The sequence below is a fragment of the Nonomuraea sp. NPDC051941 genome, assembly GCF_044593615.1.
In genome coordinates this window covers 440,640-496,660 of record NZ_JBIUCF010000002.1, presented here as the reverse complement: position 1 = coordinate 496,660, position 56,021 = coordinate 440,640, and the positions used below count along the sequence as shown (strand labels likewise).

General features: G+C 71.1%; 46 protein-coding genes, 1 tRNA gene and 1 pseudogene (2 of these 48 cut by a window edge). 23 read left to right on the top strand and 25 right to left on the bottom strand.

The features are described from left to right. Both ACIHFD_RS06095 and ACIHFD_RS06090 read left to right on the top strand, forming a co-directional pair. Positions 1-938, top strand: the 3' portion of a protein-coding gene (locus tag ACIHFD_RS06095) for an oligopeptide/dipeptide ABC transporter ATP-binding protein (protein WP_397365823.1). The gene continues 97 nt to the left of window position 1, outside the view; 938 of the gene's 1,035 nt are visible here — the last part of the coding sequence; its start codon lies off the left edge, out of view; the stop codon is at positions 936-938. Further along, on the top strand, positions 935-1,840 hold the full coding sequence (locus tag ACIHFD_RS06090; protein ID WP_350728258.1) for a dihydrodipicolinate synthase family protein: 906 nt from the start codon (positions 935-937) through the stop codon (positions 1,838-1,840). The genes ACIHFD_RS06095 and ACIHFD_RS06090 overlap by 4 nt, the downstream gene beginning before the upstream one ends. Before the next feature lies 1 nt (position 1,841). On the opposite strand, the gene ACIHFD_RS06085 is transcribed toward ACIHFD_RS06090, so the two are convergent. Continuing rightward, a complete protein-coding gene (locus ACIHFD_RS06085) occupies positions 1,842-2,099 on the bottom strand; it encodes a DUF1876 domain-containing protein (protein ID WP_185067965.1) in 258 nt (85 codons plus the stop codon). A 138-nt stretch (positions 2,100-2,237) separates the two neighbouring features. Between ACIHFD_RS06085 and ACIHFD_RS06080 the strand changes: the two genes are divergently transcribed. Then, positions 2,238-3,374 carry a Fic family protein gene (locus ACIHFD_RS06080; RefSeq protein WP_397365822.1) on the top strand — a complete coding sequence of 379 codons (1,137 nt, stop codon included), beginning with the start codon at positions 2,238-2,240 and terminating at the stop codon, positions 3,372-3,374. Positions 3,375-3,654: 280 nt separating this feature from the next. Here the strand turns inward: ACIHFD_RS06080 and ACIHFD_RS06075 are convergent, their stop codons facing one another. Continuing rightward, positions 3,655-4,755 (bottom strand): winged helix DNA-binding domain-containing protein, encoded by a 1,101-nt coding sequence (locus ACIHFD_RS06075; protein WP_397365821.1) that lies wholly within the window; start codon positions 4,753-4,755, stop codon positions 3,655-3,657. Positions 4,756-4,853: 98 nt separating this feature from the next. Between ACIHFD_RS06075 and ACIHFD_RS06070 the strand changes: the two genes are divergently transcribed. Genes ACIHFD_RS06070 through ACIHFD_RS06060 form a run of 3 tightly spaced genes read left to right on the top strand, consistent with a single transcriptional unit; the run spans position 4,854 to position 8,785 of the window. Next, positions 4,854-5,888, top strand: a complete 1,035-nt coding sequence (locus ACIHFD_RS06070; protein WP_397365820.1) for a substrate-binding domain-containing protein — start codon at positions 4,854-4,856, stop codon at positions 5,886-5,888. Between the two features lie 34 nt (positions 5,889-5,922). Beyond that, complete coding sequence (locus ACIHFD_RS06065) at positions 5,923-6,924, top strand: hydroxyacid dehydrogenase (protein WP_397365819.1); 1,002 nt, start codon at positions 5,923-5,925, stop codon at positions 6,922-6,924. A 58-nt stretch (positions 6,925-6,982) separates the two neighbouring features. Further along, entirely contained in the window at positions 6,983-8,785 is a 1,803-nt protein-coding gene (locus ACIHFD_RS06060; protein ID WP_397365818.1) for a serine/threonine-protein kinase, read from the top strand. On the opposite strand, the gene ACIHFD_RS06055 is transcribed toward ACIHFD_RS06060, so the two are convergent. The 3 genes from ACIHFD_RS06055 to ACIHFD_RS06045 all read right to left on the bottom strand — a co-directional run bounded on the left by ACIHFD_RS06055 (position 8,782) and on the right by ACIHFD_RS06045 (position 13,263). After that, positions 8,782-12,081 carry a protein kinase gene (locus tag ACIHFD_RS06055; protein ID WP_397365817.1) on the bottom strand — a complete coding sequence of 1,100 codons (3,300 nt, stop codon included), beginning with the start codon at positions 12,079-12,081 and terminating at the stop codon, positions 8,782-8,784. The two genes, ACIHFD_RS06060 and ACIHFD_RS06055, sit on opposite strands and share 4 nt — an antisense overlap. A 105-nt stretch (positions 12,082-12,186) precedes the next feature. Next, positions 12,187-12,741, bottom strand: a complete 555-nt coding sequence (locus ACIHFD_RS06050) for a GNAT family protein (RefSeq protein ID WP_350728251.1) — start codon at positions 12,739-12,741, stop codon at positions 12,187-12,189. Positions 12,742-12,753: 12 nt separating this feature from the next. Then, a complete protein-coding gene (locus tag ACIHFD_RS06045; protein WP_350728250.1) occupies positions 12,754-13,263 on the bottom strand; it encodes a shikimate kinase in 510 nt (169 codons plus the stop codon). Between the two features lie 38 nt (positions 13,264-13,301). Between ACIHFD_RS06045 and ACIHFD_RS06040 the strand changes: the two genes are divergently transcribed. Together ACIHFD_RS06040 and ACIHFD_RS06035 are read left to right on the top strand one after the other, a co-directional pair. After that, the gene (locus ACIHFD_RS06040) at positions 13,302-13,583 is read left to right on the top strand and encodes a hypothetical protein (RefSeq protein ID WP_350728249.1); all 282 of its coding nucleotides are present in this window, start codon (positions 13,302-13,304) and stop codon (positions 13,581-13,583) included. 13 nt (positions 13,584-13,596) lie between these two features. Next, the gene (locus ACIHFD_RS06035; RefSeq protein ID WP_397365816.1) at positions 13,597-14,082 is read left to right on the top strand and encodes a ChaB family protein; all 486 of its coding nucleotides are present in this window, start codon (positions 13,597-13,599) and stop codon (positions 14,080-14,082) included. An 87-nt stretch (positions 14,083-14,169) separates the two neighbouring features. On the opposite strand, the gene ACIHFD_RS06030 is transcribed toward ACIHFD_RS06035, so the two are convergent. From ACIHFD_RS06030 to ACIHFD_RS06020, 3 genes are all read right to left on the bottom strand, one after another. Next, the gene (locus tag ACIHFD_RS06030; RefSeq protein WP_397365815.1) at positions 14,170-15,999 is read right to left on the bottom strand and encodes a transketolase; all 1,830 of its coding nucleotides are present in this window, start codon (positions 15,997-15,999) and stop codon (positions 14,170-14,172) included. A gap of 81 nt (positions 16,000-16,080) precedes the next feature. Further along, complete coding sequence (locus tag ACIHFD_RS06025; RefSeq protein WP_397365814.1) at positions 16,081-17,088, bottom strand: SDR family oxidoreductase; 1,008 nt, start codon at positions 17,086-17,088, stop codon at positions 16,081-16,083. Positions 17,089-17,095: 7 nt separating this feature from the next. Next, on the bottom strand, positions 17,096-17,371 hold the full coding sequence (locus ACIHFD_RS06020; RefSeq protein ID WP_363979501.1) for a hypothetical protein: 276 nt from the start codon (positions 17,369-17,371) through the stop codon (positions 17,096-17,098). 54 nt (positions 17,372-17,425) lie between these two features. Here ACIHFD_RS06020 and ACIHFD_RS06015 point away from each other — a divergent pair. From ACIHFD_RS06015 to ACIHFD_RS06005, 3 genes and pseudogenes are all read left to right on the top strand, one after another. Beyond that, positions 17,426-17,617, top strand: a pseudogene (locus ACIHFD_RS06015) (DNA topoisomerase IB); the annotation flags it as partial. A 161-nt stretch (positions 17,618-17,778) separates the two neighbouring features. Then, a complete protein-coding gene (locus ACIHFD_RS06010) occupies positions 17,779-18,027 on the top strand; it encodes a BON domain-containing protein (protein WP_192787480.1) in 249 nt (82 codons plus the stop codon). Continuing rightward, positions 18,020-18,751, top strand: coding sequence for a metallophosphoesterase (locus ACIHFD_RS06005; protein ID WP_397365889.1), 732 nt, complete (start codon positions 18,020-18,022; stop codon positions 18,749-18,751). Before ACIHFD_RS06010 ends, ACIHFD_RS06005 begins: the two co-directional genes overlap by 8 nt. A gap of 462 nt (positions 18,752-19,213) precedes the next feature. Here the strand turns inward: ACIHFD_RS06005 and ACIHFD_RS06000 are convergent, their stop codons facing one another. Then, the gene (locus ACIHFD_RS06000; protein WP_165959640.1) at positions 19,214-19,363 is read right to left on the bottom strand and encodes a GPGG-motif small membrane protein; all 150 of its coding nucleotides are present in this window, start codon (positions 19,361-19,363) and stop codon (positions 19,214-19,216) included. A 113-nt stretch (positions 19,364-19,476) separates the two neighbouring features. Here ACIHFD_RS06000 and ACIHFD_RS05995 point away from each other — a divergent pair, with 113 nt between their 5' ends. After that, positions 19,477-20,073 carry a nucleotidyltransferase gene (locus tag ACIHFD_RS05995; RefSeq protein ID WP_397365813.1) on the top strand — a complete coding sequence of 199 codons (597 nt, stop codon included), beginning with the start codon at positions 19,477-19,479 and terminating at the stop codon, positions 20,071-20,073. Between the two features lie 55 nt (positions 20,074-20,128). Here the strand turns inward: ACIHFD_RS05995 and ACIHFD_RS05990 are convergent, their stop codons facing one another. After that, the gene (locus ACIHFD_RS05990) at positions 20,129-20,470 is read right to left on the bottom strand and encodes a PRC-barrel domain containing protein (RefSeq protein WP_350728241.1); all 342 of its coding nucleotides are present in this window, start codon (positions 20,468-20,470) and stop codon (positions 20,129-20,131) included. Positions 20,471-20,621: 151 nt separating this feature from the next. Between ACIHFD_RS05990 and ACIHFD_RS05985 the strand changes: the two genes are divergently transcribed. From ACIHFD_RS05985 to ACIHFD_RS05960, 6 genes are all read left to right on the top strand, one after another. After that, on the top strand, positions 20,622-21,707 hold the full coding sequence (locus ACIHFD_RS05985) for an acyltransferase family protein (RefSeq protein WP_397365812.1): 1,086 nt from the start codon (positions 20,622-20,624) through the stop codon (positions 21,705-21,707). Between the two features lie 67 nt (positions 21,708-21,774). Further along, entirely contained in the window at positions 21,775-22,590 is an 816-nt protein-coding gene (locus tag ACIHFD_RS05980) for an SAM-dependent methyltransferase (protein ID WP_397365811.1), read from the top strand. 171 nt (positions 22,591-22,761) lie between these two features. Continuing rightward, complete coding sequence (locus ACIHFD_RS05975) at positions 22,762-23,625, top strand: DMT family transporter (protein ID WP_397365810.1); 864 nt, start codon at positions 22,762-22,764, stop codon at positions 23,623-23,625. Positions 23,626-23,812: 187 nt separating this feature from the next. Further along, complete coding sequence (secA2, locus tag ACIHFD_RS05970) at positions 23,813-25,963, top strand: accessory Sec system translocase SecA2 (RefSeq protein WP_397365809.1); 2,151 nt, start codon at positions 23,813-23,815, stop codon at positions 25,961-25,963. 45 nt (positions 25,964-26,008) lie between these two features. Then, a complete protein-coding gene (locus ACIHFD_RS05965; protein WP_350728236.1) occupies positions 26,009-26,383 on the top strand; it encodes a VOC family protein in 375 nt (124 codons plus the stop codon). Between the two features lie 144 nt (positions 26,384-26,527). Continuing rightward, positions 26,528-27,412 (top strand): DMT family transporter, encoded by an 885-nt coding sequence (locus ACIHFD_RS05960; RefSeq protein ID WP_397365808.1) that lies wholly within the window; start codon positions 26,528-26,530, stop codon positions 27,410-27,412. A gap of 14 nt (positions 27,413-27,426) precedes the next feature. Here ACIHFD_RS05960 and ACIHFD_RS05955 read toward each other — a convergent pair whose 3' ends face one another. Both ACIHFD_RS05955 and ACIHFD_RS05950 read right to left on the bottom strand, forming a co-directional pair. Next, positions 27,427-29,829: a hypothetical protein gene (locus ACIHFD_RS05955; protein WP_397365807.1), complete on the bottom strand. Its 2,403-nt coding sequence runs from the start codon at positions 29,827-29,829 to the stop codon at positions 27,427-27,429. Positions 29,830-29,836: 7 nt separating this feature from the next. Next, complete coding sequence (locus ACIHFD_RS05950; protein WP_350728233.1) at positions 29,837-30,412, bottom strand: GNAT family protein; 576 nt, start codon at positions 30,410-30,412, stop codon at positions 29,837-29,839. A 109-nt stretch (positions 30,413-30,521) separates the two neighbouring features. Here ACIHFD_RS05950 and ACIHFD_RS05945 point away from each other — a divergent pair, with 109 nt between their 5' ends. From ACIHFD_RS05945 to ACIHFD_RS05935, 3 genes are read left to right on the top strand one after another with little or no spacing between them, the layout of a single operon-like run. Further along, on the top strand, positions 30,522-31,724 hold the full coding sequence (locus ACIHFD_RS05945; RefSeq protein WP_363979530.1) for an acyl-CoA dehydrogenase family protein: 1,203 nt from the start codon (positions 30,522-30,524) through the stop codon (positions 31,722-31,724). After that, positions 31,721-32,884 (top strand): acyl-CoA dehydrogenase family protein, encoded by a 1,164-nt coding sequence (locus ACIHFD_RS05940; protein WP_363979533.1) that lies wholly within the window; start codon positions 31,721-31,723, stop codon positions 32,882-32,884. The genes ACIHFD_RS05945 and ACIHFD_RS05940 overlap by 4 nt, the downstream gene beginning before the upstream one ends. Then, complete coding sequence (locus ACIHFD_RS05935; RefSeq protein WP_397365806.1) at positions 32,881-33,933, top strand: acyl-CoA dehydrogenase family protein; 1,053 nt, start codon at positions 32,881-32,883, stop codon at positions 33,931-33,933. The genes ACIHFD_RS05940 and ACIHFD_RS05935 overlap by 4 nt, the downstream gene beginning before the upstream one ends. On the opposite strand, the gene ACIHFD_RS05930 is transcribed toward ACIHFD_RS05935, so the two are convergent. Next, positions 33,904-34,494, bottom strand: coding sequence for a TetR/AcrR family transcriptional regulator (locus ACIHFD_RS05930; protein WP_397365805.1), 591 nt, complete (start codon positions 34,492-34,494; stop codon positions 33,904-33,906). The two genes, ACIHFD_RS05935 and ACIHFD_RS05930, sit on opposite strands and share 30 nt — an antisense overlap. Before the next feature lie 200 nt (positions 34,495-34,694). Here ACIHFD_RS05930 and ACIHFD_RS05925 point away from each other — a divergent pair, with 200 nt between their 5' ends. Beyond that, a complete protein-coding gene (locus tag ACIHFD_RS05925; protein WP_355199550.1) occupies positions 34,695-35,441 on the top strand; it encodes a nuclease-related domain-containing protein in 747 nt (248 codons plus the stop codon). 44 nt (positions 35,442-35,485) lie between these two features. Here the strand turns inward: ACIHFD_RS05925 and ACIHFD_RS05920 are convergent, their stop codons facing one another. Then, positions 35,486-36,850 (bottom strand): VWA domain-containing protein, encoded by a 1,365-nt coding sequence (locus ACIHFD_RS05920; RefSeq protein ID WP_397365804.1) that lies wholly within the window; start codon positions 36,848-36,850, stop codon positions 35,486-35,488. Further along, the gene (locus tag ACIHFD_RS05915; RefSeq protein WP_185067936.1) at positions 36,834-37,682 is read right to left on the bottom strand and encodes a MoxR family ATPase; all 849 of its coding nucleotides are present in this window, start codon (positions 37,680-37,682) and stop codon (positions 36,834-36,836) included. The genes ACIHFD_RS05920 and ACIHFD_RS05915 overlap by 17 nt, the downstream gene beginning before the upstream one ends. Positions 37,683-37,800: 118 nt before the next feature. Between ACIHFD_RS05915 and ACIHFD_RS05910 the strand changes: the two genes are divergently transcribed. Next, positions 37,801-37,874, top strand: a tRNA-Lys gene (locus ACIHFD_RS05910). A 48-nt stretch (positions 37,875-37,922) separates the two neighbouring features. On the opposite strand, the gene ACIHFD_RS05905 is transcribed toward ACIHFD_RS05910, so the two are convergent. The 10 genes from ACIHFD_RS05905 to ACIHFD_RS05860 all read right to left on the bottom strand — a co-directional run. Continuing rightward, positions 37,923-38,462: a phospholipase gene (locus ACIHFD_RS05905; protein ID WP_397365803.1), complete on the bottom strand. Its 540-nt coding sequence runs from the start codon at positions 38,460-38,462 to the stop codon at positions 37,923-37,925. Between the two features lie 154 nt (positions 38,463-38,616). Further along, positions 38,617-40,956 (bottom strand): right-handed parallel beta-helix repeat-containing protein, encoded by a 2,340-nt coding sequence (locus ACIHFD_RS05900; protein WP_397365888.1) that lies wholly within the window; start codon positions 40,954-40,956, stop codon positions 38,617-38,619. An 88-nt stretch (positions 40,957-41,044) separates the two neighbouring features. Continuing rightward, on the bottom strand, positions 41,045-41,593 hold the full coding sequence (locus ACIHFD_RS05895; protein ID WP_397365802.1) for a hypothetical protein: 549 nt from the start codon (positions 41,591-41,593) through the stop codon (positions 41,045-41,047). Continuing rightward, a complete protein-coding gene (locus ACIHFD_RS05890) occupies positions 41,586-42,110 on the bottom strand; it encodes a hypothetical protein (RefSeq protein ID WP_397365801.1) in 525 nt (174 codons plus the stop codon). The genes ACIHFD_RS05895 and ACIHFD_RS05890 overlap by 8 nt, the downstream gene beginning before the upstream one ends. A 49-nt stretch (positions 42,111-42,159) precedes the next feature. Continuing rightward, positions 42,160-52,527, bottom strand: a complete 10,368-nt coding sequence (locus tag ACIHFD_RS05885) for a hypothetical protein (RefSeq protein WP_397365800.1) — start codon at positions 52,525-52,527, stop codon at positions 42,160-42,162. A gap of 10 nt (positions 52,528-52,537) precedes the next feature. Next, positions 52,538-52,882 (bottom strand): hypothetical protein, encoded by a 345-nt coding sequence (locus tag ACIHFD_RS05880; RefSeq protein WP_397365799.1) that lies wholly within the window; start codon positions 52,880-52,882, stop codon positions 52,538-52,540. Beyond that, positions 52,879-53,283, bottom strand: a complete 405-nt coding sequence (locus tag ACIHFD_RS05875; RefSeq protein WP_350728221.1) for a YbaB/EbfC family nucleoid-associated protein — start codon at positions 53,281-53,283, stop codon at positions 52,879-52,881. The genes ACIHFD_RS05880 and ACIHFD_RS05875 overlap by 4 nt, the downstream gene beginning before the upstream one ends. A 105-nt stretch (positions 53,284-53,388) precedes the next feature. Then, positions 53,389-53,793, bottom strand: a complete 405-nt coding sequence (locus ACIHFD_RS05870; RefSeq protein ID WP_397365798.1) for a hypothetical protein — start codon at positions 53,791-53,793, stop codon at positions 53,389-53,391. After that, complete coding sequence (locus ACIHFD_RS05865) at positions 53,790-54,680, bottom strand: SseB family protein (protein ID WP_397365797.1); 891 nt, start codon at positions 54,678-54,680, stop codon at positions 53,790-53,792. Before ACIHFD_RS05865 ends, ACIHFD_RS05870 begins: the two co-directional genes overlap by 4 nt. 27 nt (positions 54,681-54,707) lie before the next feature. Then, a protein-coding gene (locus ACIHFD_RS05860) for a glycoside hydrolase family 15 protein (RefSeq protein WP_397365796.1) crosses the window boundary here: on the bottom strand, positions 54,708-56,021 show its 3' portion. 486 nt of this gene lie beyond the right edge of the window; the window shows 1,314 of its 1,800 coding nt (coding positions 487-1,800); the start codon falls outside the window, past its right edge; its stop codon occupies positions 54,708-54,710.

The window sequence follows — 56,021 nt, the reverse complement described above, 5'->3', positions numbered from 1 at the left end:
CGGTGAGCGCCGGCGAGACGGTCGGGGTCGTGGGGGAGTCGGGCTGCGGCAAGTCCACGCTGGCCAGGGTGCTGGTCGGCCTGCAACAGCCCACCCAGGGCAGCGTGACCTTCCGCGGCAAGGACCTGTGGGCGCTGAAGGAGGGCGAGCGGCGCGCGCTGATCGGCTCCAGCGTCGGGATGATCTTCCAGGACCCGTCCACGGCGCTCAACCGGCGCCTGCCCGTCAGGCAGGTGCTGCGCGACCCGCTCAACGTGCACCGCCGCGGCACCCCCGCCCAGCGCGACGCCCGCGTACGCGAACTGCTCGACCTGGTGGGCCTGCCCGCGAGCGCCGCCGACGCGCTGCCCAGCCAGCTCTCCGGCGGGCAGCGCCAGCGCGTGGCCGTGGCCAGGGCGCTCGCGCTCGAACCCGACCTGGTCGTGGCCGACGAGCCCACCAGCGCGCTCGACGTGTCGGTCCGCGCCCAGATCCTCAACCTGCTGCTCGACCTGAAGGAACGGCTCGGGCTCGCGCTGGTGTTCGTCTCGCACGACATCCAGACGGTACGCAGGATGAGCGACCGCGTGGTCACCATGTACCTCGGCAGGATCGTCGAGCAGGCGCCCGCGCGGGCCGTGCCGATGGGCGCCCGCCACCCGTACACGCGGGCCCTGTTCTCCGCGACCCCGGGCCTGATCTCGCCGATCAACCCGATCCCGCTCGTGGGCGTGGTGCCCTCCGCCACCAGACCGCCGAGCGGCTGCCCGTTCCGCACCCGGTGCTGGCGGGCAGATCACCTTTGTGCGGAGGACTGGCCGGCGGCGCAGACCGAAGGCGACCACCTCCGTGCGGAGGACCGGCCCGCGGCGCGGACCGAAGGCGACCACCTCTTCCACTGCCACCACCCGGTGGCGGCGGGAGCAACTGATGTAGAGCTGATCCAGGAGCGCGCATGACTTTGACCGGCGTCATTCCCCCGGTTTGCACCCCGTTGACCCCTGACTACGAGGTGGACGCCGCCTCGCTGGTCCGGTTGGTCGACCACCTGCTGGCAGGGGGCGTGGACGCGCTGTTCGTGCTGGGGTCGTCGTCGGAGGTGGCGTACCTGACGGACGCGCAGCGCCGGGTGGTGCTGGACACCGTGGTCGGCCACGTGGGCGGGCAGGTGCCGGTGCTGGCCGGGGTGATCGACATGACGACGCCACGCGTGCTCGAACACGTGCGGGTCGCGGCCGAGGCGGGGGTGTCGGGGCTGGTGGCGACCGCGCCGTTCTACACGCGTACCCATCCGGACGAGATCCGCACCCACTTCCGGACCATCGCCGCGCGGGGCGGGCTGCCCGTCTACGCGTACGACCTGCCGGTTTCCGTGCACACCAAGCTGAGCGCCGAACTCCTGCTCGGGCTGGCCGCCGAGGGCGCGCTGGCCGGAGTGAAGGACTCCAGCGGCGACGACGGCGGCCTGCGCCAGGTGATCCTGGGCCGCGAGGCGCCCTTCAGCGTGCTCACGGGGTCCGAGGTGACCGTGGACTCGGCGTTGTGGATGGGCGCGGACGGCGTGGTGCCCGGGCTGGGCAACGTGGACCCGCAGGGATACGTCGAGCTCTACCAGTGCGCCTCCCGGGACGACTGGCAGGCGGCAAGAGCGGAGCAGGAGCGCCTGGTCAGGCTGTTCGAGATAGTCCGTGTAGGCGGCTCACGCATGGGCGGCAGCTCGTCGGGCCTCGGAGCCTTCAAAGCCGCGCTTCACCTACGCGGTGTCATCGACTGCCCGATCACCGCGCTCCCGCAGGTTCCGCTCAATGATGACGAGGTAGGCCGGATCGGCAAGCTCCTGGCTGCCGCCGGGCTGCTCTGAACTATGCCGTACCGGCCAGCTGGGCCACGTCGTCCGCGCCGTCCTCGATCAACTTCGAGGCCAGGTTGGACAGGGCCCGCCCAGCGGCCAGCTCGTCCCCGATCCCGGGCACCGGGCGGTCGGTGGGATTGCGTCGGGCGTGCGCCACGCTCTCGTGACGTTTGCCGTCCGCGGTGAACAGCACCGCCGTGGCCGTGGTCACGGCGTCCTCGTCGTCCTCACTGATCCAGATCTGTATGTTCCACTGTTTGTACTCCATGGGAAGACACCTCCCTACCTTCGAGGGTCTCTCTTACGAGCCCAAAGGTAAAGGTCAGGCCCCCGGAACGGCCCTGGTGCCACCCCGGCGGGGGCCTACGCCGCTGACGCAATGATTGCGTCAATCTATTATGGCGGCATGTTGTATGCCACGCCGTCCCTCGCCGCGGAAGACGGCCGGGTCCTCGAGGAGATCGAGGCAGCCCGACGTGCGTTGCATCATCAGGTTCGCGCCACACCCGCCAAGTGGACCGCAGGGCTCCGGAGGTTTCTGACCGCCGACGCGCTCGCCGCCTCCAATTCCATCGAAGGCTTCAAGGTCTCCACGATCGACGTGGAAGACCTGATGGAGGGCGAGAGGGACGTGGATGTCTCGGAAGAGAACCGCGAAGAGACCCTCGCCTACCAGCGGATGATGACCTACATCCAGACTCTCCACGACGTCGAGGACTTCCGCTACAGTGCGGGCTTCCTCAACGCGCTCCACTGGATGCTCCAGGGCCACCGCCACACCGTGCGCAAACCCGCCGGGCGGTGGCGCAAGGGTCCCGTCTACGTCGCCGACGCCCGCGATCCGAGCATCGCCGCCTACACGGCTCCTGAGGCGCTGGACGTACCCAGCCTGATGCGCGAGTTCTGCGACTGGCTCAACACCGACAACGGCGATCACCCGCTCATCAGAGCAGCCATGGCGCACCTGCACCTGGTCTCGATCCACCCCTGGGCCGACGGCAACGGACGGATGTCCCGCTCACTGCAGACCCTGATCATCGCCAGGGGCGGGGTGCTCGCGCCGGAGTTCTCCTCCATCGAGGCATGGCTGGGCAGGCCGGGCAACACCTGGGAGTACTATGCCGTGCTCGCCCGGCGCGGCGCGACCTATCGTCCGGACCAGGACGTTTCCGACTGGATCCGTTTCAACCTCACCGCCTACCACCAGCAGGGACAAACGGTAAAAGCCCGCCTTGAGCGCTCTAATCGGGTATGGGTGCTGTTGGAGGAGTTCGCCCGGCAACGGCGGCTCGACGAACGCGTGGTGACCGCGCTGCACGATGCCGCGATATCCGGACGCGTCCGCCGCACTCGCTACGAGAGCGCCGAAGGCCTCAGCGTTCAACAAGCCCAACGCGACCTACGCGACCTGGTCACCGCCCAACTGCTCACCCCAGTCGGTAAGACCCGTACCCGCTTCTACACCACCGGGCCGGCCTTCCCCGAGGAGGTGCTGGAGGTGGCCCGGACCCCGTCACCCCGGGTGGACCCGTACGGTCCCTAGACCGCGGCTCAGTGCGCCAGGCCTTCCGCGCCTGGGGGGCAAGGAATGTCGCGTAATTCCCTGGGGATCGTAGGCGATCGAGAAGGCGCTCTTCGCATCGGCTCTCGTAGCTCGGCCGACAAGATCGCACTCCTGGCGTGTGGGCTGACAACTCGCCAAGACTTGATCGCCTGACGAATCGGCGAAGCGGCTTTGAGCGGGGGTTTGGGGGGCCGCGCCCCCCAATCTCACAGCCTGAGCTCCAATGCGCGAAGCGCTATCCAGCGAAGACTATGCCGTGTCAGGGCTTGGAGGGGCCGTCGGAGACCGTGATTTCGTGTTTGTCGCCCGGCGCCAGGAACTCCAGCAGCCTCCGCGCCTCCTCCTCGACCTCCTCCAGGACCGGGATCGGCATCCACCGGTGGATGGTGAGCGTGGAGGTGCCCTTGGCGCGGGCCACCGTCCATTCCCCGGCGGTGAAGCCGTCCACCAGGATGACGCGCGGCACCACGTTCGTGCCCATGAAGCCCTGGAGGGCGGTCGCTCCCGTGTCGGAGATGGCCCGGGAGCGGTCGGCGTACGACAGGAACAGGTTGTCGAAGTCGTACATCAGCCGCACCGGCGCCGGGGTGTCCTCGCCGGGCCGTACGGCGTCGGGCAGGTCGTACAGGGTCCGGCCGGCCTCGTCCCTGAAGCGGACCAGGTCGAGCGAGTCCACCACCTCGCCCAGCCGCGTCAGCCCCGACCACGTCTGCACGTCCATCACCGACGCCGGCCCGAACGCGGCGAGATAGCGCCGCACCAGCTCGGCCGGCGTCATCGGCGGCACCTCGAAGCCCAGCCAGGACTCGGCGCTCGTGTGCGCGATGGGCCCGCTCTTGCCCCACACGCCCCGGGGCGGCACCTGTACGAGCGGCACCAGCCACCGCACGCCCTGGCCGAGCGCGTGCGGATCGTTCGCCGGCCACCGCTCGGCCAGTTTCCGGCCCAGCTCGGCGAACGTCATGGGCCGCTCCTCCAGCAGCTTCCGCCCGACCGCGGCGAGCTCGTCCAGGTCGACCCCTTGCCACCGCTTGCCGAACGTCGACGTGGTCATGCGCCCGATGGCGGGCTGCAGCAGCGGCCGGATGGCCAGGCAGTCGCGGGCGGAGACGAGGTGGATCGTGCCGCGCTGCAGCGCGATGCGTACGAGCTCGCGCGAGAGCAGCAGGTCGGCGGCGTCGGCGGGTTTGAAGCCCTCCACCCGGTTCCACAGGCCGGTGTACCAGGTGTGCGGGGTCTGCGCCTGGAGCCCGCCGAGGCGCTCCACGACCTCGACCACGGAGTTGTCGGTGCGGCGCAGCAGGTGCTGGCGGTCGAGCGTGGCCCGGTTGAGCGCCCTGCGGCTGATGAGGGGGTCCATGGGTCAAAGGTAGGGGTTGATGAGGTCTATTCCGGTCCTCAATGGCAATTGATCGAACGAAACTAAAACGATCATTTCGAAAGGCATAGGATCGAGGCATGTCCGTCGAGCAGCGCCACAGGCTCATCCTCCGCCAGGTCCGCGACCGCGGCTCGGCCCGGGTGGCCGACCTGGCCGAGGCGCTGGGCGTCTCCGCCGTCACCCTGCGCAGGGACGTCGAGCACCTGGCCGCCCAGGGCCTGCTCGCCAGGGTGCACGGCGGCGTCACGCTGCCCGCCGAGGCCCCCGCCCCGCGAGCCGGCGGGCTGACCATCGGCATGCTGGTCCCGACCGCGCACTACTACTACCCGGCCGTGATCAAGGGCGCCCAGGAGCAGGCGGCCAGGGCGGGGGCGCGGCTCGTGCTCGGCATCTCCCGGTACGAGGACGCCGAGGACCGCGCCCAGGTGCGCCAGCTCGTCAAGGGCGGCGCGGAGGGCCTGCTGCTCACCCCGAGCAGGCAGCCCGACGGCTCCCACGTGGAGTGGCTGGCCGGGCTGAGCGTCCCGGCCGTGCTCGTGGAGCGCCGGGCCGAGCCGGCGGGCCCGGCCGCCACGCTCGACGCGGTCGCCTCCGACCACGCCCACGGCGCCTACCTCGCCGTACGCCACCTGGCCGAGCTGGGCCACCGCGGGCTCGCGCTCGTCGCCTTCCCCAGCCCGACCACGCCGGGGATCCGGGCGGGCCTGCTGGCGGGCGCCTCGGCGCTGGGCCTGGACACCCCCGCGGAGATCGTCATCGACCGCGACCGCACCGACGAGCTCGTGGCGGGCGTGCTGCGCCTGGTGCGCGACCGGGGCGTGACGGGCCTGCTCGTGCACAACGACGAGGACGCGCTCACACTGGTCAGGCACCTGGTCGCGGCAGGTGTGGACATCCCGGGCGAGGTGTCGCTGGTCGCCTACGACGACGAGGTGGCCGCGTTCTGCTCGCCCTCGCTCACCGCCGTGGCGCCGCCCAAGGAGGAGGTCGGGCGCTGCGCGGTGGACCTGCTGATCACCCGACTCACCGCAGGAGCGGCCCCGGTCGGCCGCCACGTGGCGCTGCTGCCCGAGCTCAGGCCCCGGGAGTCGTCCGCACCCCCTTCGTTATGATCGATTCGATCGTATTGATTGCGGGGGGAGCGATATGAGCGAATCACGGCCGAAGACGCTGCTGGCCATGGGTCGACCGGTGGCGGCCCGGCTCTTCACCGGCGAGGTGCGCGACCGCCTGGTCGGCATCGCCGACGTGGACCCCGGCCTGGTGGCCGAGGACTTCGCCGATCCGGCCGTGGCCGAGGCGCTGGCCGGCGCGGAGGTGCTCTACACGAGCTGGTGGTGCCCGCCCGTCACCGGGGACGTGCTGGCCAGGGCGCCCAGGCTGCGCGCGATCGTGCACGCCGCCGGCACCGTGAAGCACCACGTCACCGAGGCGTGCTGGGAGCGCGGCATCGTCGTGTCGTCCGCCGCGGCGGCCAACGCCGAGCCGGTGGCCGAGTTCACGCTGGCCTCGATCCTGTTCGCCAACAAGCGCGTGCTCGACATCGCCGCGCTCTACCGCGAGCAACGGGCGGGGATCGACGCGGACGGTCGCTTCCCCGGGTTCGGCAACTACCGGCGCACGGTCGGCATCGTCGGGGCCTCCAGGATCGGCCGCCGGGTGATCGAGCTGCTGCGGCCGTTCGAGCTCGACGTGCTCGTGGCGGACCCGTACCTGACGGAGGACCTGGGCGTGCCGCACGTCGGGCTGGACGAGCTGATCGAGCGGTGCGACGTGGTCAGCCTGCACGCGCCCTCGCTCCCGGAGACCAGGCACCTCATCGACGCGGCCCGCCTCGCCCGCATGCGCGACGGCGCCACGCTGATCAACACGGCCAGGGGCGCGCTCGTCGACCAGGACGCGCTCGTCGCCGAGCTGGCGAGTGGACGGCTGAACGCCGTGATCGACGTGACAGAGCCCGACCCGCTGCCCGCCGACTCGCCCCTCTTCGACCTCCCGAACGTCCTGCTCACCCCGCACATCGCCGGATCGCTCGGCGGCGAGCTGTCCCGTCTCGCCCACCAGGCGCTCGACGAGCTGTCCAGGTACGCCCAGGGCCTGCCCTTCCGGTACGGCGTCGAAGCGGGGTCGCTGGCGATAAGCGCGTGATGCCCGTACTGCCGGGGTCCGATGGCGCGGGCAGCGGGTCGGCCCTACGCTGCTCTGCATGCACAAACGGGTGATCGACGGCCGCTTCGAGCTCAACGAGCGGCTCGGCGGCGGGGGCATGGGCCTGGTGTGGCGGGCCTGGGACGTGGCCCTGCACCGCGAGGTCGCGCTCAAGGAAGTACGCCCGCCCGACCCCTCCATGGACGAGCACGACCCGGCGGGCGCCCGCGAGCTGCGGGCCAGGGTGCTGCGCGAGGCCCGCGCCCTGGCCAGGCTGAACCACCCGCATGTGGCCACCATCCACCACATCGTCGACCCCGGCGAGCAGGGCTACCCGTGGATCGTCATGGAGCTGGTCACGGGCGGCTCCCTCCAGGACCGCATCCAGCGCGGCCCCATGTCGCCGCAGGAGGTGGCGCGCCTGGGCCGGGAGGTCCTGTCCGCGCTGCGGGCCGCGCACGCCGTCGGCATCCAGCACCGCGACGTGAAACCCGCCAACGTCCTGTTACGCGAGGACGGCCGGTCGGTGCTCACCGACTTCGGCATCGCGGCGGTACGCGAGTCCACGAGCCTGACGGCCACCGGGTCGTTCATCGGCTCGCCCGAGTACATGGCGCCCGAGCGCATCAACGGCGTCGAGGGCGACCCGGCCTCCGACTTCTGGTCGCTCGGCATGATGCTGTACGTGGCGGTGGAGGGCCGGCACCCGCTGCGCAGGAGCACCACGCTGGCGACCCTGGCCGCGGTGCTCAACCAGGAGGTGCCGCCGCCGGAGCGCGCCGGGGCGCTCACCCCCGTGCTGAGCGCGCTGCTCAGGCGCGACCCGGCGGGCCGCCCCGACGCCGAGACCCTCGACCGCATGCTGGCCTCGGCCGCCGACCCCAGCGCGCCGCCGCCCCCGATGCCCCCCACCCCCGCCCCGGCGATGCCGGGCCCGCACGCCCAGGGCCCCGCCCCGGCGGGCCCCGCGATGGGCCCCGGAATGGGTCACGCGACAGGTCCTGGGATGGGTCACGCGACGGGTCCCGGGATGGGTCACGCGACGGGCCCCGGGACGCCCGGGCCGCATGCCGCCCACACGGTGCCGCCCAGGGGCGGTCACCCAGGGCCGCCGATGGGCGGGCAGACCATGCCGCCCGGGTACGGGCACGCGCCGCAGCAGCCCCCGTGGGGTCCGGCGCCGATCCCGAAGGCGACCACCGTGCACGGCCGCCGTCGCGGCGGCGGCGGCATCACCGTGGGCATCATGACGTCGGCCGTCGCGGTCACGGTGGCGGGCGTACTGGTGTGGCAGCTGATCCCCTCCGCGTCGAGGAGCACCACGAAGGAGGACCCGTCGGTGCGCTCCACCTCGGAGGACTCCTCCGAGGTGGACCGCACCGATCCCGAGTCCCCGCGCGACAGCACACCCGCCACGCCCGGCAACCTGCACACCCCTGCGGGAATGCGGGCCCTGATCACCAAGATCAAGACCGAGCTCGGCGACACCAAGGTCGTCAGGATGACGGTGTACCCCACGTACGCGTCGATCGAGGCACCGATCAGGCGCGACAAAGAGCTCTATGACACGTACTTCTACCGCGACGGCGAGATCACCCGCTCGAGCGCCGGCGGCAAGGTGAGCACCCCTGTCGTGGACCTGCAGAAGTACAACTGGAACGCTCTCCCCGCCCTGTTGAAGAAGGCGAACAAGGACCTCGGAGTCCCCAAGCCGACCTCGCGCTATCTGATCGTGGATCCCGACTACGCGTTCGCCACTCCGCGCCAGGTGCTGCTCGTCTACGCGTCCGACGACTATCGTTCGGGCTACCTGGTCGCCAACCTCCAGGGCAAGGTGGTCAAGACCTACGCGAGCGACTAGCAGATCTTCTGGTATCCGCTCTCCGGGATCAGCCGGGTCCACTCCGCCTTGCTCAGCGACCCGCCCGCCCTGGCGCACACCGCCTGCGCCGCCAGTCCGGGATCGACCGGGCTCTCGCGTACGGTGCCGTCCGGCCCGACGCCGCGCAGCCGCTTGCCGTCCTGGGTGAAGGCCGGTCCGGCGGCCCACGAGCCCGCCTGGCCGACCTCCCGCATCGTGCCCGCGTCCCAGAGCGAGGTACGGGCGGCGTCGATGGCCAGCAGGTCGCCGCCAGGGGAGAAGCGGAGCTCGTCCACCGGGGCCGTCCCCGTCTGGATGGTGCCCCGCGCCTTCCCCTTGCGCAGGTCCCAGAGGAGCACGTGCCCGCCCTCCAGCCCGAACGCCAGCGTACGCCCGTCGGGCGAGAAGGCGAGCGCGGTCGGCGCGGGCGGGTCCTCGCCGGCGTCGGCGGACCGGTCGAGAACCAGCGGAGTGATCGCGCCGGTGCGCAGGTCGAGGAGCTTGGCGCCGGCGGCCAGCGTCGAGCCGTCGGGGCTGAAGGCCATCGCCAGGTCGCCCGCGCCCTCGTACGCCTTGATGCGCCGCCCCTTGCGCACGTCCCACGTCTCCAGGGTCCTGCCCCGCGCGGTGGCCAGCGTGTCGCCGGTGGGGGAGAGGGCCACGGCGAGCACGTCGCCGCCCGCGTCGATGGCGGCGACCCGGCGGCTGCTGGTCACCTCCCACACGGTCACGGGGTCGCCCGCGACGGCGAGCAGCCGGCCGTCGGCGTCGAAGGCCAGGTCGCCGGCGGCGGCGATGCGGCCGAGCGGCTTGCGCTCCACGGTGTCGGTGAGCTCGATGGAGTCGCCGACCTCCTTGGCGGCGACCCGTCCGTTGCCGGAGAAGGCGGCGGAGGGGGCGTCCTCGGACGGCACGGGCAGCCCCGAGACGTCGAGCGAGACCACGGAGCCGGTGCCGCTCAGGTAGCGCAGCGAGCGGCCGTCGGCGGAGAAGGCCAGGCCGCGCTCGGGGTTTCGGAGGGGGTAGGCGCCCGCGAGGCGGCGTTCGGCGACGTTCCAGACCCGGACCTCGCCGTCGCCCGGCAGCGCGAGCAGGCGTCCGTCGGGGCTGAAGGCGGGCGGGTCGGCCGAGGTGTGCCCCAGGGCGTCGGCCCCGACCACCTCGACGCCGCGCACGGACTCCCGGGCCGTGCGCCCCTCCGCGCGGAACATCTCGGGTGTTCCGGACGCCGTGGGGTTCGGCGTGGTCGCCCGCTTGGGGATGACGGGGCTCGGGGGCCTGGCCGCCACGAGCGTGATCCCGTCGCGTCCGGCCACGGCCAGCGTCGCCCCGTCGGGGCTGAACGCCAGGGCGGGCGCCGCCGCGTCCGCGCCGGTGGGCGGCTGGACCGAGAGGGTGCCGGTCTTGGTCCGCCCTGCCAGCTCCCACAGATCGACGCGCCCGCTCAGGCTGGAGAAGGCGGCCCTGGTCCCGTCGGCGGAGAGCGCCACCTGGCGGTCGGCGACGTCGAACAGCAGCCGCCCGCCCCGGTAGACCCGGGTCCTGTTGCCCTGGCCGATCGCGTAGGTGACCGGCTCTAAGGGCGCGCGCCCCGTGGACACCTCGAACGGCCGGCCGTCGGCCGCCTCCGCGAACCTCCCGTCGTCGCTCAGCACGCTCCCCGCCGGCAGCGAGTACGAGCCGAGCCGCTGCCCGTCGGCCAGGTCCCAGACGGCGACCGTACCTGTGCCCCATTTGACCAGTTGGTCGCCGCGCAGCACGTAACGCGCCCGCAGGTCGGCGGCGGGATCGGTGAACACCCCCAGCTCCGGCTGCACCAGCGAGGCCTGCAGCGCCGCCCGCGCCTCGAACACCGGCGACAGCTTCCAGGCCGCCACGCTCAGCCGCATCGCCGTACGCGGATCGGACGACCGCAGCGCCTCCGCCCTGGCGGCCACGGCCCGCGCGTTGGCCTCGACGAGCTGCCCGCGCAGCTGGTTCTGCCCGTGCACGGACACCACGGACAGCGTCACGGCGATGGCCAGCACGGCGGCCAGCGCCGCCAGCGCGGGTGTGAGCAGCCTCCTGCGCTGCTTGGACAGGGTCACGCTGTCGTTGACGAAGTCGCGTTCGAGCTGGTTGAGGCGTAGATGGCGGCGCTTGGTCGCGGCCCAGGCGAGCGCCGTGTCGAGCGCCTGACCCCGGAAGAGGTGGCTCCTGCCGCGCCGGTGCTCCGACCAGTTCCTGGCGGCGTCGCGGATCTCCCGGTGCACGTGCATGCTCTCGCGCTCGTCCTCGACCCAGGCGCGCAGCCGGGGCCAGGCCCGGTAGAGGGCCGCGCTGGCCGGGGCCACCCGCTGGTCGCTGACCGCGACGAGCTTGCCCACGGGCGTCTCGGTCGGGGCCACGCGCACGCTGCGGCGTACCAGGAGACCCGCCTCCATGAGCGGGCCGAGCACGTCGCCCTCGTCGTGCGGGCTGTCGCCGTCGAGCAGGCGCAGCAGCAGCCCCGGCACCTCCGCCTGCTGCCGCGGCGTGAGCGCGAGGTAGACCTCCTCGGCCACCTCGCCCAACGAGCGCGGCCCGGCGTGCCCCTCGGGCGGCCGCACGTCGGCCGGGCTCTCGACCCACAGCTCCGGCGCGGCGGGCCGGTCGGCGGGATCCTTGGCCAGGGCGCGCCCGACCAGCTCGCGCAGCGGCTCCGGCAGCACGCCGAGGTCGGGGTCGACGGTCAGCAGCCGGTGCATGACCCCGCCCAGGCTCGTCCCGCTGAACGGATCGTCCCCGGTGGCCGCGAACAGCACCACGGCGCCCCACGCGAACACGTCGGCCGCCGCCCCCGAGTCGCGCCCGGTCAGGACCTCGGGAGCCGTGTACGTGTACGTGCCGCCGGCCGGCACGCCCAGCTCGATCACCTTGGGCCCGTCGGCGGCCAGCAGCACGCTCTCCGGATTGAGCCCCCGGTGCGTCAGACCCGCCTCGTGCAGCGCGCTCAGCGCCGACGCCAGCGCGCCGGCCAGCGCGACCAGCTCGTCGCCCGCGTAGGGCCCGTGCAGCTCGACCGCGCGCCGCAGGTCAGGTCCGTCCACGTATTCGCTCACCACGTACGGCACGCCCTCGTCGTCGCCGACGGCGACCACCTCCGCCAGATGGGGGCAGGTGACCCGCTCGAACCGGCGACCGACCTGGCCACGCGGCACCGTCACCGCGAAGCGGCGGCCCTCGTCGTCGTAGGCGTCGTAAACCACGCCGCGCCCGCCCGCGCCGAGTCTGGCCGCCGGCCAGAAGCCGCCGAGCCTCTCGGGGTCACCGGGCACCAAGCGCATCGTCACTGATGCTTAGATGCACGCCACTGCCCAATGGTTGTCCCAAAGACGCCACAGGTCCCCCGCGCGCCTCGGGGGACCCATGCGTCATGATCATTATGCCAGGCTTCCGGATCTTGCCGGCCATTCGCGCCGGAGCACCGACATGAGCACCGCGTCGTGCCATTCGCCGTCCCACAGCAGGGCGTCGCGTTCGACGCCCTCCTCGACGAAGCCGACCTTCTTGTAGACGTGCCGCGCCCGCTCGTTGAAGGCGTAGACGCCCAGCCTGATGCGGTGCAGCGGCGTCGTGGCGAAGGCGTGGTCGAGGACCAGCTCGATGGCCTCGGTGCCGTAGCCCTTGCCGAAGGCGCGCTCGCCGATGAGGGCTATGCGGAGGTTGCAGGCGAGATTGTGCTGGTCGAGCTCGTTGAGCACGATCTCGCCGACGTATTCGCCGGCGGCCATGATGGCCAGGTCGAGCCGGTCGGCGTGGTCCTTCCTGGTGGCGTACCACTGGTGGGCGGCTCCGCGGTCGATCTCGCCGTGCGAGCCCGTCAGGCGGCCAACCTCGGGGTCGGAGACCAGCTCGAAGAGGCCGTCGACATGCTCGGGGCCGACCGGGCAGAGGGTCACGCGGTCACCCGTCAGGGTGGGCTTCTCGGCGAACATCCCCTTTGGCTATCAGTGCCGATCGCCTTCGGGCAAACCCATTTCCCGCAGCGTCGCGTCCCGCACCTGCTCGGGGGTCAGCTCGCCGACGTCGCACCTCAGGTCCGCGACCTCCCGGAAGAACGGCTCGCGGCGGGCCCGCATGACGGCGGGGCCGTAGTCGGGGCGGTGGCTGCTCGACTTCATCCGCTGGGCCAGCACCTCGTCGGCGGCGTCCACCCAGACCACGAACGCCTTGGCCAGCGCCGCGCGCACCTCGGGGAACTCGACCGTGCTGGCCGCCGCCGCGATGACCTCCGGCTCGCCGGCCAACTGGTGCAGCACGTGGTCGGCCTCGTACCGGTGCAGTGCGTCCGCTCCCTCGCGTTCGGCGATCTGCGCGGCGGTGCCGCCGTAGCGCTCCTGAAGGAACGGATCGCTGTCGCTGAACGGCAGCCCGAGCGCCTGCGCGATCAACCGGCCGGCGCTCGACTTGCCCGAGCCCATAAGCCCGACCAGTACGACTGGTTTGTTTTTCGACATGTGGATAGAGGTTCCTTCGTGTCAAGGAGGTAAATCTGATGACCATCGCCGGAAGCATCATCCTCATCATGCTCGGCGCGATCCTCACCTGGGCCGTCGAGTTCGACCTCGCCGGTCTCGACATCAACGTAGTGGGGGTCATCCTCATGCTCGGCGGCCTCGTCGGTCTGCTGTTCGGCATCTACAGGATCAGCGTCACCCGTAGAGCGGTCGGACCCGTCGACGAGCCGGTTCACCGTCACGAGGTCTACGAGGAGCCTGAAGCCCGCAGGACCACCGTGTACGAGGAACGCCGCCGCTACGACGAACCACCGCTGTAGGAGGTGAATCGACATGCCAGCTGTTGAAGAGCTGCCGTCGACCATCAAACGTTCGCCGAAGAGAGCGCAGAACACGTGGATCAAGGCGCACGACAACGCCGTGAAGGAGTACGGCGAGGGCCGGCGCGCCCACATGACCGCGTTCGCCGCGCTGAAGCGATCCTTCGAGAAGGTCGGCGACCACTGGGAGCCGAAGAAGGGCCCCTCCGACAAGGCGACCATGACGCGGACCGGTAAGGCGACCACGACGCGGACCAGTGGCAAGGCCACGATGGCCCGGACCGCCAAGGCCGCCACCCGGACCGCCAAGGCCGCGATGACCCGGACGGCCAAGACGGCCGAGGGCGTCGTCGAGGGCGTCAACCTCAACGCCACCAGGGAGTACCTGCAGAAGATGGCCGCCAAGCTCGACGTGCGCGGCCGGTCGAAGATGACCAAGCAGGAGCTGGTGAACGCCATCAGGAGGGCCAACAGGAGGCTGACGGCGAAGGCCCGTTGACGGGGGCTTCCCGCTCAGGGGGTCACGCCAAAAGGGAGGGCCGGGGGCAGGTCGCCCCTCGGCCCTCATTCATGTCCGGCACGTCCCTCACAGGAGCCGCTTGACCGCCTCGGCGATCGCGTGGCGGTCGATGCCGGCGTCGGCCAGCTGCTCCTCGGGCGTCGCGGACCCGGGCAGGCCCGTCACGGCCAGCTTCACCACCCGCGGCCCCAGCTCGCTGACCGCGTCCAGCACCGCGTCGCCGAGCCCGCCCTCCAGCCGGTGGTCCTCCACCGTGATCAGGTTGCCCGTGGTGGTGGCCGCCTCGACCAGCGCGGCCGTGTCGACCGGCTTGACCGAGTACAGGTCGATCACCCCCACCGGGATCCCGGCCCCGCTCAGCTCGTCGGCCGCCGCCAGCGCCTCGTGCACGGTCACCCCTGCGGCCACGATGGTGGCCCGGTCGTTGGGCGAGTGCCGCAGCACCCGCGACCCGCCCACGGGGAACCGCTCGTCCGGCGGGTAGATGACCGGCGTCTCCCCGCGCGTGGTGCGCAGGTAGGAGACGCCTTCGACGTCCGCCAGCTCGGCCGTCAGCGCCGCGGCCTGGTTGGCGTCGCACGGGTAGAGCACGGTGCTGCCGTAGACCGCCCGCAGCATCGCCAGGTCCTCCAGGCCCATCTGGGAGGGCCCGTCCTCGCCGATCGCCACCCCTGCGTGCGACCCCACGAGCCGGATCGAGGCCCTGCTCACGCCGGCCATCCTGATGAAGTCGTACGCCCTGGTCAGGAACGCCGCGAACGTGACCGCGTACGGCTTCCACCCGCGTACCTGCAGGCCGATGGCGGCGGCCACGAGCTGCTGCTCGGCGATGTACATCTCGAAGAACCGCTCGGGGAACTCCTTCCCGAACGCCTCCGCCCTGGTCGAGTCCGCCACCTCGCCGTCCAGCGCCAGGACGTCCCCGCGGGCCGCGCCGAGCGCCGCCAGCGCCTCCCCGAACGCCGTCCGCGTGGCCGCCTTGTCGCCCACCTTGTACGCGGGCAGGCTCATCGGCCTGGTCTCGAACCGGTACGGCGCCGCCGGGGCCTCGGGCTTGTGCACCTCGACCCGCAGGTCCCGCCGGCCGCCCAGCTCCTCGACGGCCTTGTCCGGGTCCTTGAGCGGCTTGCCGTGGGCCCCTTCGCGGTTCTCGACCTCCAGGGCTCCCTCGCCCTTGCGCGTCTTGGCCAGGATCACCGTCGGCCGCCTGCGCGTGTTGCGGGCGTCGCTGAGCGCGTAGTCGATCTGCCCGGGATCGTGCCCGTCGATCTCGATCGTGTGCCATCCGAACGCCCCGAACCTGCGCGCGTAGGCCCCCGTGTCCCATCCGTGCCGGGTGGGCCCGCGCTGGCCGAGGCGGTTCACGTCCACGATCGCGGTCAGGTTGGCCAGCCCCTCGCACCCCGCGTGCTCGGCCGCCTCCCAGATGGACCCCTCGGCGAGCTCGCTGTCCCCGCACAGCACCCACACCCGGTACGGCATCCGCTCCAGCCGCCCGGCCATGGCCACCCCGACCCCGACCGGCAACCCCTGCCCGAGGGACCCGGTGGCCACATCCACCCACGGCAGCCGCGGCGTCGGATGCCCCTCCAACCGGCTGCCCCGCCGGCGGAACGTCAGGAGCTCCTTGTCGTCGACGACCCCGGCTGCCTTGAAGAGCGCATAGAGCAGCGGGGACGCGTGCCCCTTCGAGAAGATCAAGTGGTCGTTGGCGGGGTTGTCCGGGTTCTCGAAGTCGTAGTGCAGGTGGCACGCGAAGAGCACGGCCATCAGATCGGCCGCCGACATCGACGAGGTCGGATGGCCGGACCCGGCCTCAGCGGCCGCCCGCACGGAATCGACCCGCAGTTGCGCGGCCAGCTCGGTCAGGTACTGAAGATCGCGCTCAGGCATCATGGCCTCCTCGGAAGCGGTTTCCCGCCGCCTACCCCGCCAGGCCCGCTTAAGTCGGGTCGATCAGGGGGGACGGGGCTCGGTTCATCGCCCGCGCAGGCGCAGGGCGGCCCACGCGGCGGCCGCGCCGCCGGCCAGCGCGAAGAGGACCGCGCCGCGGTGCTGGGCCAGCCAGAGCTGGGGGCTGTGGGCGTGGGAGCGCGCGTCGAACGAGCCGTGGGCGCCGTAGTCCACGTCCTCGTCCGCCGGCTTCCACAGGTTGGCGACGCCTTCCGGCGGTTTCTCGTCCGTCTGCTGGGACCGCGCGCCGGTTCTGGCCAGATAGCGGTCCACCAGCGCCGGCGCCACGCGCTGGGCCAGGAGGGTGGCGGCTGTGCTGGCCCCCACCCAGTACTCCTTGCGCTCCGGGTGCTCGGCCGCGTACACGATGGCCCTGGCGGCCACCTCCGGCTGGTAGATCGGGGGGACCGGCTGCGGGTGGCGCCGCAGCTTGGACAGCACCCAGTCGAACTGGGGGGTGTTGACCGCGGGCAGCTGCACCAGCGTGATGTCGATGCCGCTGCGGTCGGCCAGCAACTCCGTGCGGACCGACTCCGTGAACCCCTTGACCGCGTGCTTGGCGCCGCAGTACGCCGACTGCAGCGGGATGCCGCGCTGCGACAGCGCCGAGCCGGTCTGGACGATCGCACCCGCGTTGCGCGGGCTCATGAGGTCCAAGGCCACCTTCGTGCCCCAGACGTAGCCCAGGTACGTCACCGCGGTGGTGCGGGCGTACTCATCTGGGGAAATATCGGTGAATTTGGCGAAGACAGATGAAAATGCGGTGTTGATCCAGACGGAAATGGGCCCCATCTCCGCCTCTATACGCTCGGCCGCCCTCCGCACCTGGTCATAGTCGGCCATGTCGGCCTCGAATACCTCGCCGGTGCCTCCTTCCACCCCCACGTCCACGGCGGCGGCGCCCAGCCCGGTCGTGCCCCGGGCGATGAGCGCCACCTTCGCACCCTGGTGCCCGAGCTGCCGGACGACCGCTCGCCCGACCCCGCCGCTGGCACCCGTCACCACCACTACGCGCCCTTCAAGTGGTGCCATGTCGCAATCAGCCCGCCTCTCCGTCCTGTCGCAGCTTCTGGCGTCGCACGGCCAGCGCGATGTCGACCACCGTGGCCAGGCCCACCACGAGCGCGATCCCTGTCATGACGGGCGCCCCGACGATGATCCCGAGCACCGCGAACGCGAACATGAACACCAGCAGGAACGACCCGATCCTGATGTGCGCCACGTCGCGCGGCGTCGCGGGCACCATGGCATGGCCCCTGATGTCCCGCTCCTCGTGCCACTTTCCGTTATCCGGTATGTCCCTGTTATCCGACATGCCGCCCACCTGCCCGTTCTGTTTGTCCCTTAACTTCCGGGGTAGCCGCCGCCCGTGCCCAAGCTGCGTCCCAGTGATCAGAGCGAGCCTGGGATTGTACGGAGGCGCCGCGGGCGCGGGTTCGGCTACCAGGGGCCTGACGGGCGTGCGGTACGCGACCGGGCCACGCTGGCCCGTATCAAGGCGCTGGCCATCCCCCCGGCCTGGACCGACGTGTGGATCTGCACGTCCCCCGACGGCCACCTGCAGGCCGTGGGCCTGGCGGCCGCGCTGACCGAGCTGGGGCGGACACCGATTTCGGGCAACTGGCCACGGCGGGCCCGGTCGAGCAGGCGGTTATTGACCTTATTCGTGCCGTTTGAGGTGTTAATCCAGGGGCATGCGGCGACAGAAGAAGGAGGCGAGCGATGGAAGCTCCGCAGTACGTCGCGGCCCGTGTCCAGCAGGCGCTGGCCGAGGACGGACGCACGCACGAGCTCGGAATCCGCGTCGACATACGAGGCGACCAGCTGTTCCTGCGCGGTGAGGTCAGCGGGACAGGGCAGCGCGAGCGGCTCGGCCAAGTGGCGCACGAGGCCGCGCCCGAGCTCCACCTGCACAACGAGATCAGGGTCGTGGAGGCCAGTGAGCCGGGGGAGGATGAGCGTCTTGACTGACCTGCGTATCGCGGCCGTCGGAGACATCCACCTGGGGGAGGACGACAGAGGCCAGTACCGCAAGAGACTGGTGGGCATCGAGGAACGCGCGGACGTGCTGATGCTGGCCGGCGACCTGACCAGGCACGGCACGCTGGAGGAGGGGCGGGTCGTGGCCGACGAGCTGCGCGGCCTGCCGATCCCCGTCGTCGCGGTGCTCGGCAACCACGACTACCACTCCGACCTGCAGTACGAGATCGCCGGCGAGCTGCGCGACGCGGGCGTCGTGGTGCTCGACGACGACGGCGCCGTCGTCCAGTGCGGTGACAGGAAGCTGGGCGTGGTCGGCGGCAAGGGGTTCGGCGGCGGGTTCGCGGGCAAGTGCGCCAGCGAGTTCGGCGAGCGGGAGATCAAGAACTTCGTCGCCCACACCCGCTACATCGCCGAGTCCTGGAAGGTCGCGCTGAAGGAGATCGTGGCCGAGAAGCGCGTGGTGCTGTCGCACTACTCCCCGGTCAAGGAGACGCTGGAGGGGGAGCCGCACGAGATCTACCCGTTCCTGGGCAGCTACCTGCTGGCGGAGGCGGTCGACACGGCGGGCGCCGACCTGATCCTGCACGGCCACGCGCACAAGGGCAGCGAGAAGGGCATGACGCCGGGCGGCATCAGGGTCCGTAACGTGGCGCTGCCGGTGCTGGGCCGGGCCTACGCGGTCTACTGCCTCGACTGTGAGACCGGGTTCTAGAGGACCTTCGCGGCCAGGAGGCAGATGTCGTCCTCGGTCGCGTCGAACGCCCCCAGCATCATCCCCGACACCCCCTCGACCTGCGCGGCGCCCCGCCCCTGATCAGCACGGGGGCGGGGCGCCCGGCGTTCGTCCAGGCGTAGGTGCGCTCTTTCGGGTCGCTCAGCGTGGCCGGCACCCGGCCGCCTCGCCGGCGGGGTTCCCGGACACGGTCCTGGAGTGGCGGTTGGCCGTCAGGATGCGGAAGTCGACCACGCGACCCAGTGAGTCTTTGAAGGGGGTCAGGTAGAGGGCCGAGGCGTGGGACGGCCTCCAGCATCCCGCGTACCCGGGTTTTGAGCGCCTGCGGTGCCGCAGCCGCGCCAGTTGTTCACGTACTCTCGCCGATGCCGCGCCGGTTTCGAAGCGGGTGAACGGCGGATATGTGTTCACACGCTCCCCATGTCCTCGGGAGCGCGGAACTTATACGTTGAAGATGCTGACTCCGCCAGGTCCGACCAGGAATCCGAGGACGATGAGCACGATCCCCCAGAGGAGGTCGCGCCTGGCCAGGATCACGTAGATCCCGGAGATGACCAGTATTACCGCGATGATCCAGAGCAAAGTAGCCATGGGTCTGCCACTGCCCTAAGGGGGGTTCGCATAACATGTTTTTTCCCTCATTAATGGGCAAGAGACCCCGGCATCCAACGCCTAGTTGACGATCGTTTGGGTAGCCCGAAAACATGACGAGCCACGGTCACGCTGTCACCGACGCCATCCTCGACACGCTCAAGCGTGCCAGCTCAGGGCTGAAGGACGCCGGGGTGAAATTCGCGCTGGCCGGCGGATGCGCGGCTTACGCGAGAGGCGCCGCACCGTCGCTGCACGACGTCGACTTCATGCTGACCGAGCACGACGTGCCGACCGCGCTGGAGGCGCTGCGCGGGATCGGCTTCCAGACGGCCAAGCCGCCGGAGGACTGGCTGGTCAAGGCGTACGACGAGGGGCGGCTGGTGGACCTGATCTTCCGGGTGTCCGACCAGCCGATCACCGACGAGCTGCTGGACCGGGCCGAGCCGCTGAAGGCGTCCGCCGTGATCGTGCCCGTGCTGGAGGCCACCGACCTGGTCATCTCGTGGCTGCTGCCGCTGTCGGAGCACGCCTGCGACTACGGGGCGCTGCTGGCCCAGGTGCGCGCGCTGCGCGAGCAGGTCGACTGGCCGCGCGTGGCCGTCGTGCTCCAGGACTCGCCGTACGCGATGACGTTCATCACGCTCCTGGAGCGGCTGGACGTGCTGAAGGGCCCGATCGAGCCGAAGGGCGACCCGAAGTGGCCGTGAAACGCCCAGAAGGGCCGCGCCCCTGGGGCGCGGCCCTTCTGTTGCGGCATGTCAGTTACACGAGCCGGCCGTAGTAGTCGCCTAGCCGCGTCCGGTACTCGGGTTCCTTGAACCTGCCCTCGTCCAACTCGGGAGCGTCCTTGATCTCGGCCTTGGTGCGCGCCACGTACACGTTGCGCTCCTGAGGGTCGATGCTCGTGATGACCTGTGCCGGGAGCATGACCTTCTTACCGAAGATCCAGGGGCCGGTGTCGACGATGATGTAGCTCTCGCCGACCTCGTACGTCGCCTCGTCGACGGACCCGATCTTTCCATCGGTCGCCTGGACGTGGTAGCCAACGAGATCCAGGGGCTGGCCGCGGTCGTAGACGTCAGCGCGATAGTTCCAGAGCTCCATGGGGGCTCTCTCCCTCTCTTCTTCCGTCCTTCTCGGGCACGCCTCCTGCTACCCGGCCACGGCCGCGTAAACGTCTTGCAAAGCACTTGCATGCAGGCGAGCGGCAAGCGGCCGGGCGCACCCTCTCCATGAACAGGAGGGGGTGGAACCCATGCGAACCAGCTCAGACCGGCTCTACGAGATCGACGGCCTCCGGCTGCTTGCGGCGCTCTGCGTCGTGCTCTTCCACTACACGTTCTCCGGCTGGGCCGGCGGCAACAGCCCGGTGGCCTTCGCCGCCGAGAGCTCCTGGTCCAAGTACGGTTACCTGGGCGTGGACCTGTTCTTCCTGATCAGCGGGTTCGTGGTGCTGATGAGCGCGTGGGGCAGGAGCCCGCGCTCGTTCGTGGTGTCGCGGGCCGTGCGGCTCTACCCCGCGTACTGGGTGGGCATCGCGGTCACCGCCGTGATCACCGTGACGCTGGGGCAGGGGCTGTTCCAGGTGACGCTGCCGCAGGTGCTGGCGAACCTGACGATGTTCCAGGCGGTGCCGGACATCGCGAACGTGGACGTCGTCTACTGGACGCTCTGGGCCGAGATGCGCTTCTACTTCCTCATCCTGGCCCTGACCTGGATCGGAATGACGCGAGGCCGGGTCATGGCGGGGCTGTGGGGCTGGCTGGGGCTGACGTTCGCGGTGGAGACGGGGCTGCTGCCCGGGTTCGCCGACCTGGTCGTGCAGTCGGAGTTCTCCCACTACTTCATCGCCGGGATGGCCCTGTTCATGCTCTACAAGTTCGGGCTGAACCTCCAGATCGCGCTGCTGGTGCCGATCTGCCTGGGCAACGCGGTCTACCGGGCCATCGGGTACGCCGACGCCGTCGGCTCGCGGTACGCGGTGTCGTACTCACACACGGTGATCACCGCCGTGGTCGTGCTCGTCTTCCTCGTCATGACGCTCGTGGCGTTGCGGGCCACCCGCCTGCTGGCCAGGCCGTGGCTGGTGACGGCCGGCGCGCTCACGTACCCGCTATACCTGCTGCACGGGCACATCGGGTTCATCGTGTTCAACCGGGTGGGGGACGCGGTGAACAAGTACGTGCTGCTGGTCGCGCTCGTCGCGGTCATGTGCGGGGCCGCGTACCTGGTGCACAGGTTCGTGGAGCGGCCGCTCGCACCGGCGTTCAAGCGCCTGCTGTCCGGTCGGCCGGCCGTTCCGTCACTGGGCGTGTTCGTCGCGGGGCGTCCCACAATCTGATGCGTTCTTCCCGTTAAGCCCCCAAGTGCGACTACGATCCCGGTCAAAGCACGCAAAGGGGGCGGGGTTGAGTCTCAGCGGAGAGTACGAGTGGGCTCCACCCGGGGTCGACCCGACGCGGCCCAGCGTGGCCCGGGTACACGACGCGCTGCTCGGCGGCATGGAGAACTTCGCCGCCGACCGCTCGGTGGCCCGCAAGCTGAAGGACACGGTGCCCGAGGTGGTGAACCTCGTCTGGTGCAACCGCGCCTTCATCGGCAGAGTCGTGGACTTCCTCGTCCGCGAGGCCGGGATCAGGCAGATCATCGACCTGGGCGCCGGGCTGCCCACGGTGGAGAACACGCATGAGGTGGCCCAGTTCGCCGACCCCAGGGCCAGGGTGGTGTACGTCGACAGCGACCCCATGGTCGAGCCGCACGCCCGCGCCATCCTGAACGGCAATCCGTACGCCGACGCCATCACCGCCGACGTCCGCGACGTGGACGCCGTGCTCGGCCACCCCTCGCTGCGCCGCCTGATCGACCCGGCCCAGCCCACGGCGATTCTCATCATCGGTCTGCTGCACCTGCTGCCGGACCAGGACGACCCGCACGGGCTGGTCCGGCGGTACATGTCCGCGCTGCCGAAGGGCAGCTACCTGGCCGCCTCCAACATGATGGCCTCGGACAACCCCAAGGCCCAGGCGCTGGAGGCCATGCTCCACGTCACCATGGGCGCCGGCTACTTCCGCGACCGGGACTCCATCGCCGCGTACTTCGACGGGCTGGCGCTGGTGGAGCCCGGGGTGGTGCACTTTCCCGAATGGCATCCGGACGAGCGCCTGCCCGGCCCGCTGGCCACCTGGGAACAGCTCCTGCTGGGCGGCGTGGCCCGCAAACCCTAGCCTCCGCCGCGCCGCGCTAGGGTGAGCGAGTGCACCGACGCTTGATCTGCTCCCCGCCGCCCGCCCTCTAGCGGGCGGCATTCCCTGAGATTCCGGGTCTGACCGATCCGGGGGTGGTTGCTGCCCGCACACCGGGCCCATTCCGACCACTCCATCCGGAGCACTCCTGTCATGACCCATGTCTCCGCCCGGCGGGGCGCCCTTTACGTATCCGTGGCCGCGACCGCCTGGGGCACGGGTGGCGCCGCCGGTTCGCTGCTCTTCGAGTCCGGCGGCCTCGGCGCCGTCGGCGTCTCCCTGTGGCGCTACCTTCTCGGTGCCGCCTTCCTTCTCCTCCTCACCCGCCGCCCCGTCGTGGTCGACGGCCGGATCCTGCTGATCGGCGCCGGAATGGCCGTCTACCAGACCGCGTACTTCGCCGCGATCGCCCACTCCGGCGTGGCGATCGCGACCGTGGTGACGATGGGCGCCACCCCCGTCTTCACCGCTCTGGGCAGCCGCTTCCTCCTCCGCGAGCCGCTCGGCCGCGTCGCGCTCACCGCCCTCGCCACCGCCCTGGTCGGGCTCGTCCTCCTCACCGGGGAGACCGCGCTGCAGGCCCGCACGTCCTCCATCGCGGGCATCGGCCTCGCCCTGCTCTCGGCCGCCGGGTACGCCGGGGTCACGATCCTGTCCCGGAGGCACGGGGGCGACGATCCGCAGGGAGTGGCGATCGGCGGGTTCGTGGTCGGGGCGGCCTGCCTGGCGCCGTTCGCGCTGGTGGAAGGGGTCGTGCCGAACGTGAGCCTGCCGTCCGTGGCGCTGCTGCTCTACCTGGGCGCGGTGCCGACGGCGCTCGCGTACGGCCTGTTCTTCCGCGCCCTGACCGCGCTGCGCGCCACCACGGTGTCGATCATCACGCTCGGGGAGGCCGTGGGTGCGGCGGTGCTCGGCGTGGTGCTGTTCGGGGAGCGGCTCACTCCTCTTGCCTGGTCGGGGTGCGTGCTGCTGCTGGCCGCCGTCACAGTTCTCGCCGTACGGGCTGAATCCGGGTGACTCGGGCATGAGCGATGTGGCGGCGCAGCGTCCCGGATGAGCTAATGTCCGGTACGGCGGCGCTTGCCGTAACGTCGCTCCGCTCCCCTCCCTTGTAAGAGGGAACGGTGTCGGCGAAGCGTGCGTTGGAGGAACTGTGGCCTCAATAAAGGGAATCATCAGGAACCTCTTGGATCGTCCAGGAGGGGTGCCCCTGACCCCCTATGAGAAGACCGTCAAGGCGGCGGAGGGCCGCGCCGATCGGTTGCGCAAGCTCGACGAGCTGCCCGAGCCGAAGATGGACGATCTGGCCGAGTTCTGCGCCATCGCACGCGAGGCCGCCGACAGGACGCTGGGCCTGCGGCCGTACGACGTGCAGTTGCTCGGCACCTTGGCCCTCCTCGACGGGAAGGTCGCCGAGATGGCCACCGGCGAGGGCAAGACTTTGTCCGGCGCCATGGCGGCGGCCGGCTACGCGTTGCAGGGCAAGCATGTCCACGTGATCTCGGTGAACGACTATCTGGCCAGGCGCGACGCCGAGTGGATGGGCCCGTTCTACGAGGCGCTCGGCGTCACCGTGGGCTGGATCGGCCAGAACTCCACGCCGGAGGAGCGGCGCGAGGCGTACGCGAAGGACGTCACGTACGGGCCCGTCAGCGAGATCGGGTTCGACGTGCTGCGCGACCGCCTCCGCACGGAGGCCGGCGAGATCATCGTGCCCGCGCCCGAGGTGGCCCTGATCGACGAGGCCGACTCCGTGCTGGTCGACGAGGCCCGCGTGCCGCTCGTGATGGCCGGGTCCACCGACCCCGGCAGCGCGGTGCCGGAGATGGCGGCGCTGGTCAGGCAGCTCGTACGCGGCTACCACTACGAGATCGACGAGCAGGCCCGCAACGTCTACCTCACCCCCAAGGGCGCCGACAGCGTCGAGAACCTCCTCGGCGTCGAGCTCTACGACGAGCACGAGCCCGGCACGCTCATCGAGCTCAACCTGGCCCTGCACGCCCACGCGCTGCTCGCCCGCGACGTCGACTACATCGTGCGCGACGGCAAGGTCCAGCTGATCAACCCCTCGCGCGGCCGGGTGGCGCTGCTCCAGCGCTGGCCCGACGGGCTGCAGGCGGCCGTGGAGGCCAAGGAGGCGCTGCCGCCGAGCGAGAAGGGCGAGATCCTCGACTCGATCACCGTTCAGGGCCTGATCCGCCGCTATCCGGAGATCTGCGGCATGACGGGCACGGCGGTGGCGGTCAGCGAGCAGCTCGGCGAGTTCTACGGCCTCAAGGTCGCGGTCATCCCGCCCAACCGGCCCTGCGTGCGCGAGGACGAGCCGGACCGCATCTACCCGACCGTCCCCGACAAGGACGCCGCCCTGGTCGAGGAGATCCAGGAGATCCACGCCACCGGCCGGCCGATCCTCATCGGCACGCTCGACGTCGCCGAATCGGAGAACCTCGCCAAGCTCCTCCAGCGCCGCGGCATGGAGCCGGTCGTCCTCAACGCCAAGAACGACGCCGAAGAGGCCGCGATCATCGCCAAGGCGGGGGAGCGCGACGCCATCACCGTCTCCACCCAGATGGCCGGGCGCGGCACCGACATCCGCCTCGGGGACGGCGTCGCCGAGACGGGCGGCCTGTACGTGATCGGCTCGGGCCGCCACGCCAGCAGCCGCCTCGACGACCAGCTCCGCGGGCGCGCCGGCCGCCAGGGCGACCCGGGCGGCTCGGTCTTCTTCGTCAGCACGCAGGACGACCTGATCACCCAGTTCGTCCCCGACGAGCGCCCGCCCGCCGCCGACGCCGACGGCATCGTCCGCCACCGGCGCGGCGCGTACCTCGTCGGCCATGCCCAGCGCGTCGCCGAGGGCGTCAACCTGGAGATACACCGCAACACGTGGCGCTACACCCGCCTCCTGGAGCACCAGCGCGAGCTCATCCTGGAGTGGCGCGACAAGGTCCTGCACGGCGACTCCGCCTCCAAGGCCCTGTCCACGGCCGATGCCGAACGCTGGGAGGCCCTGCCGGAGGACTCCAGGGACGAGACCGCCCGCCAGATCGTCCTGCACGCCATCGACCGCTGCTGGACCGAGCACCTGGCGTTCCTGACGGACCTGCGCGAGGGCATCCACCTGCGCGCGCTGGGCCGGATGAGCCCGGTCGACGAGTTCCACCGGGAGGCGGTGGCCGAGTACAAGTCGCTGCTGGCGGAGGTGGAGCGGCGCTCGCTGGAGTCCTTCGAGGCGCCCGAGCCGGACCTGAAGCGGCCGACGGCCACCTGGACGTACCTGGTGCAGGACAACCCGTTCGGCACGGAGTGGGACCGCATCCTCAAGCGGGTGACGGCCGCCACCCGCCGCGGCTAGCCGTACCTGACAGAAGGTGACAGGTACGGCTGGAACCATGGGCTCATGACGACGAAAGCAAAGCTCCTGGCCGTTACCCTCGACTGCGCGGAGCCCAAGAAGCTGGCCGAGTTCTACCACGAGATCACGGGGTGGGAGATCCAGTACGCGGAGGACGAGTACGCCGCCGTGGGGAACGGCACCACCAGCATCTACTTCGGCCGGATCCCCGACCGCAAGCCGGTGACCTGGCCGAGCCCGGACAAGCAGTTCCACCTGGACTTCCGGGTGCCGGACGTGGAGAAGGCGGCGGAGGAGTACGTCGCCCTGGGGGCCACGAAGCCCGAGTTCCAGCCGGGGATCACGGAGGACGGCGTCGGCTGGATCGTCCTCCAGGACCCCGCAGGCCACCTGTTCTGCGTCTGCCCCGACCGCTCCTGACCTCTTCCCAGCCGGTCACACATGTGTCCTGGCCGGGATCAGCTCCGCCCGAACGATCCACCAAAAGTATGATTCGCCAGCTTTGCTTCCCTCATAAGCTAGAGGAATGCTCTTGGAAGGATCCATGCCCCTGCGCGGGCGCCCATGACCTGGGTCGGCCTGATCATCGCCCTGGCAGGAGCGCTTGGATACGCACTCGGCGCGGCCCTGCAACAGTACGAGGCCGTCGCCGGGGGCGCCTCGCTCAAGCTGGTCCGGCGCCCCCGCTGGTTGATCGGCGGCGCCATCGGCCTCACCGGCGCCTGCCTGCACGCCGTGGCGCTGAGTTTCGCCCCGCTGGTGGCCGTCCAGCCGATCAGCGTCGCCACGCTGGTGTTCGCCGTGCCGCTGGCCGCGTTCATGTACGGGCGCAAGCCGTACCGCGCGGAGATCTTCGGCTCGATCGCGGTGGCGGTGGGCCTGCTCTGGCTCATGCTCCTGGTGCCGCACCACAACGTGACGCCGAGACTGAGTGACGGCGCCGCGCTCGTGTTCCTGGCCGTGATCGGCGTGATCGTCCTGGTGACACAGCTGATCGCGGCCCGGGTGCACGGGCCGAGCAGGGCGTTACTGCTGTCCGTGGGCGCGGGCGTGGTGACGGCGAGCGTGTCCACGTTCGTCCGGGTCGTCGGGGGCGGCATGGAGGGGGACTGGGGCCGGCTGGTGCACTGGTTCACGCTCGCCGTGCCCGTGCTGCTGGTCTGCGCGGTGGTGCTGTTGCAGCGCTCGTACGAGGTCGGCTACTTCGGCATCGCGTACGCCGGCGTACAGGTCATCGATCCCATCACCTCGGTCCTCGCCGGCGTGATCCTCCTCGGCGAGCCCCTGCCGACCAACCCCTCCACCGCGATCCCCGCCATCCTGGCCAGCGCGCTCACCATCGGCGGCACGATCACCCTCGGCCGCCTCGCCCCCGACCACTCCCACCCCACCCCCACGCAGCCCCAGCCGGCCCCCGAGCCGGTGTCCGCGACCTCCCAGGCCGGCTGACCCTTCGTCCGTGGTCAGCAGGTGTCGCGGTGCGGCAGTTCGGGCAGGTGCAGCGACCACTCCTGCGGGGAGAGGGCGCCGTACCGGGAGCAGATGTACGCGGCGTGATCCCGGGGCGCGGGCCCGGGTGCCAGATCGATGGTCAGCACGATTCCGTGTCCGGCCAGGACCCGCAGCCGCCGTCCGTCCCCGGTGATCGTGGCCTGGGCCGCCCGGTCGACGCCGGCCGCGGGCACCGCCCTGTCGGCCACCGGCGTGCCGGTGCCGTCATCGAGCCGCCAGACCCGTACCCGATCGCTGTCCGTGCTGACGAGCAGCCGCCCGTCCGGGCTGAACCGCAGGTGGCCCGGCGAGGGGCGCAGCCGGGCGGACCGGGTGGGCACTCCGTCGAGGCCGTAGATCTGGATCCCGCTCTCCTCGGCGATCGCCACCCGCTCGCCGTCCGGGGCGAACGTCGTGTACTCCCACGGCATCCGGTCCAGCCACGGTGCGCGGGACGGCCGGGGCGGGCGGCGGAGCTCCGAACGATTGCCGGCGAAGACCAGTGCCACCCGGTCCCCGGGGCCCACCACCGCGTACTCGCCCACGAACGCGGCTCGCCGCGCCCTCAGGTCCCACGCCCAGCGCTCGCCCGACAGCCGGGCCGCCGCGAACAGCAGGCCGCCGCCCGGGCTGAACCATGCCGACTGTTCCCCGGGGGCGCCGAGGCCGCGGCCGAAGGGCGGGCCGACGCCGTCGCCGGACGTGGTGTCCCAGAGGTACGAGCGGTCGACGCCGACGAGGGCCAGCGTGTGGCCGTCGGGGGACCAGGCCATGGCGCGCACGGTCTGGACCGGGCCCGCCGTTCGAGCGAGCAGGCGGCGGGAGGGGATGTCGTACACCCGCAGGGTTCCCTCGTCGAGTGCGGCGAGGCGGGAGCCGTCGTCGCTGATGGCGTGGAGGGAGCGGGGGCCCGCGTACGGGTCGGCGAACACGTCCACCGCCGGATCCGCCGACGTCAACGCCCGGCGCGCCTCGGGGATCGGGGCCAGGCGCCACGCGGCCAGGCTGAGCTTGCGGGCCGTCACCGGGTCCGCCAGCCGCAGCGCCTCCGCACGGGAGGCCGCCACCTTCGCCATCGCCTGGTCCAGGCGTCCGTCGGCGGCGCCCCGCTGCCACAGGGCGAGCAGCACCACCACCGACAGCAGCCCCGCCATGACCGTCCACCGCCTGCGCGACCTCCGGCGTACCCTGGCGAGCCCCGCGTCCAGGAACGTCTGCTCGCCGGCGCTCAGCGTCACCCGCCTCCGGCCGCTGGCCGCCCACGCCAGTGCCCTGTCCAGCGGCTCCCCACGGAACAGCGCCGCCTCCCGCCGCCCGCCCGCTTCCCACCGCCGGGCCGCCCGCGCCAGCTCCCTGTGCACGGCCAGTCCGTCGCGCTCGCCGTCCAGCCATTCGTGCAGCCGCGGCCAGGCCCGCAGGAGCGCCGCGTACGTGATCGCCGGCGAGTCGTCACCTTCAGTGAGGAGGCCGGCCTTGCCGTACGCCTCCAGCACCCCGTCGATCGAGGTCACCTCGTCGGTGGCGCGGCCGGCGACCAGGTCGGTTCTGGAGGCGGTGACGATGATGTCGGAGCCGTCGGAGTCCAGGTCCACCAGGCGGAGGAAGACGTCCGGCACCAGGTCCTGCTCGGCCGGGCTGAGCCGCGCGTACACGGTCTCGGCGCGGACGCCCAGCGGCGGGTCGGAGACGGGCTCGGGGGGCAGCAGGCGGCCCTGCTGGGATTGCGGGGTGTCGAGGAGGGAGAGGAGGAGCTGGTGGGCGCTCGGGCGGCGTTCGGGATCTCGCTGCAGGGCGGCGGCCACCAGCCCGCGTAACGGGCGGTCCAGCCGCTCGCCGTGGCCTGATCGCTCGTCCGGGCCGTAGGCGGCGAAGATCAGCAGCCGCCCCCAGGCGTGCACGTCCGCTGCCGGTACCGCCGGCTCCCGGGGGAGACACCAGCCCAGGCCGACCAGGCGCGGCCCCTCGGTGCCCAGGATGACCTTGTCGGGGGTGAGGGACCCGTGCACCGCGCCCGCCTCGTGGGCCGCGGCCAGCGCGGTGGCCACGGCGGTGGCCAGGCGGTAGAGGGCGTCGCCCGTGTACGGGCCGTGCCGGTCCACGACCTGCCGCAGGGTGGGGCCGGGGATGTACTCGCCGACCAGGTAGGGCGGATCGCCGTCCAGGCAGGCCTCCGTCAGCCTGGCGACCGACAGCGACCGCACGCGCCCGGCCGCCGAGGCGGCGGTGGCGAGCCTGGCGCGGGCCTCGGCGTCCGGCAGGCAGGGCACTCCCAGCGCATGCCGCGTGCCCGACTCGTCGTAGGCCTCGCGGACGATGACGCGCCCGCCGCCGTCGAGCCGGGCGCCGAGCCAGTAGCCTCCCAGCCGATCAGTCATACACCCCTTAACGGTCCAAGCGGGCCCGGTGCTGCGGCCACTCCTCTTCGAGGATGCCGAAATAGACCGTGTCGCGCCAGGTGCCGTCCGGCCGCTTGCGATGCCGCCGCAGCGTTCCCTCGTGCACCCCGCCGATGCGCTTGATGGCGTTCTGCGACCGGAGGTTGAGGTGGTCGGTCTTGAGCAGGACGCGGTTGTAGCCGAACGCGAAGGCGTGGTCGATGAGCAGGACCTTGCAGCCGGTGTTCACGGCCGTGCGCCACACCGACCGGCCGTACCACGTCCAGCCGATCTCGATGCTGGCGTCGAAGCCCGGCACGTCGCCGTACGTGGTCCAGCCCACGGCCCGCCCGCTCTCCTTGAGCACCACCGCGAAGGGGACGTGGTTGTCGTCGGTCATCAGCCCGAGGGCGACCTTCCCCAACTCCTCCTCGGACCGCGGCGCGGGCGCGGGCAGCCAGCGCCAGACCTCCTCGTCGGCGCCGGAGGCGGCGAACAGGTCGGGAACGTGGTCGAGGGTGAGCGGTTCGAGCCGGACGACGCCGTTCTCGAGCACCACGGGGGCAGGCAGCTTCGCGGTCATGGCAGGCAACTCTAGGGGCGCCTGTGAAGTCCCGATTATGGCCACCTGCACCTTTTTGTGGGGAACCACCTGTCGACACTCATACCGGCCGGTCGGTAGGCTCGCAGGCATGGACTTCGCCTTTGACAGCGTCACCGAGGACCTGCGCGAACGACTGCTGCGATTCATGGAGGAATGCGTCTACCCCGCCGAGGCCCCCTTCGAGGAGCAGGCGGCGGCCAGCGGCTGGAGCCCGCCACCCCTCATGGAGGATCTCAAGGACGAGGCCAGGAAGCGCGGCCTGTGGAACCTGTTCCTCCCGGGCGAGCACGGCGCCGGCCTGACGAACCTCCAGTACGCGCCGCTGGCGGAGATCATGGGCCGGAGCCCCACCATCGCCCCGACGGCCACCAACTGCGCCGCGCCCGACACCGGGAACATGGAGGTCCTTTCCATGTTCGGCAGCGAGTGGCAGCGCAAGGAGTGGCTGCGGCCGCTGCTCGACGGGGAGATCCGCTCCGCGTTCGCGATGACGGAGCCCGACGTGGCCTCCTCGGACGCCACGAACATCGCCACCTCCATCGTCCGCGATGGCGGCGAGTACGTCATCAACGGCCGGAAGTGGTTCATCTCCGGCGCGATGAACCCCAACTGCAAGATCTTCATCGTCATGGGCAAGACGAACCCGGACGCGCCCAAGCACCGCCAGCAGAGCATGATCCTGGTGCCCCGTGACACACCCGGGCTGCACATCAAGCGCGGCATGCACGTCTTCGGCTACACCGACGCCGACCACGGCGGCCACGCCGAGATCGTGTTCGAGGACGTACGCGTGCCCGTGGAGAACCTGATCGGCGAGGAGGGCGGCGGCTTCGCGATCGCCCAGGCCCGGCTCGGCCCCGGCCGCATCCACCACTGCATGCGCCTGATCGGCATGGCCGAGCGCGCCGTGGAGCTGATGTGCAGGCGGGCCCTGGCCCGGACGACGTTCGGCAAGCCCGTCGCCCAGCAGGGCGTGGTCCAGGAGTGGATCGCCGAGTCGCGGATCAGGATCGAGCAGCTGCGCCTGCTCGTGCTCAAGACCGCCTGGCTCATGGACACGGTGGGCAACCAGGGCGCGCACACCGAGATCCAGGCCATCAAGATCTCCACGCCGATCGCCGTGGAGTGGATCCTGGACAAGGCCGTCCAGGTGCACGGCGCGGGCGGCGTCTCGCAGGACTTCCCCCTGGCAGGGCTCTGGGCGGGCGCCCGCTCGCTGCGCCTGGCGGACGGCCCCGACGAGGTGCACAAGCGGTCCCTGGCCTATCGCGAGCTGAAGAGGTACATGTGAACGAGGCGGAGATCAAGGAGCGGGTCGCGGCGTTCCTCGCGGAGCACGACCCGGACGGGGACCGGCTGGAGTTCCTGCGGGCGAGGTTCGACGCGGGGCTGGCCTGGGTGTGGTTCCCCGAAGGGCTCGGCGGGCTGGGCGCGTCGCGGGAGCTGCAGCTGGTCGTGGAGCGGGAGCTGGCCGGCACGCCGCAGCTCAACGTCGGCGTCCAGGGCATCGGGCTCGGGATGGCGGCCCCGACGGTCCTGGCGTTCGGGACGGAGGAGCAGAAACGCCGCTTCCTCCGGCCGCTGTGGACCGGCGAGGAGATCTGGTGCCAGCTCTTCAGCGAGCCCGGCGCGGGATCCGACCTGGCCACGCTCGCGACCCGCGCCGTCAGGGACGGGGACGAATGGGTCGTCGATGGCCAGAAGGTATGGACGTCCGGCGCCCATCACTCCAGGTGGGCCATCCTCGTCACCCGTACCGACCCGGACGTGCCGAAACACCGCGGCATGACGTACTTCATCTGCGACATGCACGCGCCGGGCGTCGAGGTGCGGCCGCTGCGGCAGGTCACCGGTGAGGCCGAGTTCAACGAGGTGTTCCTGACCGGCGTGCGGCTCCCCGACGAGCTGCGGCTCGGCGAGGTCGGCGACGGCTGGCGGGTCGCGCAGACCACGCTGATGAACGAGCGCGTCGCCATCGGCGGCGCCCCCGTGCGGCGCGGCGGCGGCATGGTCGGCGTCGTGGTCGACTCCTGGCGCGCCCACCCCGAGCTGCGCACCCACGACCTGCACCAGCGGCTGCTGTCGCTCTGGGTGGAGTCGGAGGTCACCCGCCTGTCCGGGGCGCGGCTGCGCGAACAGCTCGCCGCCGGCCAGCCGGGGCCCGAGGGGTCCGGCATGAAGCTGTCGTTCGCCAAGCTCAACCAGGCGCTGTCCGGCTTCGAGGTGGAGTTCGGGCGCGATCTGGGCTACGACGACTGGACGTTCCGCCGCTCCGAGGACGTCGACTTCTACGGCCGCGGCCCCGGCTACCGCTACCTGCGGGCCAAGGGCAACTCGATCGAGGGCGGCACGTCCGAGATCCTGCGCAACATCATCTCCGAGCGGGTGCTCGGCCTGCCCTCAGAGCCCCGCGTCGACAAGGACGTGCCCTGGAAGGACCTGCCGCGATGAGCGACCCGATGACGCTGCTTTACTCCGAGGTCGAGGAGGAGCTGCGGGCCGCGGTGCGCGGGCTGCTCGCCGACCGCTGCCCGCCCGCCGCCGTCCTCAAGCGGATCGAGTCCGAGCCGTACGACCTCGACCTGTGGAAGACGCTGGCGGGCGAGATCGGGGTGGCCGGGCTGCTCATCCCCGAGCAGTACGGCGGCGCCGGGGCGTCGGCCAGCGAGGCGGCCGTCGTGCTGGAGGAGCTGGGCAGGGGAGTGGCGCCGGTGCCGTTCTTCACCAGCTCGGTGCTGGCCACCCGCGCGCTGCTGCCGACCGGTGACGCGCTGCTGGAGGAGCTGGCCGAGGGCAGGAAGACCGCCGCCCTCGTCGTGCCGTTCGCGGCCTCCCCGTACCGGGCGGGCGCGGCCGTGCGGCTCGAGGATGGACGGCTGACCGGGACCGTCACCGGGGTGGCCGGGGCCGACGTGGCCGACGTGCTGCTGGTGCCCGTCGGCGGCAGGCTGCACGCCGTGGAAGGGGGCGCGCTCGTCCAGGTCGTGCCGTCGCTCGACCAGACCAGGCCTGTCGCGACCGTCACCTTCGACGGGGCCGAGGCAAGGGACGTGGGGGAGTGCGACCTGGCGGAGGTGCTCAGGTTCGGGGCGGGGCTGCTGGCGTCCGAGCAGCTCGGGGTGGCCGAATGGTGCCTCGACACGACGCTCGCCTACGTCAGGGAACGCCACCAGTTCGCCCGGCCGATCGGCTCCTTCCAGGCGATCAAGCACCGGCTGGCGGACCTGTGGCTGGACGTCGTACGGGCCAGGGCCGCCGCCCGGAGCGCCGCGACCGACGGCTCCGCGCTCTCCGTGGCCGTGGCCCAGTCGTGGAACGCGGGCGTGGCCGTACACGCCGCCGAAGAGGCCCTGCAGCTTCACGGCGGGATCGGGATGACGTGGGAGCATCCCGTGCATCTCTACCTCAAGCGCGCCAAGGCCGCGGAGATCGCGCTGGGCACGCCCGGCGACCACCGTGCGGCGCTGGCCTCACTCGTCGACGTGCCCGGCCCCGAGTGAGGTGAGCAGCAGGTCGGCGAAGTGCCTGCCCACCTGGGCGCCGGTCAGTGGCCCGTCCACGTGGAACCACGAGCCCAGGTGGTGCACCGAGCCGAAGAAGTAGTCGACGATCAGCTCCGCCGGGACCCGGTCGCTGAAGACGCCCTCGCGCTGGCCCTCGGCCACGAGGCCGCGGAAGCGCTCATGGTAGCGGCGGCGCTCGGCTCGTACAGTCTTCTGCGTCTCGGGCGCGAGCAGGTGCATCGACCTGAAGAAGATCTTGGAGTCGTCCAGGTTCGCGGCCGTGGTCTCCACGACGTCGGCCGCGGCCCGGTGCAGGCGCTGCCGCACGTCGCCGGGGCCGTCGGCGATCCGCGTCAGCCGGTCCATCTGCATGCGCAGCACCCGGCCGTAGATCTCGTGCAGCAGGTCGTCCTTGGAGTCGAAGTAGTGGTACATGGCGCCCTTGGTGACGCCGGCCGCCACGACGATCTCCTGGACGGAGGTGCTCTCGAAGCCGCGCTCGGCGAACAGACGGGTCGCCTCGGCGAGCAGTCGCTGTCTGACCGGTTCCTCTTTCACATGTCCCCCTTTGTCACCTGCTTTAGCATACCGACTGGTCGGTTGAGGTCATTTGCTGGTCTTGCGGGTACTAATTACGTCACCTTAGGCTCGCCTTGGTTGAGGGGCGGGTATCCCTTGACTGGCGAGGGATCTTCGGCGTGGCAGATCCTGCATCACATCTACATTGGGGGTTTGCCGTGCCCGGTGGCTCTATCTATGTGCAACCAGACGAGAAGTACACAGGGTCTTCTCCGCAGTGGTGGTACGAGAAGTTCTGGCGTGAGGACGCGTCCAACCGGCGCAAGTCCCGTTATGTCAAGGCGGCCGTGGGCTTCGTGATCGGGGTAGCGCTCGCGCTGAGGTTCGGCATGTCCGGGGCCGCTCCGCTGTTCGGCCTGCTCCTGGCCGGGCTCGTGGCGGCGGGCGACTGGCTCCTCGACTGGCGTTCCTTCCACGCGACGGCCGTGTGGCGCGGTGCGCGCAAGGGAGAGGCGATCACCGGGAAGCTGCTGCGCAGGTCCCTCGGCCGCCTCGGCTACACCGTGCTCGACGGCCGCGCCATCCGTGGCCAGGCGTCGATCGACCATCTGGTGATCGGCCCGGGCGGCTTGTGGATCATCGACAACGAGTCCTGGAGCCCCGACACCGAGATCGCCTGCTACGCCGGCCGGCTGTTCTTCGGCGAGAAGTACGGCACCAAGACGGCCAAGCCGCTGGTGGAGGCCTCCGAGGCGTTCGCCGAGCTGCTGAGCCGCGAGACGCGCATCCCGGTGACGATCACGCCGTTGCTCGCCGTCCACTGCGGGCTGCTGCCCAAGGGCGGCATCGTGGTCGCCGAGGGCCTGACGCTGCTCAAGCCGCGGCTGGCGGCCAAGGTGATCAAGTCGGCCGACCACGTCGCGCTCAACGCCGAGCAGATCGAGCTGCTGACCCGCACCGCGGCCAGGGAGCTGCACCGCGCCTGAGGCTTCAAGCCGGCGCCGGCGGCTTCAGGCCGGCGCCTCAGGCTTCAGGCCAGCGTCTCGATGAAGGCCGTGAGCTGGGCGACGTTGCGGCACTCGTGCATGGGGACGACCGCTCCGTACTCGCTCGCGACCGAGTCTCCCGTGTCCCACTGCGCCACGGGCTCGGGGTTGAGCCAGTACGCGTGCCGTGAGCGGCCCACGAGCGACCTGAGCACGTCCAGGGCGGGTGGCTGGTAGTTGGAGCGGGCGTCGCCCAGGATCAGCAGCGAGGTCCTGGGCCCGATGGCGTCGCCGTACCGCTCGGCGAAGCGCTCCAGCGAGTGCCCGTAGTTGGTACGCCCGAAGCGCACCATGTCGGCCTCGTTCGTCAGCCTGGTCATGGCCTCGACCACGTCGGCGCCGGGGACGAAGAACCGGGTGATCTCGTCCACCGTGTCCACGAACCCGAACGCCCGCACTTTGGTGAACTGCTCCCTCAGCGCGTACGTGAGCAGCAGCGTGAAGTGGGCGAACGACGAGACCGAGTCGCTGGTGTCGCAGAGGATGACCAGCTCGGGCTTGTGCGGCCGCGGTGGCCTGAAGTGCGTGGTCAGCGGCACGCCGCCGCTCTGCAGCGAGGCCCGCACGGTCCTGCGGAAGTCGAGGCGGCCGCGCCTGCCCTTGCGCTGCTTGATCGTCAGGCGGGTGGCCAGGCGTCTGGCCAGCGGATGGACCTCGCGGCGCAGCCTGGCCAGATCCGCCTTGGTGATGCGGAGGAAGTCGATCTGGTCGAGCGGGGGCCGGACGGCGGAGCGGGCGATGCGCTCGATCCCCGAGTCCTCGGCGATGCGGCGGCGCACGTCGGTGGCCACGGCCTCCTCGAAGCGCCGGGTGTTGTCGTAGACCGTCCTGCGGGCGTTCTTCTCGGCCAGGCCGCCGCGCTCCTGGCCCTGCAGGACGTTCTGGAGGATGCGGGCCATCAGCGTCTCGGGGGAGAGGGCGCGCATGACGCTGTAGGAGAACCAGTTCTGCCGCCCGGGGGTGGCCGCCGGCTGGTGGCCGAAGCGCCCCACCATGGCCTGGGCGAACTCGCGCAGCTCCTGGTCGGTGCCGCCGGTCAGGAGCCGGGCGAGATGGTCGCGCAGCTCGTCGACGGGCGCCGTCTCCAGGTCGATCGGCCGCTCGGCGCGCTCGGTGTGCATGCCGGACGTCGAGGCCGGGAACCACAGGTCGAACAGCACGTCGAACCCCGGCCGGTACGCGGGCTTCTTGACCAGCGTGGCCGCGTAGGCGGCGCGCAGCGACTCCCGCTCGCTGAGCTCGATCACCCGCAGCGCGTGCGCGGCGTCCAGCCCCTCGGCCACCGACACCGGGATCCCGGCCTCGCGCAGCGCCCGCACGAACCCGACATGCCTATCGATCAGCGACATCCGGCAACCCCAGCTCCTTGACCGCCCGCGCCTGGTCGGAGGCGTGCTTGAGCACCACGCCCAGCGTCCCGGCCACGGTGGCCTCGTCGAGGTCGTCCCGCCCGAGCGCCAGCAGCGTGTTGGCCCAGTCGACGGTCTCGGCCACCGACGGCGCCTTCTTCAGCTCCAGCGCCCGCAACGTGGCCACTGTCCTGGCCAGCCGCTCGGCCAGGTCGGCCCGGATGCCCGGCACCTGGCTGAGCACGATGTCCCGCTCCCGCTCGGGGGTGGGGTATTCGAGGTGCAGGTAGAGGCAGCGCCGCTTGAGCGCCTCGGACAGCTCGCGGGTGGCGTTGGAGGTCAGCACCACGTACGGCCGGCGCGTGGCGGCGATCGTGCCCAGCTCCGGGATCGTGATCTGGAAGTCCGACAGCAGCTCCAGCAGCAGCCCTTCGACCTCGACGTCTGCCTTGTCGGTCTCGTCGATGAGCAGCACGGTCGGGCCGGCGGCCCTGATCGCCTTCAGCAGCGGCCGCTCCAGCAGGAACTCCTCGGAGAAGATGTCGTCGTCCGCGCTGGTGGCCTGGATCCTGAGCAGCTGCTTCTTGTAGTTCCACTCGTACAGGGCCCTGGCCTCGTCGAGCCCCTCGTAACACTGCAGCCTGATCAGCTCGGCCCCGGTCGCCAGGGCCACGGCCTTGGCCAGCTGCGTCTTCCCCACGCCCGCGGGGCCTTCGACCAGCAGCGGCTTGCCCAGCGCCGCGGCCAGGAACACCGAGGTGGAGATGGCGTCGTCGGAGAGGTAGTCGACGGCGGCGAGCCGCTCCGCCACCTCGGCGGGAGAGTCGAACATCGATGATCCTGTCTGCCGGAGCCGGGGGCCGAACTTTATTCTAGCCTTGACCGCCCGACAGGCCCGCCTGCTACCGATTCGACCAGGATGCGGATCACCGGTATATTCCTCTCTGCAAGCGCCGCTAGCTCAGTTGGTTAGAGCAGCTGACTCTTAATCAGCGGGTCCGGGGTTCGAGTCCCTGGCGGCGCACCGCACGAAAAGGGCGGGGATGCCAAGGCATCCCCGCCCTTTTCGTTGTCAGGATTCGACGCTCTCCGCGTTCTGGGCGCTCAGCTGCGCCTCCTGCTGCACTTCCTGGATCTGCTCCTGGGTGACGTTGAGGTTCCCGAACTCCTTGACCGCCTGGTAGTACGTCCAGGCCAGGCCGTTGCAGGTGGACTTGGAGACGCCCGAGTACCTGGCGCACACCTGCTTCATGTCGTAGTAGAACGAGTCATCGATGCGCGACTTGTTCGCCGGGAACTGGCTCACGTCCTTGTAGTTGCGGTAACCGAAATCGTGCCTTCTGCACGGCATCCGGAAATCGAAGCCGAGCGGCTGGTCCGGGCTGCTCGAGCACAGGTCGGTCGACCAGTCGAAGGCGTAGTCGGCCCACGCGGCCTGGTTCTCCCAGGCCGCCCGCCAGGACGAGGCGCTGGCGGCCGTGGGCTGCGAGAAGCCGGAAAGAGCGGCGAGCTTCTGCTCCAAGGTCACCGCGTGGGCGGGCAAGGCGAACCCGAGTACGGTGATCACAGAGAGGGCGAAAGCGGCGAGTAGCGCGCGGGATCGTCTGACCATGAGGACCTGCTCCTGTTGCCGGGGGGTCGGATGCACGTCCTCACGATGACCCGAAACCATCGGGAAGGGCAGAAGCAGATCTTGCTCAATTCCGAAAGAAGGGTTCGCCGAGTCTCGATCTTTACATGGCGCCGCTTTTCTGTCAGTCGTGGAGTCAGTGAGGCCCGATGTCCTCCAGGGTGAAGCGCGCGTTCCACTCCCGCACCCACCTCCGGCCGAAGCCCTCGGCCGAGTTCAGCGGCGTGGCGGCCGCGTCGAACTTCCCCGTCGCCGGGTCGAAGGCGAAGCCGGCGGCGGTGTCCTTCCTGACGTTGTAGGAGTCGAAGTCGGGGTTGAACGTCTTGTTGCTCAGGCCGCCGGCGTCGTCGGTGTAGGCGAAGCCGCCCGACGCGATGCTCACCGACCGGGTCAGCACGTTGTGGGACGGCACGTACACGGAGTCCGGGTCGCGCCAGACGTACGCCTCCGTGCACTCCGTGGTGCCGACGGCGGTGCAGATCCGGCCGCTCGCGTCCGCCGGGACGTACCAGGACCGGATGTTCGGGTACTGGCGGCCGTAGTGCCGGTACCACTTCTCGACGTTCTCGCGCGTGTTGGTGAAGCCGGTGCCGTCGCCGGCCTTCAGCATGTCGTTGAAGCGCTCGACCACGACCTTGGAGTTGGGCACCGGCAGCCGCCCGCCGCTCTCGTGGTAGAGCTTGTCGTGCCCGACGTACGTCACGTCCTTGAACACGTTGTCGGTCGCGACGTTGCTGTGCCCCGACTGGTAGAACAGGCCGTGCTGGGCCCCGTCGAAGAAGTTGTGGTGGATCACCATCCCCGACATCCCGTCGTCCATGTAGACGGCCTGGTTGCCCTTCGGCCCGACGTTCCTGAACAGGTTGTAGGAGATCACGTTGTTCAGGTACGTGTAGTCGCGGCCCGCGTAGATCACCCCCTGGTCCGAGGCGTTCGTCACGAGGTTCTCGAACCGGTTGTGACTCACCTCCATGTCGTTGCCCATGATCTGGATGGCCATGTGTGGCGCGTCGTGGACGTTGTTGTACCTGAAGGTGTTGCCGACGCCGTACAGGTAGCCCGCCGGGGTGTAGGTGGCGAGCTTGGAGAAGTCGTAGATCTCGTTGTGCTCCACGACGTGGTCGCCGCGCTCCAGCGAGTCGCGGTCGCCGCCGGCCGTGAACACCCCGCCGCCGCCCAGGTCGTGCAGCCTGCTGTTGACCACCCGGTTGCGGTGGCCGCCCCGGCTCGTGCGGTATTCGGCGATGGCCGTGATCGCGTCGTTGGCCTCGCCGATCGCGACCGCGTCCATGCTCACGTTGAGGATCTCCAGGCCGTCGATGGTGCACGACTCCGCGTCCAGCAGGCGTACGCCGGTGCCGGTCGTGCCGTTGAGCTTCAGCCCCTTGAGCGTCACCCCCTTGACGTTCTCCAGCGTGAAGAAGGGGGCGTCGAAGGAGGTCAGGCTGATCCGCTTGCCTTCGACCGTGCCGCCGGGCGGGTAGTAGTAGAGGGCGTCGCCGCCGTTCCAGCGGTCGATGTAGTACTCGCCCTCGGCGTCCAGCTCGCTCAGCACGTTCTGGGCCACGAACGACGTCCACTTGTCCGTGGCCGCGTACATCGTGGGGTAGCGGGTCCTGAGCTCGTCACCGTTGACGGAGTCGATGCGTACGCGGTCGTTGGCATAGTTGTTGCCGAAATATCCGGACAGCCAGCCGTCGGTCTCGTACGTCGTGTTGTCGGGGGTCCCGCCGGGCGGCGGGGCCCACGTGGCGGAGCGCTCCTTGAGTGCGGGGTCGACCGCGGTGTAGGCGGGGCCGGGCAGCTTCAGCATGTCCTCGTAGGGCAGGGTGGTGCCGTCGGCGGTCTTGTCCGAGAAGTAGTCGCGGGCGCCCTTCGGCGCCTCTTTGACGGTGAGGTCGGCGCGGTCCAGCTTCTCGCCGCCATTCGGATACTGCGCCAGGGTCTGCGCGACGTCGTCGTTGATCAACTCGGGCGCGTACGGCTGCGGCTTCCAGTTGAACCCGTTCTTGTTGAGCCGCCCGGCGGGGATGCCCTCGGCGGCCAGGTCGTAGACGTAGACATTGCCGGACACCGAGTCCCGGACCCGCGACTTCGACGACCACTTGGCCTCGCCCGCCGGGAGGTCGCTCAGCCTGCGGAACTTCTCCGGCGAGAGCGTGGTGACCCCGGCGAACTCCACCCGCTCGCCCCTATAGGCGGCATAGGTGACGTAGGAGTTGCGCTCCCCGCTGAGCTGGACGGTCCTGGACGTCCGGTAGACGCCGCCCCTGATGCGGACGGTCCCGGGGGAGCGGGCGCTCGTCCGGCCCGCCAGCGCGTCGCGGGCCTGCTCGACGGTCGCGAACGGGTCCTGCTCGGTGCCGCGGGCCCCATCCCTGCCGTCCGGCGACACGTACACGGTGAGCGGGGCGGAGGCCGACGCCAGGGCTTGCGTCGCGGCGGTCGCCGGTAAGACCGCGACCAGGATGACCATCACGTTTCTGATTCGGCTGCGTCGCACCATAATCGATAAAATATTACGGGTGTGACCCAGAGATCAATCGTTTGACCGAGGCCGACCCTCAGCGGTCGTGGAGACGGCGGAAGTCGTCCAGGCTCTGGCGGTAGAAGGCGAGATCGCTCTCCAGCTTCTGCCTGGTGAGCCGATGGGGCTCGGACTCCCGCAATGCCCTGCCCATCTCGCTCCAGAAGTCGTCAGGGGGCAGCTCGGCGGCGCCGCCGGGGAAGAACTTCAACGCCTCGGCCACGGCGTCGGCGGCGAAGCGCCAGTCGGTCTCGACCTTGCCGAACGCCTCGGGGTCCGAGGGGTCCGCGGCGAAGAACAGCGCGCCCTCCAGAGCCCGGCTCGCGTAGGTGGTGGCGATGAGCACCCACTGGCCGGGGTCGATCAGCTCGGAGAGGCCGGTGCCGAAGAACAGCCCCGCCTGCCTCGCCACGACCTCGGCCTCCTCGGGAACCAGGACCTCCGCGCCGCCGAGCCGCACCACCCAGCCGTCCGGGTCCTGCTCGACCACCGCCCGGCGCGACGCGCCCGCCTCACCGCCGCCGGCCACCAGGTCGAAGTAGACGTATGCCTCCACGAGGGAACGGGCCAGACCGCGCTCAGGCATGCCGGCCCGCCAGGTCCTGGTAGGTGTCCCTGACGACGAGCAGCCGGTCGAGCTGGAACCTGCCGGGGTCGTCCGCCCGCAACTGCTGCCCGCGCTCGGACCAGAACCCGTCGTCGGGCACCGCGTCCGCCCCCGGCGGCACGAACTTGACGACCTCCTCGACGGCCGCGGTCGCGACCCGCAGCGTGCGCCGGGCCTCGGCCTGGTCGTCCACCGGCACGTTGCCCGCGCTCACGTCGGCCACCCACAACCATTCGCCCGCGTCGAGCAGCTCGGACGGCTCCGTCCCGCCGAACGTCGGATAGCCGGTGGGCAGCACGGGACGCTCCGGCAGGCCGAACAGGTATTCCCGGGCCGTCCCGCACTCCCCGCACCCGCCGGAATAGCGGTTGACCAGACCTTCCTCGACGCTCACCAGCCCGCTGTGCCAGGTCGTGTCCACCGACCCGCAGGCGCACGGGTGCAGATCGAGGTAGAGATGCGCCTCATCCCTCGTCCGCGCCACCGCGAATGCCATAGCCGTCCTCTCCTCGGGAGTCCCATCATGCCGGAACGCGCGATCCCGGTCACACCGCCATCGTGCGTGCCACGGCCGGTGCCTGCCCGGTGCGCAGGCCGCACTCGCACGGCCCGTCGGCGGGGCACCGGCAGTTCTCCTCTTCCGGCTCGTCCCAGCCGGTCGCGTTGGCGAGCGTGCGCAGGCGGTCCATGTACGCCGGCAGGTCCCGGGGACGCGCCCCGTCCGCCAGCCTGGCGAGCTCGGTGGCCAGCGGCTGCGGGACGAGCTGCCACACCTGGGGGCGGGTGGTGGCGAGCAGGTCGTGGAGCACGCCGAGCCGGGCCGGCCGCTGGCGGACGGTGGCCGCGCGCGCCTGGCGCACGGCCTCGTACAGCTCGGCCAGGGCCGCCTGGTCGCCGGCGGCCGTCGCGCCCAGCGTACGGGCGACCGCTCCGGCAACGGTCGCGGCGGCGGCCCGCTCGTTCGCGCCGATCGTGCGGCGGCCGTCCACCTGGACGGTCAGCATGCCCGTGTCACCCGCAGTGTCACCCACCGGAGCCGACCGCACCTCGACGGGGATGGGCGGGCGGCCGGGGAGCACGATGTCCAGCAGGCCGGAGCCGTAGTCGTGGACCCGGGCGCCCATGAGCGCCGCGCCGCGCTCGACGGCCCTGGCCGCGGCCGTCTCCGGCAGCGTCGCATGGCCGCGGATCGCCGTGACGTCGGCGGGAGAGAGCTCGCCCGCCCGCGCCAGCGCCAGCAACCGGGGCGCCGCTCCGGCCTGGCCGGGCGCCAGGCCGGCCCGCGCCGCCTCGGCACGCAGCGCCTCGGCCGCGCCGCTCCAGCCGCCTTCGGTGACCGCGCGGGCCAGCCCGCGCAGCCGCGCGAGCGTCGCGGCGTCGGCCACCCCGAGCATCTGTCCCGGCGCCGTGGGGTGTGCGCCGAAGGCCGGCCCCGGGCCGAGCGTCCGGCCCGCCGGGCGGCCGTCCAGCGCGGCCGCGTGCGCGGCGATCTGCTCGGCCACCGCGACGACCCCGCGCCCGCCTCCGTCGGCGGGCACGCGAAGCGCCAGCCGCCCCGGCTCGCGCGAGTCGACGGTCACGTCCGTGGCGCCTGGCGCGGCGTCGGCCAGCGCCACGGTGAAGGTCCCGCTCCTGGTGGACACCGTGAACTCGCCCAGGGGCCCCGCCGGAGCCAGGTCGGCGACGCCGGCGGTCTGCGCCAGCCTGCCGAGCCCGGCCGGCGAGGTGTCCAGCCCCACCGGACCTCCCCCGTTGAGCAGCCGCGCGAGCCGGCTCAGCGGCTGAGGGGCGGCCGGCGCCCGCGGGCCCGTTCCCCACGGTGGCGCGGGCGGGGTGTGGCCGCGGCGTTCGAGGTCGGCCGCGATGGCGTCGATCGCGTCGGCCAGGAGCGAGCGCGTGGCCGGGTCGGAGGTCGCGTGCCACTTGCGCGACAGGTGGGCGTGCTCGTTCAGGCGGGGGAGCAGGCAGTAGTCGGTGCCCTCGGTCTGGTGTTCCGACAAGGCGGTCCTGATCACGCCCTGCGGGGCGCCCGACGACGCGGCGAGCGTCTCCTGAAGGACGTGCGAGAGCTCGTGCACCAGGACCGACGACACCACGTCCGGGTGCACGCGCGGCCAGAAGCGCATGACGTGCGGGTCGTCCGCCGTGCCCGCACGCAACTCGGTGGAGGCGTCGAGCCCTTCGCCAGGTTCACCGATCAGCACGCGGACGTGCTGATCGGGCGCGTTGGGGACCTGGACGGTCATCGTGTCGCCGTTCCAGGCGACGTGCGCGGCGGCGCCGCCCAGGTCGCCGAGGGTGATGTTCTGGTTGCGCAGCTCGTCCACGGTCAGGTCGGGGACCCCGTCGGGCCGGGCCGACCGGCTGAAGGGCGTGCCCTCGATCGCGGGATCCGACATGGCCACCCCTTGGGCGACGCTGCCTCCCACCGGCTGGTTCTCCTCTTCCCGGTCGGCGGGCCAGGCCGGCTTGGCGGTGTCGAGCGCGAAGACGCCACGCGCCATCAGCTCGGCCTTGACCTGATGGGAGAAGGTGCCGGGGTTCTCGGAGTTCATGAAGACGTCGCGCAGATCGAGGCCGACCTGGTGGGCGGCGTCCAGCACCGCGGGGGAGAGGGTGGTGAAGGCCTCGGCGAACCCGCCGTCGGGGGTCTCGCTGTGCACCGAGCCGTCAGGGGCGGCCACGTAACGATGGAGGCCGTCCGCCTCCCGGACCGTCACACGGGCCACCGCACGGCGTTCGCGGGCGGCCAGGCGCGCGTCCTGCAGGACCTGGATCAGCCCTACGCGGCCCTCGGCCGGCACGAACTTGAACGTCGGCCATCCCTGATCAACGAGGGGCGCGAGCCGCACGTTCGCCTCCACCCGGGCGCGCAGCTCCGCGATCTCCTCCTCGAAGAGCGTCACATCCACCCAGCCGCTGCTGGCGCCCGGCAGATGGATCGGGTCGCCGACGACGCGCTCGTCTCCGTTCCGCAGCCGCGCCACGTGCTCGAAGGTGAAGTCGTAGTCCACCCTGAGCCGGACGGTGTAGGCCTGGCTCTTCTCGGACTTGGTGCGCTCGCGGCGCCCCCCGTTGTGGTCGGTCACGCTCTCGGACGCCTGCTCCCCGGCCCGCACGCCGCCGTTGAGTCCCGACTGGCCGTCGCTCATGCTGCCGCTCTCGCCGACCGGCAGCGCGCGACCGCGGGACACCGTCACGTTCTGCGCGTTGGCCGTCCTGTCGACCTCTCCCTTCTCCGCCTCGAACGGGCCGGCGACGATGGTGAAGTCCGACATGCGGGCCCGGATCCTGACCTGGGCGCCCTGGTCCTTGAACTTCTGCCTGGCCACCCGCACGACGATGTCGCCGCCTGGCCCCGTCATCCGTTCGAACCCGGTCAGCAGCGCCCCCAGGGACAGCCGCTTGGTTATCTCGGACAGGCGTTCCGTGACCGCCTTGGCGCCCAGCATCTTCGTCAGCTGCGCGGTGACGACGTCGAAAAGGCTGGGTTTACGCGGGTCCTCCCACAGCGCGTCCGTGAAGAAGCCGGGATGCAGCTCGACCTGCCGGGGATCGGACGTCATGACGACCTGCCCCGGATCCTCGTCGACGGGCCGAACCATGCCGATCGGGATGCGCCGCACCAGCGTGGCGTCGTATTCGACCGTGTGGGTGGAGGGGGGCCTGCGCCGGAGCTTGCCCGCCGCCTGCTGGACCTTGGCCGGGATCGTGCCTCCACGCACCGGCGTGCGCTTGACCTCGATGACCAGCCTGGGCTTCTGCTTGACCCGGTTGATGCCGTTGAACCGGGCCACCCGCTGCAGCCGCGTGCCCTGCTGGTTGGTGGAGCCGGTGTAAGAGCGGCCCCGGTCCGTCGACACGCCGGCCCCGCGGCCGTCGCCCTGGTCCGAACTGCCGTAGTCCAGGCCCGCGGAGTAGGAGCCGTTGTACGACTCGGAGTGCGACAGATCGGTGTAGCGGTAGCGCTGCATGATGACCCCGGCCTGCTTGAAGCGCGAGAGCAAGGTGGCCTTGCGGGAGTCTGCGGGGTTGTCGTACACCAGCCGGGTCGTGACGGTCACCTCCTCGGCCTGCCCGACCTGGGAGCCCACCTGCACGTGGTAGCTCTTCTGGAAGCCACGCGCCGAGAACATGTCGGGAACGTGGATCTTCACGGCGTCCTGGGAGAAGTTGACGCTCAGCTCCTCGCTCAGGGTCGGACTCCCGTCCACCACCTCGGGGGCGGCGGCTCGCACGGCTTTCAGCACGGCGTCCGCGACGTCGATGGGATTGCCCTGTTCGTCGGTCAGTTCGAGCGATTCCGTCGTGCCCAGGCCCATCCCGTCCTCGTTCGACGGCGACAGCACGACCTCCCTGGAGCGCTCGACCAGGTCCGCCGCCTCGCTCAGCGTCTCGTCCAGCCGCTTCTCCTCATTCGCCTGCCGGGCCGTGGTCGCCTGCGGGCCAAGGCCCGTCAGCTCCTGGAGCTTGGCGAGCAGCGCCCGCCGGGGGGTGCGGTCGGCGTACCCCACGTCCTCGCCGGCCCTTCGCGCCTTGGCCACGTCCATGACGTACCTCTGGACGAGGGGCACGGCGAGGGACGGGTCGAGGGGCAGGCTGCCGTTGAGCAGCCGCTCGATGGCGTCGGCCACCAGGGCGCCCGGCAGCGGGAGCTCGCCTTCGGAGTACAGCTGCAGCGCTTCCTCCTCGGGAAGCAGGAACAGCCCGGTGCCCTGTGCCGGGGCCTCGCTGTTCTCGCCGAGCGGGACCCGGTCCCCCAGCGGCAGCGCGTGCGCCGCGTTCTCCGAGCCGGTGAGGGTGAGGTCCACGTTGGCACGCAGGACGTACTGGCGGCCGAAGAAGATCGTGAGCTCCTCGGTGCCCCAGATGTCGAGGATCGACGTGGAGTCGGAGGTGCCTCCCGACCGGGAAGGCAGCGAGAGCTTGCCGCCGTCGTTCGACGTGCCGCCGTCGTCGAGGTCGGAGACGTTCGTCGAGGCGCCGGCGGACACGCCGGACGACCCGCCCCAGGACACGCCGGCGCTGCCGAGCCCGAACAGGATGTCGCCGTTCACCTGGTCGACGACGCCCACCACTTCCGTGTCGCCGACCTCGCCCCGCACCGTCAGCGACGAGCGGGTGGGCATTCCGCGGGTGCGGATCCCGAGGCCGCTGGTGAGCATCCTCATCAGCGTCCTGGGATGGGCGACGAGATTGCGCACGCCCAGGGTCGCCTTGATCATCTGGTACGCCACCGAATCCTCGCGCATACCTCTCGGCAGCACTTGCTTCGCCGCGGACTCCAGACTGCCGTGCGTGTCGAAGTGGATGAGCTTCGCCCTGGACAGCACCTTCCGCGACATCTTGCCGATGGGCATGGGCGCCGATCCGTCCTCTGAAGGAAGGTGGTCCGCCGCGAACAGCAGCTTGGCCCTACCACTTTCGGACGCCAGGGTGGTCGTCGTGCCGTCGTGCACAAGCGTGGCGGTCAGGTCGTGGCGCACCGAGAAGCCCGCGACCGGGCCGGTGCTCTCGTGCAGGATGGGCACCACGTTGACCGTGTCGCCGTCGCTCGAGCCCGCCGTACGGGTGCGGTTGCCGCCGGCATTGACGCCCGCCTCGTGCGACAGGCCGTCGTGCCCCTGGTCGGGACCGTCGCTCTCGCTGACGGAGGCGCCGCCCCCGTACGTCCTGGACCTGCTCGTGCCCTGGGCCGAGGTGTCGGAGCCGATTTCGAGGTTGACCACCGTCTCCGACTCCGTGTACCCGAGGTACTTCACGTCGTCGAAGTCCTGCTTCAGCGACAGGTGCAGCACGTAGTGCTCCGGCGTGCTGTTCAGGCCGTGCATCACCAGGTCGACCTGAATGCCGTCCTGGGCCAGCGAGTCGTACCCGGACCTGATCCGGTGCTCGGAGAGCTGCTCCATGACCTCCTGGCGATTGAGAATCTGGGAGGCGCGCGCGAGCAGGTTGGACGAGTACTGCGGCACGCCGTTCACGGTCTTCGGGATGATCCCGCGCTCGGCGAGCTCGTCCAGCACCTGATCCCTGACCTCGTCCAGCCCGTCGATGTCCTGGACGAGGGCGGGGCCGGCGCCCCGCATCTGTCCCGGGCCGTCGCCGAGCCACACGGGCAGCTCGGGCTTGCGCCCCGGCGGCGGATCGGGGTTCATGTCGCCGCGCAGCACCTGGTTGCCGTCCGCGTCGAGGAGCGGCTGTCCGTCCCTGTACACGAGTGCCGCGCTGTCGACGGGCAGGCCGAAGCGGTAGGCGGCCGACTCCCGCATGCTGACCACCGCCTCACTGCGCATCGGCCGCAGCGTGACGGGCGGCTTGCCGATCACCTCCACGGTGAACGTGGTCTCCACCACGAGCCGGTAGCTCTGCTTGTGGCTGGTCTTCCTGTGCACGCTCGGGTGGATGGCCTGCTTGTTGGCGGTGGCCGAGTAGGACCGCGACGCCGCCCGGGAGCCTCTGACCTGCGGCCCGATGGTGGGATGGTAGCCGCCGACGCCGACCCCCTGCAGCGCGTCGTGCCTGAACCCGGCCGAGGCGCTCGCTTCCAGCGACCCCCCGGACGACGCGCCGCCCGGGGTCGCGACGAAGTCGACGAGCACCTCCTCCTCCCACTCATCCGAAGTCGCCCCGCCCAGCGGCTCGCTCTCCACGAGCACGATCCGGCTCTTGGCGGTTACCTTCGCGTGCGGCTCACCGTTCCTGGTGAAGACCTGCTCCCGCCCTTTGTTGACGGCATCGCGCAGCCGGTGGGGCAGCACGTCGGTCACGAACGTGCGCAGCTGGTCGTGGGGGACGGCGCCGACCTTGGTGTACTCCCCGCCGAGTGTCGCCGCGATCTTGTCGAGGGCCTCCTCCAAGCCGTCCATGCTGGTGAGGACGTGGTTGGGGAGCTTCGGGTCCCGCTTGTCGTCGCCGATCCAGGCCAGCTTCCGCGGCGGCTGGTCGGTGAAGGAGTGCGAGACCCACATCCGCTGCGCGGGCGAATCGCCGGGTTTGCCGGAATTCACCACGGTGGTGTCCCGCCAGCTCGTGTCCTGCCCGGTGCGGATGTCGACGGTCCACGTCGCGGCGGCGTCGAACAGCAGCGACTCGCTCCTGTTATCGGCGACGGAGCCGCCCTGCGCGTACATCCCCGCGCCGCCCGTCGCCGACCAGTTGCGCCCGGCGGCGACCCCGAGGCCGACCCCGAGCAGCTCGACCAGCGTCCTGGGCACCTCGCCCTCGGCCAGAAGTTGCGCCAGGACGGAGCTGTCGAAGCCGACGTTCATCCCGCCGCTGCCCGACTCGGTGGCGGTGACCGTGCGGCCCGCCTGGAAGAACAGGCCGACCATCATCTCCGATGCCTTGACGCCCGGGTCGAGCACCTCGACGAGGTCGGAGAGTGAGAGCCTGACCCGCACTTCCGCCGCCCTGCTGCCGCGGCCGACGCGCAGCACGGCGCCGTCGGAGACGATCTTGTGGAAGTCGGCCCGCAGGGCGCGCTCCAGTTCGTCCGGGGTGAACTGGTGGCCGATCTTGTTGCGTCCCAACATCTCGTTGACGGCGGTGGTGAGCGCGTTGAGGTGGGCGAGCCGGCCCGTCGGCATGGCCGTGGACAGGCTGTCCTTGTGCGGCAGCGCCTCGGCCAGCGCGTCCAGATAGCCCTTGTGGCGCCGCCTGGCCTCGGCCTCCAGCGACCGGGCGATGGCGGCCATGCCGACCTCTCCCGGCTGGGTGGGCCCTCCTGGCTGCCTCATCGCCGCGAGCAGTTGCTCGTAGACCTTCCGCGCCTTCGTCGCCTCCGCCAGCGCGGGGGCGTACGCCTGCGCGATCCTGGAGTGCCGCTTCTGCGTGGCCAGGTGCGTCCGCATCTCCTGCCGCGCCTTGCGGGCCCGCTCGGACCGGCCCTGGTCGTGCTGCATCCGCGCCTTCACCGCGTCCCGCGCCGCCTTGCGGGCCTGCTTACCTGCCTCTTTCGCGCTGTCCTTCTTGGCACTGATCTGCTTCTGGAGCGCATGCTCCGCCTCGATCAGCGCGTTGATGACGTCCTGAACCTCCTGGGTGGACGGGTGCTCGCCGGGTAAGGCCGGGGCGTGGCTCGGCCGGGCGGTTTGTCCGGGCGCCCAGGGCGGCAGGGGCGGGGTGTGACCGCGTTCGTGCAGCTTGCGCGCCACGCCGTCGATGTCGACGGCGAGGAGCCGCTTCTCCGGGAGCGTCTGGGCCTGGTGCCACTTCCCGGCCAGCAACGACAACTCGTTGTAGAAGGCGGGGACGCACGCGTCCTGCGTGGCCTCGCCGCCGCGTCGGCGCCGTAGGAAGCCCTGCCGCCTGCCCTCGCCGGCCGACCGCACTTCCTGCAGTGTGTCGGTGATCTCGTGCAGCCAGACCCTGGACAGTTGCTCGGAGTCCACACGGGGGTTGAAGTGCACCAGGTGGGCGTCGTCCGCGCTCCTGCCCGACCTGATCTCGGTCTGGCCCATCAGGTCCGAGGGCAGGCCGCCGATGACGGGGCGGAAGTGGTGGACGCCGTCCGTCTCCGTGTGGACCGCCAGCGTCCGGCGGCCCTCCGAATCCGTCGACCAGGTGAAGCGCTTGACGCCCTGGTCGAGGAAGTGGCGGGCGAGCCAGTTTCCTATCGAGCTCCGCACCTCGTCGAGGTCCAGGTCCGGGCCCTGGCGGCCGTCGGTCACGTAGCGGGTGCCGGCGATCGGCCGCGACGTGACCGTCCCCGGCTTGCTCGTGTACGCAGGCGCGGCGGCGGGGGCGTCGTCGGGCGCCGGGGCCGCCGCGGGGGCGGCCGGCTCCCCGGCCTGGGCGACCGTCAGCAGGGCGGCGGCCTCGGCCTGCAGGTCGGAGACGTCCGAGACCTCCTCGGCCCGCATGTCCAGCGCGGAGCGGATGCGGCTCATGGTGGCCGCGGAGATCACGCGCACGCCCTCGGGGGTGGAGATGAGGAGGTCGCCCTCCGGGCCGATCACCGCGTCGGGGAAGCTCGTGGTGAGTGCGCCGATCAGCGCCGTACGGGCCCGGACGGCGGCGGGCATGGGCTGACCGGCCGGCGCCGACCCGTCGAGGGAGGTGACCGGGTGCCCGGAGCCGTCGTCGGCGAGCGTCGTCGTGCCGGTCGCGGCCTGGGCGTCGGGCACCGCTTGGGCGTCGGGCACCGTCTGGCCGTCCGGCTGGGCGGGGCTGTTGTCGGGGTTTGTCTGGTTGGCGTCGGGTTGGGTGGAGTTGTTGTCGGAGTTTGTCGGATTGGCGTCCGGTTGGGCGGGGGCGCTGTCCGGCTGCGCGGGGGTGCCGTCCGGCTGGGCCGGGTCGGCGTTGGGCGCGGTGGTGCCGTCCGGCGCCTGTCCCGTCGGGGCCGTTCCGGAGGCGTCGTCCGGTCGCGGGCCCGCGTCGCCGGCGGGCTGCGACGCGGCGTCGTCCTGGGAGGGTGCCGCCGCACTCGAGTCCGCCTCGTCGGGTGCCGCTGCATTCGGGTCTGTCTGGTCGGGGTCCTCGCCCCTGGAGGTCCGCCGCTGCGAGGCCGCGTCCGGGTCCGGCGCGGCGGGGTTGCGGCGGCCGTCGCCGTCCCGGCCGCCGTCGGCCCTCGGGGTCGCCGGAGCGTCGGGCCTCGGGGTCGCCGGTGCGGTCGCCTGCCCGCCGGACCTCACGGTGGTGGGCCCCGCGGGGTCGGGTTGGCGCACGGCTCCGGCCATGCCGGGCTGGGGACCGCCGTTCGTGGGGCCGCCGCCCGACGTGTTCCCGTCCGCCGGGCCCCCGGGCGGGCCACCCGCCGCGCGGCCGGCGTCGGTGTGCGCGGCGAGGTCGTAGGCGGAGGCGAGAGAGGTGACCGGGTGGGCCAGCGCGGTGTAGACCTCCGGGTTGAACGGGCTGATCGTCCCGGTACGCCCGGCGCCGCCCATGAAGCCGCCCAGGAGGGAATCGGCCGTGAACGGGTTCTGCCACTGGTCGTAGACCACGCCGTTGGCGATGAAGCTGCCGGCCGGGGAGGCGATCGTGTTGGTGAGGCCCGTGGTCAGGGCGCGGCCCGCGAATCCCGGCACGTGGCTGGTGATCTGGGACACGGGCCCGGCCAGCGCCGTGCCGAAGAGCGCGCCGCCGCCCGCGCCGATGACCGAGGCGGCCGACTTGTCCCAGTTCCACTCCTGGACGGTGCCCATCTCGCGCTGCTGGTACTGGGAGGCCGCGTCGATGAAGAACTCCTCGCCGATCTCCTCGATCAGCTCCCGGCCGATCGGTGAGGCCAGCAGCCTGGCGATGAGGCCGCGCCCGGTGGCGCCGCTGAGCGCGGTCACTCTGGTCAGCTGCCTCACGCCCAGCTCCCGGCCGCCCAGGGTCATGAGCCTGACGAGGATCCGCGTGATGGCCGCGCGGGCGCCCGCCGCGTACGGCCCGATGATCGCGGTGGAGGAGCCGGCGGTGAAAAAGGCGACGAAGAGGGCGATCGCGATGGCGACGACCGTCACCCAGAAGGCCACGTTGACGGAGAGCTTGGAGTACTGCGTCTCGACGGCGAAGTTGTTGGCCTGCTGCGAGTAGGCCCGCGCGTTCCCGGACACCCCGGCCAGCCCGCCCTCGTGGCCGTACAGGAAGGTGGCCCTGGTGACGAAGTTCGCGGTCGCGGGCGAGATCCATCCGTCCAGGAGGACGCGCGTGGCCGAGCCCGCGGCCGGCGCGGAGCTGACGGACCCCTCGGCCAGCGTGTCGTACGCCTCGGACAGCTTCGACAGCCCGCTCTCGCTGGCGCCCGGCCATTTCTGCCCAGCCGAAAGCAGGGGGATCAGCCAGTAGACGACCCAGTCGGGCAGCTCCTCGGTCTCCCACGCGGGGAGGACGTCGCTGTCGATGCGGACCGCTGGTCGCGGGGCGGCAAGGCCGCCGCCGTTCTTGCTGCCGGAGCCGTGGACCCCGGTGTCGGCGTTGACCGTCACGTCCTGGGCCTCAGATTTCCCGCACCCGCCCGGCCGCCATGTCGCGCTTGATGTCGAGATCCATCTTCAGGGTGTTGTCGACGGCCGTGCGCACCCCGCTCCCCGCACCGGTGATCTCCTTGGCCAGCTGGGTGCACTGGGTGAGCATCTGGTTGGGGCCGTCGTTGCGGAAATGGGCGGCCCTGAACGCTTCCCCCTCGGCGCCGGGACCCCACGGGGCGGCGTCGAGCGCCTCCTGGACCAGGGCGACCAGCCTCGCCGACTCGTGTTCGAGGTCTTCGGCCATCGTCGACCACTCGGACAGCCCCCGGTCCACGCTGGGCTTGATGATCTGCGTACCGTCCCAGAGCCTCATCGTTCACCCTCCATCCGCTCGGCGAGTTGCGTCAGGGCGGTTTCGACGTCGCCGTCGAGGTGTGCCTCGAGCTCCGCACGGGGGATCACCGGCTCCAGGATCTCCGTGACGCGCTCGCGGGCGCCGGCCGCCGCCCGCTGAGCCGTCTCGACGATCGTGTCGGCCAGCTGCCGTGCCTCGGGCCGCCGGTAGATGCGCGGGTCCAGGTCGAGCCGGACGAGCTCGCCGCGCGGGCCGACCGTGACCGACACCAGGCCGTCGCGTGACTTCTCGGTGAACTGCACTCCTCTGGCCTGGGCATGCAGCTCCATGCCCGCGTCCTGGATCTGCCGGAACATGGCGCGCAGCTCGTCGGCGTATGCCCTCATCGCCGCCGAATCAGGCTGGTCGAGCGACTCCATGACACCCCCTGAAGCCAGGCCTCCCGTCTACGGGAAATCCTCTTACGAAACTTCCACGTTTCTAGTTAGTTTCCGTCACATGAACACCATCAGACAAGAGTGTGTTCAAAAGTGTTGTTTCCCGACATTTAGTGGTTCGGTGTGCTCGTGGAGATCCGTCACCTCGGCCCGGGGTACCCAGAGGCGGTACACACCCCGCTCGACGCGCTCCAGCCCGAGCTCCACCGCCGCGGGCGCGGACCCGCCCAGGTATTCGAGCAGCAGCCGCCCGTCACGCTCGCCGTGCACGTGGAAGCGCTCTCCCCGCCAGGTGCACACCGTCGTCACGAAGTCCAGGGCCGCGCACTCGGACGCGGGCACCGGGCGTACGTGGCAGCCGGGCTCGACCTCCTCGAACCCGTCCGCCGGCTCGGGGCTGCGCAGCCGGATCCACAGCTCCAGGGAGTGCGGCTCGGGGCTGGCCACGTAGTCCGCCCCCTGCCAGCGGGCCCGGTAGAAGTGCCAGCTCATCCCGTCCGCCTCCCGATCAGCAGCCACCGGCCCAGGTCGCCGTGGTAGATCGCGCGCCGGTGCTCCGTCCCTCCCGAGGTGAGCTCCCAGATCTCCGCGCCGTGCGGCAGGCCCACGCCGTACACCTTGTACTCGCGGATGACCTGGTCGACGTTCGGCACCAGGCCCATCCCCACGAACGGCGGCTCCTCGACCACCCAGCCCGCCACCGCGGCCCTGCGCTCCTCGTCCGTCCCGCCGTAGGGGGTGCGGTAGCCGGCCAGGCCCACGGGGCGCCAGCGCAGGATGTTGAGCGAGCCGTTCTCGGTCAGCAGGTCCGGCTGCCCCAGCGCGTCGGCGAGCACGACGGGCGTCGCGATGTGCGAGACGTCCAGGGCGTGATGGCAGTAGCCGGAGACGCGCGGCTCGCCCCCGGTCAGCAGGTCATGGACGGCGGCGGGGGACAGCAGTTTCTGGACCGCCGGCACCCCCGAGCCGGGGTCGAGCACGAGGTCCGCGGCCAGCGTGGGCACCGCCAGCCTGGCCACCGTCCCCGGCTCCAGCATGAAGGCGGCCGTCAGCCCCGGATTGATCGCCAGCCCCCACCGCGGGTCCGGCCAGCCGGCCGCCAGCTCGACCAGCGACAGGATGCGGCAGTGCGTGGCGACGCCTCCGGTGGCCAGCCGCATCGCCTCTACAGAGGTGTAGGCGAGCAGCCACGTCCGCTCGGCGTCGGCGGCGGTCGCCCACGCGGGGGCCTCGGTCCCGTCCGCCGCGGTGACGGTGATCGGCAGCGCCAGGTCCGCGTCGCGGAGCAGGCTCAGGCACAGCGCGTCCTGCCCGTCCCGGTGCGCCGCCCACAACCGCTCCTCGAACGGCGTGGCCGGTTCGTGATCACTCGACGTCATCCGCCCAGTTTGCCGGAGCGGAACGCGTCAACCCAGGGCGTGGTCGAGGTTGAAGGCGGCGCTGATCAGCGCCAGATGGGTGAACGCCTGGGGGAAGTTGCCGAGCTGCTCCCCTGAGCGCCCGATCTCCTCGGCGTACAGGCCCAGATGATTGGCGTAGCTCAGGATGTTGTCGAAGACCCGGCGGGCCTCCTCCACCCGGCCCGCCCTGGCCAGCGCCTCGACGTACCAGAACGTGCAGATCGAGAACGTGCCCTCCGAGCCCTGCATCCCGTCGGGGCTGGCCTCGGGGTCGTAGCGGTACACCAGCGAGTCGGAGACCAGCCCGTCGGCGAGCGCGTCGAGCGTGGACAGCCACTTCGGGTCCATGGGCGAGACGAACTTGGCCAGGGGCATCATCAGCACCGACGCGTCCAGCACGTCATCGCCGAAATGCTGGACGAAGGCGTTCAGCGTGGCCGAATAGCCGTTCCGCATGATCTGGCGGTAGATGCCGTCGCGGGCCTCGCGCCAGCGCGGGATGTCGGCCGGGAGTCCGCGGTGGATGGCCATGCGCATGGCCCGCTCGATGGCCACCCAGCACATGAGCCTGGAGTAGACGAAGTTCTTGCGCCCGCCGCGGGTCTCCCAGATGCCTTCGTCCGGCTGGTCCCAGTTGTCGGAGACCCAGTCGACCAGCGTGCACAGCTCGTCCCAGCGGTCGCTGGAGATGGGCTTGCCCCATTTGTCGTACAGGTAGACGGAGTCGATGAGCGCGCCGTAGATGTCCATCTGGAGCTGGTCCGCGGCGGCGTTGCCCACGCGTACCGGGGCCGATCCGCGGTAGCCCTCCAGGTGGGTGAGCTCGCGCTCCGGGAACTCGACGCGGCCGTCGATGCCGTACATGATCTGCAGCGGGGCCGACTGGTCGCCGCGGCCGAGCGTGACGTGCTCCGACAGGAAGTTCATGAACGCCTCGGCCTCTTCGGTGAAGCCCAGCCGCAGCAGCGCGTACACGCAGAAGGCCGCGTCGCGCACCCACACGTAGCGGTAGTCCCAGTTGCGCGGGCCGCCGATCTGCTCCGGCAGGCTCGTGGTGGGGGCCGCGACGATGCCGCCGGTCGGCGCGTACGTGAGCAGCTTCAGCGTGAGCGCCGAGCGGTGCACCATCTCCCGCCACCTGCCGCGGTAACGGGAGCCGGACAGCCACGACCGCCAGAACCGCACCGTGTCGGCCAGCTCCTGCTCGGCCTCGGCGAGCGCGCACGACTTCGGGCCGAGCCCCATGTCGGACCGGTCGAGGGCGAAGACGGCCTGCTCGCCCTCGGAGAGCGTGAACCATGCCCGCACGTCACGCCCGTC

Bases quoted from the DNA above. Each gene is read 5' to 3' on its own strand.
- ACIHFD_RS06090 (WP_350728258.1), top strand. From the start codon at position 935: ATGACTTTGACCGGCGTCATTCCCCCGGTTTGCACCCCGTTGACCCCT.
- ACIHFD_RS06085 (WP_185067965.1), bottom strand. From the start codon at position 2,099: ATGGAGTACAAACAGTGGAACATACAGATCTGGATCAGTGAGGACGAC.
- ACIHFD_RS06080 (WP_397365822.1), top strand. From the start codon at position 2,238: ATGTTGTATGCCACGCCGTCCCTCGCCGCGGAAGACGGCCGGGTCCTC.
- ACIHFD_RS06075 (WP_397365821.1), bottom strand. From the start codon at position 4,755: ATGGACCCCCTCATCAGCCGCAGGGCGCTCAACCGGGCCACGCTCGAC.
- ACIHFD_RS06070 (WP_397365820.1), top strand. From the start codon at position 4,854: ATGTCCGTCGAGCAGCGCCACAGGCTCATCCTCCGCCAGGTCCGCGAC.
- ACIHFD_RS06065 (WP_397365819.1), top strand. From the start codon at position 5,923: ATGAGCGAATCACGGCCGAAGACGCTGCTGGCCATGGGTCGACCGGTG.
- ACIHFD_RS06060 (WP_397365818.1), top strand. From the start codon at position 6,983: ATGCACAAACGGGTGATCGACGGCCGCTTCGAGCTCAACGAGCGGCTC.
- ACIHFD_RS06050 (WP_350728251.1), bottom strand. From the start codon at position 12,741: ATGTTCGCCGAGAAGCCCACCCTGACGGGTGACCGCGTGACCCTCTGC.
- ACIHFD_RS06045 (WP_350728250.1), bottom strand. From the start codon at position 13,263: ATGTCGAAAAACAAACCAGTCGTACTGGTCGGGCTTATGGGCTCGGGC.
- ACIHFD_RS06040 (WP_350728249.1), top strand. From the start codon at position 13,302: ATGACCATCGCCGGAAGCATCATCCTCATCATGCTCGGCGCGATCCTC.
- ACIHFD_RS06035 (WP_397365816.1), top strand. From the start codon at position 13,597: ATGCCAGCTGTTGAAGAGCTGCCGTCGACCATCAAACGTTCGCCGAAG.
- ACIHFD_RS06030 (WP_397365815.1), bottom strand. From the start codon at position 15,999: ATGATGCCTGAGCGCGATCTTCAGTACCTGACCGAGCTGGCCGCGCAA.
- ACIHFD_RS06025 (WP_397365814.1), bottom strand. From the start codon at position 17,088: ATGGCACCACTTGAAGGGCGCGTAGTGGTGGTGACGGGTGCCAGCGGC.
- ACIHFD_RS06020 (WP_363979501.1), bottom strand. From the start codon at position 17,371: ATGTCGGATAACAGGGACATACCGGATAACGGAAAGTGGCACGAGGAG.
- ACIHFD_RS06010 (WP_192787480.1), top strand. From the start codon at position 17,779: ATGGAAGCTCCGCAGTACGTCGCGGCCCGTGTCCAGCAGGCGCTGGCC.
- ACIHFD_RS06000 (WP_165959640.1), bottom strand. From the start codon at position 19,363: ATGGCTACTTTGCTCTGGATCATCGCGGTAATACTGGTCATCTCCGGG.
- ACIHFD_RS05995 (WP_397365813.1), top strand. From the start codon at position 19,477: ATGACGAGCCACGGTCACGCTGTCACCGACGCCATCCTCGACACGCTC.
- ACIHFD_RS05990 (WP_350728241.1), bottom strand. From the start codon at position 20,470: ATGGAGCTCTGGAACTATCGCGCTGACGTCTACGACCGCGGCCAGCCC.
- ACIHFD_RS05985 (WP_397365812.1), top strand. From the start codon at position 20,622: ATGCGAACCAGCTCAGACCGGCTCTACGAGATCGACGGCCTCCGGCTG.
- ACIHFD_RS05975 (WP_397365810.1), top strand. From the start codon at position 22,762: ATGACCCATGTCTCCGCCCGGCGGGGCGCCCTTTACGTATCCGTGGCC.
- ACIHFD_RS05965 (WP_350728236.1), top strand. From the start codon at position 26,009: ATGACGACGAAAGCAAAGCTCCTGGCCGTTACCCTCGACTGCGCGGAG.
- ACIHFD_RS05960 (WP_397365808.1), top strand. From the start codon at position 26,528: ATGACCTGGGTCGGCCTGATCATCGCCCTGGCAGGAGCGCTTGGATAC.
- ACIHFD_RS05955 (WP_397365807.1), bottom strand. From the start codon at position 29,829: ATGACTGATCGGCTGGGAGGCTACTGGCTCGGCGCCCGGCTCGACGGC.
- ACIHFD_RS05950 (WP_350728233.1), bottom strand. From the start codon at position 30,412: ATGACCGCGAAGCTGCCTGCCCCCGTGGTGCTCGAGAACGGCGTCGTC.
- ACIHFD_RS05945 (WP_363979530.1), top strand. From the start codon at position 30,522: ATGGACTTCGCCTTTGACAGCGTCACCGAGGACCTGCGCGAACGACTG.
- ACIHFD_RS05935 (WP_397365806.1), top strand. From the start codon at position 32,881: ATGAGCGACCCGATGACGCTGCTTTACTCCGAGGTCGAGGAGGAGCTG.
- ACIHFD_RS05920 (WP_397365804.1), bottom strand. From the start codon at position 36,850: ATGTCGCTGATCGATAGGCATGTCGGGTTCGTGCGGGCGCTGCGCGAG.
- ACIHFD_RS05915 (WP_185067936.1), bottom strand. From the start codon at position 37,682: ATGTTCGACTCTCCCGCCGAGGTGGCGGAGCGGCTCGCCGCCGTCGAC.
- ACIHFD_RS05905 (WP_397365803.1), bottom strand. From the start codon at position 38,462: ATGGTCAGACGATCCCGCGCGCTACTCGCCGCTTTCGCCCTCTCTGTG.
- ACIHFD_RS05900 (WP_397365888.1), bottom strand. From the start codon at position 40,956: ATGGTCATCCTGGTCGCGGTCTTACCGGCGACCGCCGCGACGCAAGCC.
- ACIHFD_RS05895 (WP_397365802.1), bottom strand. From the start codon at position 41,593: ATGCCTGAGCGCGGTCTGGCCCGTTCCCTCGTGGAGGCATACGTCTAC.
- ACIHFD_RS05890 (WP_397365801.1), bottom strand. From the start codon at position 42,110: ATGGCATTCGCGGTGGCGCGGACGAGGGATGAGGCGCATCTCTACCTC.
- ACIHFD_RS05880 (WP_397365799.1), bottom strand. From the start codon at position 52,882: ATGAGGCTCTGGGACGGTACGCAGATCATCAAGCCCAGCGTGGACCGG.
- ACIHFD_RS05875 (WP_350728221.1), bottom strand. From the start codon at position 53,283: ATGGAGTCGCTCGACCAGCCTGATTCGGCGGCGATGAGGGCATACGCC.
- ACIHFD_RS05870 (WP_397365798.1), bottom strand. From the start codon at position 53,793: ATGAGCTGGCACTTCTACCGGGCCCGCTGGCAGGGGGCGGACTACGTG.
- ACIHFD_RS05865 (WP_397365797.1), bottom strand. From the start codon at position 54,680: ATGACGTCGAGTGATCACGAACCGGCCACGCCGTTCGAGGAGCGGTTG.